Annotated in this window: 46 protein-coding genes and 4 tRNA genes (2 of these 50 cut by a window edge); 18 read left to right on the plus strand and 32 right to left on the minus strand. The window is 38.5% G+C overall.

Translation table 11 applies throughout. From position 1 onward, the window contains the following. The 14 genes from rpoC to IEV57_RS12550 all read right to left on the minus strand — a co-directional run. Positions 1 to 3,697: the 5' portion of a DNA-directed RNA polymerase subunit beta' gene (rpoC, locus tag IEV57_RS12485; RefSeq protein WP_188443318.1), read on the minus strand. It extends 611 nt beyond the left edge of the window; only the first 3,697 of its 4,308 coding nucleotides appear in the window; the start codon lies at positions 3,695 to 3,697; its stop codon lies beyond the left edge, outside the window. A 48-nt stretch (positions 3,698 to 3,745) separates the two neighbouring features. Continuing rightward, a complete protein-coding gene (gene rpoB, locus IEV57_RS12490) occupies positions 3,746 to 7,621 on the minus strand; it encodes a DNA-directed RNA polymerase subunit beta (protein WP_188443320.1) in 3,876 nt (1,291 codons plus the stop codon). A 153-nt stretch (positions 7,622 to 7,774) separates the two neighbouring features. After that, positions 7,775 to 8,155 (minus strand): 50S ribosomal protein L7/L12, encoded by a 381-nt coding sequence (gene rplL / locus IEV57_RS12495; RefSeq protein WP_188443322.1) that lies wholly within the window; start codon positions 8,153 to 8,155, stop codon positions 7,775 to 7,777. Positions 8,156 to 8,205: 50 nt separating this feature from the next. After that, positions 8,206 to 8,742, minus strand: coding sequence for a 50S ribosomal protein L10 (rplJ, locus tag IEV57_RS12500; protein ID WP_188443324.1), 537 nt, complete (start codon positions 8,740 to 8,742; stop codon positions 8,206 to 8,208). A 2-nt stretch (positions 8,743 to 8,744) separates the two neighbouring features. Next, positions 8,745 to 9,443 carry a 50S ribosomal protein L1 gene (rplA, locus tag IEV57_RS12505; protein WP_188443326.1) on the minus strand — a complete coding sequence of 233 codons (699 nt, stop codon included), beginning with the start codon at positions 9,441 to 9,443 and terminating at the stop codon, positions 8,745 to 8,747. A gap of 10 nt (positions 9,444 to 9,453) precedes the next feature. Further along, entirely contained in the window at positions 9,454 to 9,897 is a 444-nt protein-coding gene (gene rplK / locus IEV57_RS12510; RefSeq protein WP_188443328.1) for a 50S ribosomal protein L11, read from the minus strand. 3 nt (positions 9,898 to 9,900) lie between these two features. After that, positions 9,901 to 10,458: a transcription termination/antitermination protein NusG gene (gene nusG / locus IEV57_RS12515; RefSeq protein WP_188443330.1), complete on the minus strand. Its 558-nt coding sequence runs from the start codon at positions 10,456 to 10,458 to the stop codon at positions 9,901 to 9,903. 17 nt (positions 10,459 to 10,475) lie between these two features. Next, positions 10,476 to 10,664 (minus strand): preprotein translocase subunit SecE, encoded by a 189-nt coding sequence (secE, locus tag IEV57_RS12520; protein WP_014772282.1) that lies wholly within the window; start codon positions 10,662 to 10,664, stop codon positions 10,476 to 10,478. An 18-nt stretch (positions 10,665 to 10,682) separates the two neighbouring features. Then, positions 10,683 to 10,753: transfer RNA gene (locus IEV57_RS12525), tRNA-Trp, on the minus strand. 115 nt (positions 10,754 to 10,868) lie between these two features. Continuing rightward, the gene (gene tuf / locus IEV57_RS12530; protein ID WP_188443332.1) at positions 10,869 to 12,056 is read right to left on the minus strand and encodes an elongation factor Tu; all 1,188 of its coding nucleotides are present in this window, start codon (positions 12,054 to 12,056) and stop codon (positions 10,869 to 10,871) included. 68 nt (positions 12,057 to 12,124) lie between these two features. After that, positions 12,125 to 12,196 (minus strand) — tRNA-Thr (locus IEV57_RS12535). Positions 12,197 to 12,227: 31 nt separating this feature from the next. Then, positions 12,228 to 12,300 (minus strand) — tRNA-Gly (locus tag IEV57_RS12540). A 51-nt stretch (positions 12,301 to 12,351) separates the two neighbouring features. Further along, positions 12,352 to 12,434: transfer RNA gene (locus IEV57_RS12545), tRNA-Tyr, on the minus strand. A gap of 153 nt (positions 12,435 to 12,587) precedes the next feature. After that, positions 12,588 to 15,188: a M1 family metallopeptidase gene (locus IEV57_RS12550; protein WP_188443334.1), complete on the minus strand. Its 2,601-nt coding sequence runs from the start codon at positions 15,186 to 15,188 to the stop codon at positions 12,588 to 12,590. Positions 15,189 to 15,237: 49 nt separating this feature from the next. Here IEV57_RS12550 and IEV57_RS12555 point away from each other — a divergent pair, with 49 nt between their 5' ends. From IEV57_RS12555 to IEV57_RS12580, 6 genes are all read left to right on the plus strand, one after another. Continuing rightward, the gene (locus tag IEV57_RS12555; protein ID WP_188443336.1) at positions 15,238 to 15,732 is read left to right on the plus strand and encodes an acyl-CoA carboxylase biotin carboxyl carrier protein subunit; all 495 of its coding nucleotides are present in this window, start codon (positions 15,238 to 15,240) and stop codon (positions 15,730 to 15,732) included. 102 nt (positions 15,733 to 15,834) lie between these two features. Further along, positions 15,835 to 16,545, plus strand: coding sequence for a UMP kinase (gene pyrH / locus IEV57_RS12560; protein ID WP_188443338.1), 711 nt, complete (start codon positions 15,835 to 15,837; stop codon positions 16,543 to 16,545). Positions 16,546 to 16,562: 17 nt separating this feature from the next. Then, entirely contained in the window at positions 16,563 to 17,123 is a 561-nt protein-coding gene (frr, locus tag IEV57_RS12565) for a ribosome recycling factor (RefSeq protein WP_188443340.1), read from the plus strand. 164 nt (positions 17,124 to 17,287) lie between these two features. Continuing rightward, on the plus strand, positions 17,288 to 18,868 hold the full coding sequence (locus IEV57_RS12570) for a peptide chain release factor 3 (protein WP_188443342.1): 1,581 nt from the start codon (positions 17,288 to 17,290) through the stop codon (positions 18,866 to 18,868). 78 nt (positions 18,869 to 18,946) lie between these two features. Continuing rightward, a complete protein-coding gene (locus IEV57_RS12575) occupies positions 18,947 to 19,681 on the plus strand; it encodes an RluA family pseudouridine synthase (RefSeq protein ID WP_188443344.1) in 735 nt (244 codons plus the stop codon). A gap of 97 nt (positions 19,682 to 19,778) precedes the next feature. Continuing rightward, positions 19,779 to 20,282 (plus strand): SixA phosphatase family protein, encoded by a 504-nt coding sequence (locus tag IEV57_RS12580; RefSeq protein ID WP_188443346.1) that lies wholly within the window; start codon positions 19,779 to 19,781, stop codon positions 20,280 to 20,282. 36 nt (positions 20,283 to 20,318) lie between these two features. Here the strand turns inward: IEV57_RS12580 and IEV57_RS12585 are convergent, their stop codons facing one another. After that, complete coding sequence (locus IEV57_RS12585) at positions 20,319 to 21,080, minus strand: DeoR/GlpR family DNA-binding transcription regulator (RefSeq protein ID WP_188443348.1); 762 nt, start codon at positions 21,078 to 21,080, stop codon at positions 20,319 to 20,321. Between the two features lie 127 nt (positions 21,081 to 21,207). Between IEV57_RS12585 and IEV57_RS12590 the strand changes: the two genes are divergently transcribed. The 3 genes from IEV57_RS12590 (at position 21,208) to IEV57_RS12600 (ending at position 25,344) form a co-directional block, all read left to right on the plus strand. Then, positions 21,208 to 22,770, plus strand: coding sequence for a glycerol-3-phosphate dehydrogenase/oxidase (locus tag IEV57_RS12590; RefSeq protein WP_188443350.1), 1,563 nt, complete (start codon positions 21,208 to 21,210; stop codon positions 22,768 to 22,770). 337 nt (positions 22,771 to 23,107) lie between these two features. Continuing rightward, the gene (gene glpK, locus IEV57_RS12595; RefSeq protein ID WP_188443352.1) at positions 23,108 to 24,598 is read left to right on the plus strand and encodes a glycerol kinase GlpK; all 1,491 of its coding nucleotides are present in this window, start codon (positions 23,108 to 23,110) and stop codon (positions 24,596 to 24,598) included. Further along, complete coding sequence (locus tag IEV57_RS12600) at positions 24,598 to 25,344, plus strand: MIP/aquaporin family protein (RefSeq protein ID WP_188443354.1); 747 nt, start codon at positions 24,598 to 24,600, stop codon at positions 25,342 to 25,344. Before glpK ends, IEV57_RS12600 begins: the two co-directional genes overlap by 1 nt. Positions 25,345 to 25,646: 302 nt before the next feature. Here the strand turns inward: IEV57_RS12600 and IEV57_RS12605 are convergent, their stop codons facing one another. The 3 genes from IEV57_RS12605 to ade all read right to left on the minus strand — a co-directional run bounded on the left by IEV57_RS12605 (position 25,647) and on the right by ade (position 30,210). Beyond that, positions 25,647 to 26,822 (minus strand): DUF4221 family protein, encoded by a 1,176-nt coding sequence (locus tag IEV57_RS12605; RefSeq protein WP_188443356.1) that lies wholly within the window; start codon positions 26,820 to 26,822, stop codon positions 25,647 to 25,649. Between the two features lie 379 nt (positions 26,823 to 27,201). Continuing rightward, positions 27,202 to 28,341 (minus strand): acyl-CoA dehydrogenase family protein, encoded by a 1,140-nt coding sequence (locus IEV57_RS12610; RefSeq protein ID WP_188443424.1) that lies wholly within the window; start codon positions 28,339 to 28,341, stop codon positions 27,202 to 27,204. Between the two features lie 234 nt (positions 28,342 to 28,575). Further along, positions 28,576 to 30,210, minus strand: a complete 1,635-nt coding sequence (gene ade, locus IEV57_RS12615) for an adenine deaminase (RefSeq protein WP_188443358.1) — start codon at positions 30,208 to 30,210, stop codon at positions 28,576 to 28,578. A 151-nt stretch (positions 30,211 to 30,361) separates the two neighbouring features. Between ade and cmk the strand changes: the two genes are divergently transcribed. From cmk to IEV57_RS12655, 8 genes are all read left to right on the plus strand, one after another. Further along, the gene (cmk, locus tag IEV57_RS12620; RefSeq protein WP_188443361.1) at positions 30,362 to 31,039 is read left to right on the plus strand and encodes a (d)CMP kinase; all 678 of its coding nucleotides are present in this window, start codon (positions 30,362 to 30,364) and stop codon (positions 31,037 to 31,039) included. Positions 31,040 to 31,052: 13 nt separating this feature from the next. Next, positions 31,053 to 31,955 carry a 4-hydroxy-3-methylbut-2-enyl diphosphate reductase gene (locus IEV57_RS12625; RefSeq protein ID WP_188443363.1) on the plus strand — a complete coding sequence of 301 codons (903 nt, stop codon included), beginning with the start codon at positions 31,053 to 31,055 and terminating at the stop codon, positions 31,953 to 31,955. Positions 31,956 to 32,086: 131 nt separating this feature from the next. After that, a complete protein-coding gene (locus tag IEV57_RS12630) occupies positions 32,087 to 33,472 on the plus strand; it encodes a Na(+)-translocating NADH-quinone reductase subunit A (protein WP_188443365.1) in 1,386 nt (461 codons plus the stop codon). Between the two features lie 5 nt (positions 33,473 to 33,477). Then, the gene (locus IEV57_RS12635; RefSeq protein WP_188443367.1) at positions 33,478 to 34,692 is read left to right on the plus strand and encodes an NADH:ubiquinone reductase (Na(+)-transporting) subunit B; all 1,215 of its coding nucleotides are present in this window, start codon (positions 33,478 to 33,480) and stop codon (positions 34,690 to 34,692) included. Beyond that, positions 34,679 to 35,455 (plus strand): NADH:ubiquinone reductase (Na(+)-transporting) subunit C, encoded by a 777-nt coding sequence (nqrC, locus tag IEV57_RS12640; RefSeq protein ID WP_188443369.1) that lies wholly within the window; start codon positions 34,679 to 34,681, stop codon positions 35,453 to 35,455. Before IEV57_RS12635 ends, nqrC begins: the two co-directional genes overlap by 14 nt. 25 nt (positions 35,456 to 35,480) lie before the next feature. Then, positions 35,481 to 36,164 carry an NADH:ubiquinone reductase (Na(+)-transporting) subunit D gene (locus IEV57_RS12645; RefSeq protein WP_188443371.1) on the plus strand — a complete coding sequence of 228 codons (684 nt, stop codon included), beginning with the start codon at positions 35,481 to 35,483 and terminating at the stop codon, positions 36,162 to 36,164. A 13-nt stretch (positions 36,165 to 36,177) separates the two neighbouring features. Then, complete coding sequence (gene nqrE / locus IEV57_RS12650; protein ID WP_188443373.1) at positions 36,178 to 36,789, plus strand: NADH:ubiquinone reductase (Na(+)-transporting) subunit E; 612 nt, start codon at positions 36,178 to 36,180, stop codon at positions 36,787 to 36,789. A gap of 83 nt (positions 36,790 to 36,872) precedes the next feature. Beyond that, on the plus strand, positions 36,873 to 37,433 hold the full coding sequence (locus tag IEV57_RS12655) for a DUF502 domain-containing protein (RefSeq protein ID WP_188443375.1): 561 nt from the start codon (positions 36,873 to 36,875) through the stop codon (positions 37,431 to 37,433). Positions 37,434 to 37,460: 27 nt separating this feature from the next. Here IEV57_RS12655 and selD read toward each other — a convergent pair whose 3' ends face one another. From selD to IEV57_RS12680, 5 genes are all read right to left on the minus strand, one after another. Next, on the minus strand, positions 37,461 to 38,501 hold the full coding sequence (selD, locus tag IEV57_RS12660; protein WP_188443377.1) for a selenide, water dikinase SelD: 1,041 nt from the start codon (positions 38,499 to 38,501) through the stop codon (positions 37,461 to 37,463). After that, complete coding sequence (gene mnmH / locus IEV57_RS12665) at positions 38,489 to 39,529, minus strand: tRNA 2-selenouridine(34) synthase MnmH (protein WP_188443379.1); 1,041 nt, start codon at positions 39,527 to 39,529, stop codon at positions 38,489 to 38,491. The genes selD and mnmH overlap by 13 nt, the downstream gene beginning before the upstream one ends. 67 nt (positions 39,530 to 39,596) lie before the next feature. Further along, positions 39,597 to 39,917, minus strand: a complete 321-nt coding sequence (gene trxA, locus IEV57_RS12670; protein WP_188443382.1) for a thioredoxin — start codon at positions 39,915 to 39,917, stop codon at positions 39,597 to 39,599. 644 nt (positions 39,918 to 40,561) lie between these two features. Beyond that, positions 40,562 to 44,848, minus strand: coding sequence for a DNA polymerase III subunit alpha (dnaE, locus tag IEV57_RS12675; RefSeq protein WP_188443384.1), 4,287 nt, complete (start codon positions 44,846 to 44,848; stop codon positions 40,562 to 40,564). Between the two features lie 338 nt (positions 44,849 to 45,186). Then, a complete protein-coding gene (locus IEV57_RS12680) occupies positions 45,187 to 46,023 on the minus strand; it encodes a purine-nucleoside phosphorylase (protein WP_188443386.1) in 837 nt (278 codons plus the stop codon). A 152-nt stretch (positions 46,024 to 46,175) separates the two neighbouring features. Between IEV57_RS12680 and IEV57_RS12685 the strand changes: the two genes are divergently transcribed. Beyond that, a complete protein-coding gene (locus tag IEV57_RS12685; protein WP_188443388.1) occupies positions 46,176 to 46,700 on the plus strand; it encodes an NADPH-dependent FMN reductase in 525 nt (174 codons plus the stop codon). Between the two features lie 3 nt (positions 46,701 to 46,703). Here IEV57_RS12685 and ftsZ read toward each other — a convergent pair whose 3' ends face one another. The 9 genes from ftsZ to IEV57_RS12730 all read right to left on the minus strand — a co-directional run. After that, positions 46,704 to 48,356: a cell division protein FtsZ gene (ftsZ, locus tag IEV57_RS12690; protein ID WP_188443390.1), complete on the minus strand. Its 1,653-nt coding sequence runs from the start codon at positions 48,354 to 48,356 to the stop codon at positions 46,704 to 46,706. Between the two features lie 115 nt (positions 48,357 to 48,471). Then, positions 48,472 to 49,800, minus strand: coding sequence for a cell division protein FtsA (gene ftsA, locus IEV57_RS12695; protein ID WP_188443392.1), 1,329 nt, complete (start codon positions 49,798 to 49,800; stop codon positions 48,472 to 48,474). A 10-nt stretch (positions 49,801 to 49,810) separates the two neighbouring features. Next, positions 49,811 to 50,566: a cell division protein FtsQ/DivIB gene (locus tag IEV57_RS12700; RefSeq protein ID WP_188443393.1), complete on the minus strand. Its 756-nt coding sequence runs from the start codon at positions 50,564 to 50,566 to the stop codon at positions 49,811 to 49,813. After that, positions 50,556 to 51,950, minus strand: a complete 1,395-nt coding sequence (murC, locus tag IEV57_RS12705) for a UDP-N-acetylmuramate--L-alanine ligase (RefSeq protein WP_188443395.1) — start codon at positions 51,948 to 51,950, stop codon at positions 50,556 to 50,558. The genes IEV57_RS12700 and murC overlap by 11 nt, the downstream gene beginning before the upstream one ends. Next, positions 51,947 to 53,056 (minus strand): undecaprenyldiphospho-muramoylpentapeptide beta-N-acetylglucosaminyltransferase, encoded by a 1,110-nt coding sequence (gene murG / locus IEV57_RS12710; protein WP_262891045.1) that lies wholly within the window; start codon positions 53,054 to 53,056, stop codon positions 51,947 to 51,949. The genes murC and murG overlap by 4 nt, the downstream gene beginning before the upstream one ends. A gap of 11 nt (positions 53,057 to 53,067) precedes the next feature. Continuing rightward, entirely contained in the window at positions 53,068 to 54,240 is a 1,173-nt protein-coding gene (locus IEV57_RS12715; RefSeq protein ID WP_041779581.1) for an FtsW/RodA/SpoVE family cell cycle protein, read from the minus strand. Further along, positions 54,240 to 55,592, minus strand: a complete 1,353-nt coding sequence (gene murD, locus IEV57_RS12720) for a UDP-N-acetylmuramoyl-L-alanine--D-glutamate ligase (RefSeq protein ID WP_188443399.1) — start codon at positions 55,590 to 55,592, stop codon at positions 54,240 to 54,242. Before murD ends, IEV57_RS12715 begins: the two co-directional genes overlap by 1 nt. A 1-nt stretch (position 55,593) precedes the next feature. Beyond that, complete coding sequence (gene mraY, locus IEV57_RS12725) at positions 55,594 to 56,805, minus strand: phospho-N-acetylmuramoyl-pentapeptide-transferase (RefSeq protein ID WP_188443401.1); 1,212 nt, start codon at positions 56,803 to 56,805, stop codon at positions 55,594 to 55,596. A 4-nt stretch (positions 56,806 to 56,809) separates the two neighbouring features. Next, positions 56,810 to 57,671 carry the 3' portion of a UDP-N-acetylmuramoyl-L-alanyl-D-glutamate--2,6-diaminopimelate ligase gene (locus tag IEV57_RS12730; RefSeq protein ID WP_188443403.1) on the minus strand. 599 nt of this gene lie beyond the right edge of the window, so the window shows 862 of its 1,461 coding nt (coding positions 600-1,461); the start codon falls outside the window, past its right edge; the stop codon is at positions 56,810 to 56,812.

A 57,671-nucleotide genomic window follows, 5' to 3' on the forward strand; every position in this document is an offset into this window, starting at 1 on the left:
TTACTAGATATTCCTGAACCGCAGTTGGACCTTTGATCGCCAAGATGTCATTTGGAGTAATTGCACCATCAGAAAGTGGCTCACCAGCTCTGATAAAGTCATTCTCCTGAACGAGGATATGCTTAGATAGAGACACCATGTATCTTTTTCTTACACCATCTTTAGATTCAATGAAGATCTCACGATTACCTCTTTTGATACCACCATAAGAAACAACACCATCAATTTCAGAAACAACTGCCGGATTGGAAGGGTTTCTTGCTTCGAATAATTCAGTAACTCTTGGTAGACCACCAGTAATATCTCTAGTTTTACCAACTGATCTCGGTATTTTAACTAGTATTTGACCAGCTTTTACTTTTTCACCTGCTTCAACAGCTAAGTGAGCTCCCACTGGAATATTGTAAGATTTATTCTCCTCGCCATAATTTACAATTACAGCAGGGTTCTTCGTCTTATCTTTAGTATCTATAATTACTTTTTCTCTGTAACCAGTCTGATCATCCGCTACCTCTTTGAAAGTAACACCTTCAATGATTGCATCAAACTCAATTTCACCATCAAACTCTGATAAAATCACAGCATTATATGGATCCCAAGTACAAAGTGAATCACCTTTACCTATTTTTTGACCATCTTTTACATTTAAGATAGCACCATAAGGCACGTGGTTAGAAACAAGTAATTTTCCTTTAGAATCATTAATCTTGATTTCACCAGACCTACCCATTACGATGTCGATTGCTTCGCCATCTTTATTTGTAGTATTGATCCATCTCAATTCTTCTTCAAACTCAATCACACCTTCAAACTTAGCGTTAATGCTTGCCTCTACAGAAATGTTAGATGCAGTACCACCAACGTGAAATGTTCTCAATGTCAACTGTGTACCTGGCTCACCGATTGACTGCGCGGCTATAACACCCACAGACTCTCCATTTTGAACCATGTTACCAGTAGTCAAGTTTCTTCCATAACACTTAGAACAAACTCCTCTACGAGTTTCACAAGTCAATACAGACCTGATTTCAACTTCTTCTACCGCTGATTCATCAATTCTCTTTGCAATATCATCAGATATTTCTTCACCGGAGCTTACAAGAATCTCTTCAGTTATAGGATCAACTACATCATGCACAGAAACTCTACCTACGATTCTTTCAGATAATGGCTCGACTATTTCATCATTGTCCTTCAATGGTTGAACAACAAGGCCTCTAAGCGTTCCACAATCTTCTTCAGAGATAATCATATCTTGAGCTACATCGACAAGTCTTCTTGTCAAGTATCCCGCATCAGCAGTTTTCAATGCAGTATCAGCAAGACCTTTACGAGCACCGTGAGTGGAGATAAAGTACTCCAATACATCCAAACCTTCTTTAAAGTTTGATAGAATTGGGTTTTCAATAATCTCACCTACGGATCCTTGAAGGTTTTTCTGTGGCTTTGCCATCAAACCTCTCATACCACCTAACTGACGAATTTGTTCTCTGGAACCTCTAGCTCCTGAGTGCATCATCATATAAATAGCATTAAATCCTTGCTTATCCTCTTCCATTTGACGCATCAAGATGTTAGTCAAATTAGAGTTGGTTCTTGTCCAGATATCAATAACCTGGTTATATCTTTCATTGTCTGTGATCAGACCCATTAAGTAGTTGTTCCAAACTTGGTCAACTTCTTCCTTAGCCTTATTGATCAATGGTTCTTTCTCGTCTGGAATGATAACATCATTCAGTCCCATAGAAAGTCCACCTGTATATGCCATTTGGAAACCTAAATTCTTGATATCATCAAGGAATTGAGCTGTTCTTGCAATACCACAGATTTTCACAACTTCTGCAATAATTTGCTGAAGTTTCTTTTTAGTCAGGAGCTCGTTAACGAAACCAACCTCAGCTGGTACAAATTGATTGAAGATTAATCTACCTGCTACAGTTTCGATTACTTTTTTGACTAAGTCTCCATTATCCTCTCTTACAGTAACCTTACATTTAACAAATGCATGTTGAGAAACTCGACCTTCATTCATTGCAATGATCACCTCTTCTTCACCATAGAAAGTCTGACCTTCTCCAAAAACAATCTCTTCAGGAGTTGACTTTTTACCTTTAGTTACATAATAAAGGCCAAGAACCATATCCTGTGAAGGTACCGTGATAGGCGCTCCATTAGCAGGGTTCAAGATATTGTGTGAAGAAAGCATCAATGTAGAGGCTTCCAAGATCGCTTCATGTCCTAGTGGAACGTGAACGGCCATTTGGTCACCATCAAAATCGGCGTTGAATGCAGTACATACCAATGGGTGTAATTGGATAGCTTTTCCTTCAATCAATTTTGGTTGAAAAGCCTGAATACCCAATCTGTGAAGTGTAGGAGCTCTGTTCAATAGAACTGGGTGCCCTTTCAATACATTTTCAAGGATGTCCCAAACTACTGGATCTTTTCTATCTACAATTTTCTTTGCTGATTTTACAGTCTTAACAATTCCTCTTTCTATCAATTTTCTGATAATAAAAGGCTTGAAAAGCTCTGCTGCCATATTCTTAGGCAAACCACACTCGTGAAGTTTCAATTCAGGACCTACGACGATAACAGAACGACCAGAATAATCGACCCTTTTACCCAATAGGTTTTGACGGAAACGACCTTGTTTCCCTTTCAACATATCAGAAAGAGATTTCAGTGCACGGTTACCATCAGATCTTACTGCATTGACTTTTCTTGAGTTATCGAATAAAGAATCTACAGCTTCCTGCAACATTCTCTTTTCGTTTCTCAAAATCACTTCAGGTGCTTTGATATCTATTAATCTTTTCAGACGGTTATTTCTAATAATAACCCTTCTGTAAAGATCATTTAAATCAGAAGTTGCGAATCTACCACCATCCAAAGGAACCAATGGTCTTAATTCCGGCGGGATAACAGGAACCATTCTTACAACCATCCACTCAGGACGGTTTTCGATTCTAGTTCTTGCATCTCTGAAAGCTTCTACCACTTTCAATCTTTTCAAAGCTTCCGCTTTTCTTTGTTGAGAAGTATCTGTAGCAGCTTGGTGTCTCAAACTATAAGAAAGATCATCGAGATCTAATCTTGCTAATAACATTTCAATAGCTTCCGCACCCATTTTGGCGATGAACTTATTAGGGTCATCATCATCCATCATTTGGTTCTCTTTAGGAAGCTTGTCCATGATATCCAAATACTCGTCCTCTGTCAAAAAGTCAAGATATTGAATTCCGTCTTCAGCCTTTATACCAGCTTGAACAACAGCATATCTTTCATAGTAAACAATTTGATCCAACTTTTTAGTTGGCAATCCAAGTAGGTAACCAATCTTGTTAGGAAGTGATTTGAAATACCAAATATGCGCAACAGGGACAACAAGCTCAATATGGCCCATTCTCTCTCTACGCACTTTCTTTTCAGTAACTTCAACACCACATCTGTCACAAATGATACCTTTATATCTTATGCGCTTATATTTTCCACAATGACATTCCCAGTCTTTTACAGGACCGAAAATCCTCTCACAAAACAAACCTCCCATTTCTGGTTTGTAAGTTCTGTAGTTGATCGTTTCGGGCTGCGTTACTTCACCATGTGAACTATCCAGAATTGATTCTGGAGAGGCCAAACTAATAGTGACTCTAGAGAAGTCGTTGTTTAGTTTTTTGTTTTTTCTGAACGCCATAATATTTGATGAGTATGTTAAGGGCCTTGCGGCCCGTATTTTTTTGAATTAGTCTAATGTAATTTCTAGAGCAAGACCTCTAAGTTCATGAACCAATACATTGAAAGATTCCGGAATATTTGGTTTCGGAAGGTTCTCCCCTTTTACGATTGCTTCATAGGCTTTTGCTCTACCTACTACATCATCTGACTTCACTGTAAGGATTTCTTGAAGTACATGCGAAGCACCGAATGCTTCCAATGCCCACACTTCCATTTCTCCAAATCTCTGTCCACCAAACTGAGCTTTACCACCGAGTGGCTGCTGCGTGATGAGTGAGTATGGACCAATAGACCTTGCGTGCATTTTGTCATCTACCAAGTGACCTAGTTTCAACATGTAAGCTATACCTACAGTAACAGGCTGGTCAAACTTCTTACCAGTCAATCCATCATATAGGTATGTTCTACCGTATGCAGGCAATTCAGCTTTTTCCAATTCTATAGCAACCTCTTCCATAGTGGCACCATCAAATATTGGAGTAGCATATTTTTTACCCATTTTATGTCCAGCCCAAGCAAGAACAGTTTCAAAGATCTGTCCAATGTTCATCCTTGAAGGTACACCTAGCGGATTCAATACGATATCCATTGGCGTTCCATCCTCTAGGAATGGCATATCTTCTTCTCTTACAATTCGAGCTACGATACCTTTGTTACCGTGACGACCTGCCATCTTATCTCCTACTTTCAGTTTACGCTTTTTAGCTACATAAACTTTTGCAAGCTGAACGATACCAGCTGGCAATTCATCACCAACTTCTAAGGTGAATTTATCACGTTTGAAGATACCAGAAATATCATTTCTAGAATTGATATAATTCTTCACCAATTTCTGGATCAAACTATTCGTATGCTGATCATCTGTCCAATCATCCAAAATAATGTCAGAAACAAGGTTAGCTTCTTCTTGAACATTATAGTTGGACTCATCTCTGTATGGATTCTTAGCAGGGAATAAATTCTGTTCGATATTCTTCGCATTGAATTTCACTCCTTTGCTAATAATCTCGTCACCAAACTTATGTCTAACACCTTGAGAAGTTTTACCATCTAAAAGTTGAACAAGTTTGTTGATCATTCTAGCTCTCATACCCAAAAGATCTTTTGAGTATTGACCTTTAAGTTTTTCAACTTCAGCCTTAGATTTTGCTCTTAGATCTTTATCTTTCTTAGGTCTTGAGAATAGTTTGGTCTCAATTACAACACCATTCAACGATGGAGAAGCCTTCAATGAAGCATCTTTAACATCACCCGCCTTATCTCCGAAGATTGCACGAAGTAATTTTTCTTCAGGGGTAGGATCTGTTTCGCCTTTTGGAGTGATTTTACCAATGATAATATCACCTTCTTTCAATTCAGCACCAACTCTGATAATTCCGTTTTCGTCAAGATTCTTAACAGCTTCTTCAGAAACGTTCGGGATTTCAGAAGTTAATTCTTCCTCTCCTCTTTTCGTATCTCTCACTTCCAATTGGAATTCTTCGATGTGAATAGACGTAAAGATATCTTCTCTTGCTACTCTCTCCGAAATTACAATTGCATCCTCAAAGTTATACCCTTGCCAAGGCATGTAAGCCACACGAAGATTTTTACCTAAAGCAAGTTCTCCGTTATTGGTTGCATAACCTTCTACCAATACCTGACCTTTAGCTACTTTCTGACCTTTCAGAACTAGAGGTGTCAAGTTGATAGTAGTGTCTTGGTTGGTTCTTCTGAACTTCACCAAGTTATAAGTTTTATATTCATCACTAAAGTTGACCAAAAGATCATCTTCGGTTAAATCATATTTTACAGTAATTTTTGTTGCATCAACATACTCAATCACACCACTTGTCTCAGCGATAATCAATGCTCTAGAGTCAATAGCTGCTTTTCCTTCAAGACCTGTACCAACAATGGGAGCTTCCGCTTTTAATAAAGGAACTGCTTGACGTTGCATGTTTGATCCCATCAATGCACGGTTTGCATCATCATGTTCCAAGAAAGGAATCAATGATGCCGCCACAGATACAATCTGATTAGGAGCTACGTCCATGTAACTGATCTCTTTTGGATCCAAAACAGGGAAATCACCTTCAAACCTTGCTTTTACTTTATCATTGATAAACATTCCTTTTTCATCCAAAGGAGCATTTGCCTGTGCAATGTTATTATCATCTTCTTCTTCAGCAGTTAAGAATACTATATCTTCTGTATTCATGCTTACTTTTCCTTCCTTAACTTTTCTGTAAGGAGTTTCCAAGAAGCCCATCGAATTCACTTTAGCGTGAACGCATAGAGAAGAGATCAAACCAATATTTGGCCCTTCTGGTGTTTCGATGGTACAAAGACGACCATAGTGCGTATAGTGAACATCTCGAACTTCAAAACCTGCCCTTTCTCTGGAAAGACCACCTGGACCTAAAGCTGATAATCTTCTTTTGTGAGTCAACTCAGCAAGTGGATTTGTTTGATCCATAAACTGAGATAACTGATTCGTACCAAAAAAGGAATTGATCACAGAAGAAAGTGTTCTTGCATTAATCAAATCAACTGGTTTGAAATCTTCGTTGTCACGAACATTCATTCTTTCTCTTATCGTTCTTGCCATTCTTGCAAGACCTACACCAAATTGAGAATAAAGTTGCTCACCTACTGTTCTTACTCTTCTATTACTCAAGTGATCAATATCATCTACCACAGCTTTAGAGTTGATAAGACCAATAAGGTATTTCACAATGTTGATAATATCTTCAGTAGTCAATACAATCTTTTCAGAATCGATATTCAATCCTAACTTTTTGTTGATTCTATATCTACCTACTTCTCCTAGATCATAACGCTTGTCTGAGAAAAATAATCCATGGATTACTTCTCTTGCTGTCGCTTCATCTGGAGCCTCTGTATTTCTTAATTGTCTATAAATTACCTCAACTGCTTCTTTTTCAGAGTTTGAGTTATCCTTCTGAAGTGTATTGTAAATAATAGAGTAATCAGCTACGTTCACATCTTCTCTATGAAGAATAATTGATTTAGCACCTGACTCCAAGATCAATTCAATATCCTCGTCAGACAAGATAGAATCTCTTTCTAAAAGCACTTCATTTCTATCGATAGAAACAACCTCTCCAGTATCTTCATCCACGAAATCTTCCACCCAAGTTCTCAAAACTCTTGCAGCCAGCTTTCTTCCAGAAACTTTCTTTAAAGCAGCTTTTGTAGCAGCAATTTCTTCAGAAAGACCAAAAAGATCTAATATTTGCTTATCTGATCCAAATCCAATGGCTCTTAATAGAGTTGTAACAGGGAATTTTTTCTTTCTATCAATGTAAGCATACATTACATTATTGATATCTGTAGCAAATTCAATCCAGCTTCCTTTGAAAGGAATAATTCTGGCTGAATATAGCTTTGTACCATTGGTATGCTTACTTTGAGCAAAGAATACACCTGGAGATCTATGTAGCTGAGAAACAATAACTCTTTCAGCACCATTGATCACAAAAGAACCTTTCGCTGTCATATAAGGAAGATTTCCTAAGAAAACTTCCTGCTCAATAGTCTCAAAATCCTCATTGTCTTCATCAGAACACAATAAACGAAGCTTTGCTTTGAGTGGAACAGAGTAGGTTAAACCTCTATCAATACACTCTTCAATGTTATATTTTGGAGGATCTACTGTATAGTCAATAAATTCAAGTGTAAAGTTTTCTCTAGAATCACTTATTGGGAAATTCTCTGAAAACACTTTGAAAAGACCATCCTGTCTCCTTCTTTCCGCTGGAGTGTCCAACTGAAAAAAGTCTTTGAAGGATTGTAATTGGATATCGAGGAAATCCGGATAGTCTTTGACTACCTTAATAGATGAGAAACTTTTCCTTTCGGTTTGATTCTGGATAGCCAAGGCAGTATATATTTATAGTGATAATTAATAACCAAATGCGACAATTTTCGCTTGAAATAGTGCAATTTTTTACCTGAGCACAAACAGGAAAAGACCTGACTTTTCAGTCAGGTCTAATACCATAACCTCTACAAGTTGTAAAGGTTATTCAAATTACTTAACTTCTACTTCAGCTCCAGCCTCTTCAAGAGACTTTCTTAAAGCTTCTGCTTCGTCTTTTGCAATTCCTTCTTTAACAGCCTTAGGAGCGCTATCAACTAGTTCTTTAGCTTCTTTCAAACCAAGACCTGTCAATTCTTTCACAAGCTTAACCACCGCTAGTTTCTGACCACCAGCAGCTTTAAGGATTACATCGAAAGCTGTTTTTTCTTCTTCAGCAGCACCAGCATCACCAGCACCACCACCAGCTACCATTACAGCGCCAGCCGCAGCAGGTTCGATACCATACTCGTCTTTCAAAATATCAGCCAATTCTTTTACTTCTTTTACAGTCAAGTTTACCAACTGATCAGCAAGTTGTTTAAGATCTGCCATTGTATTAATATTTAAATTGTTGTTTTAACTAATTGATTTGATGATTATGATTATTCTTTTTCAGAGAGTGTCTTAACAAGCCCAGCCACTGTATTCTGTCCATATTGAAGGGCAGATATAAGATTTTTTGCTGGAGATTGAAGTAGACCGATAACGTCTCCCAATAGTTCGTTTTTAGACTTAAGAGTTGACAACATTTCTAGTTGATTCTCTCCGATGAAAACATCAGAATCTATATACGCACCTTTGAAAACTGGTCTTGTTTCTTTCTTACCTTGTTTCTTTCTAAAATCAAGAATTACTTTTGCAGGAAGATTTCCAACTTCTTTTGAAAATACAATACCTGAAAAGCCTTTTAAAGCAGCTTCTGAAAATTTAGTATAGTCTCCTTCAAGGTTTTCTAACGCTTTCGCTATTAGTGTATTTTTATAAACCTTGTATTCTATACCTTTATCGAAACATGCTCTTCTGAAAGCATTTACCTGAGCAACATTAAAACCTGAAGCATTAGTAATGTAGAAATACGGGTTTTCTCTGAATTTCTCGGTAAGACTTTCGATTATTTCTCTTTTTTCGTCTCTAGTCATGATTAAATTCCTTGAATACTACCTTTATCTACAATAATTCCAGGAGACATTGTGCTTGACAAATGAATACTTCTGAAATAGGTTCCTTTTGATGAAGTTGGTTTCAACTTAGAAATAGTATTAATAAGTTCTTTTACATTGTCCTGAATTTGTTCAGCAGTAAAAGACGCTTTACCAACACCAGCATGAATAATTCCAAATTTATCTACTTTGAAATCAATCTTACCAGCTTTCACTTCCTTGACAGCTTTTCCAACTTCCAAAGTTACTGTTCCTGATTTTGGGTTTGGCATTAAGCCTCTTGGTCCCAAAACCCTACCTAATCTACCAACTTTAGCCATTACGTTAGGCATAGTGATAATGACATCAATGTCAGTCCAACCACCCTCGATCTTAGCAATATAGTCGTCTAATCCAACATAGTCTGCACCAGCCTCTTTAGCTTCAGCTTCTTTGTCAGGGGTACAAAGTACCAAAACCTTAACATCCTTGCCTGTGCCGTGCGGCAATGCAACTACTCCTCTTACCATTTGATCTGCTTTTCTAGGATCAACGCCCAAACGAACGTCAATATCTATAGAAGAGTCAAATTTGGTGTTAGTGATTTGCTTCACAATTGAAGAAGCTTCTTCTAGGGAGTACTGTTGGCTTGCGTCGTACTTAGAAAGAGCTTCTTTTTGCTTTTTTGTTAACTTAGCCATAGTGTTTATTTTATTCCTCCCAAGGAGCTTTTCCAGATACTGTGATACCCATACTTCTAGCTGTACCTGCGATCATTTTCATTGCAGATTCAATTTTAAAAGCATTTAAGTCAGGCATTTTCACCTCAGCAATTTCTTTTACCTGATCCCAGGTAACAGATCCTACTTTTTTCCTATTTGGCTCTGACGAACCAGCTTTGATTTTTGCCGCCTCAATTAGCATATTTGCTGCAGGAGGTGTTTTTACTACAAAGTCAAAAGATTTGTCAGAGTAAACAGTAATCAAAACAGGTACTACTGAACCCATTTTATCTTGGGTTCTAGCATTGAATTGCTTACAGAACTCCATGATGTTCAAACCCTTGGAACCAAGGGCTGGACCTACTGGAGGCGATGGATTTGCCTGGCCACCTTTCACCTGTAATTTCACATAACCAGTGATTTCCTTAGCCATTTCCTAGTCTTGTTTTTCTACTTGTATAAAGTTTAACTCTACAGGGGTGTTTCGTCCAAAGATCTTGACCATAACATTCAATTTCTTCTTATCTTCAAACACCTCTTCTATTGTACCCGTGAATCCACTGAAAGGACCGTCCATTACTTTTACGGTCTCTCCAACTATAAATGGAGTATCTAGTTTCTCTGCAAACTCATCAATCTCTTCAACTCGTCCTAAGATTCTATTGATTTCTGATTGACGTAATGGTTCAGGGGTTTTGGAAGCCCCCCCTTGGTTTGATCCTAAGAAACCGATTACACCCGGTATACTTGTAATTACGTGATTAGCCTCACCATGTGTCAAATCCGCATTAACCAAAACATATCCGGGAAAGAAATTTCTATCTCTAACCCTCTTTTTGCCATTGCGCATTTCGTAAACTTTTTCGGAAGGTATCAAAACCTCAGGAATATAATCCTCAAGTTTTTGACGAACAATTTCATTGTCTAAATAAGATTTAGTCTTTTTCTCTTGTCCTGCTACCACCCTAAGTACATACCACTTATGTTCAGCCATCAGTAATTTTAATTCAATTAAAATAAATCATAAAACCAAGTCATCAAATTTTCGAAACCTAAATCAATCACTCCTATGAGAAGAGAAAAGATTAAAGATGCGACGATGACCAAAACAGCACTGTTTTGCAAAAACGAATGTGAAGGCCAGGTGACCTTGTTCTTCATTTCATCTATAGATTCAACGACAAAGTTTTTGATATTCATGGTTTTACTTTCTTGTTGCACGGGCAGAGAGATTCGAACTCCCATCAACGGTTTTGGAGACCGCTATTCTGCCATTGAACTATGCCCGTAGGATTTTTTGGTTCCTAAAAGGAACGCAAAAGTAGAAATAATTGGAATAAGAAACAAATGCGATCCCGAAAATAATTCAAGATCGCATTTGCTAATATGTAATAATCTTAAAGATTAATCAAGAATTTCAGTTACCTGACCAGCACCTACTGTTCTACCACCCTCACGGATTGCAAAACGAAGACCTTTCTCAAGAGCAACTTTGTTCAATAAGTTAACTTCAATTGTAACGTTGTCACCTGGCATAACCATTTCAACACCTTCTGGAAGAGTGATCTCTCCTGTAACGTCAGTAGTTCTAAGGTAGAACTGTGGACGGTATCTGTTGAAGAATGGAGTATGACGTCCACCTTCTTCTTTTGAAAGAACGTAAACTTCCGCCTTGAAGTGAGCATGTGGCTTCACTGATCCTGGCTTACAAATAATCATACCTCTTTTGATCTGAGATTTTTCAATACCTCTTAACAAAAGACCTACGTTATCACCTGCTTCACCTCTATCAAGAATTTTTCTAAACATCTCAACACCAGTTACTGTAGACTTTAAGCCTTCAGCACCCATACCGATAATGTCAACAGGCTCACCAGAGTTGATAACACCTCTTTCAATTCTACCAGTTGCAACAGTTCCACGACCAGTGATCGAGAAAACATCTTCAACAGGCATTAAGAAATCTTTATCAACAAGACGCTCTGGAATTGGAATGAACTCATCAACTGCGTCCATTAATTCCATGATTTTATCCATCCACATTTCGTTACCTTCTAATCCACCTAAAGCAGAACCAGAAATAACTGGGATATTATCACCGTCAAAATCATAAAAAGATAACAATTCTCTTACTTCCATTTCTACAAGTTCAAGAAGTTCAGGGTCATCTACCAAATCCACTTTGTTTAGGAATACAACAAGTGCTGGTACACCTACCTGACGAGCAAGAAGGATATGCTCTCTAGTCTGAGGCATTGGTCCGTCAGTTGCAGCTACTACTAGAATAGCGCCATCCATCTGAGCAGCACCAGTTACCATGTTCTTCACGTAATCAGCGTGACCAGGACAATCTACGTGAGCGTAGTGTCTCTTTTCAGTTTGATATTCAACGTGTGAAGTGTTGATAGTGATACCTCTTTCTTTTTCTTCTGGAGCGTTGTCGATAGAAGAGAAATCTCTTAGTTCAGAAAGACCTTTTCTGGCCAATACTGTAGTAATGGCAGCAGTCAAAGTTGTCTTTCCATGGTCTACGTGACCAATCGTACCGATATTAACGTGCGGTTTGGAACGGTCAAAGGTTGCTTTTGCCATGCGTGAAAATCCTCTGTTTTAGTTAAAGATATAAATTTATTTTTTTTTACTTAATCTGTAATGTTCTGAGCCAACGACGGGAATTGAACCCGTGACCCCTTCCTTACCAAGGAAGTACTCTACCCCTGAGCTACGTCGGCTGGTAACACTCGATGCTATATAAAAGCATAGAGCGGGAGACGAGGCTCGAACCCGCGACCTGCAGCTTGGAAGGCTGCCGCTCTACCAACTGAGCTACTCCCGCTTTTAAATACGTGATTGCAAAAGTAATGAAATTTTTGACAATAACGTAATGTGGGGGAAACAGGATTCGAACCTGTGAAGACATAAGTCAACGGATTTACAGTCCGTCCCAGTTGGCCGCTTTGGTATTCCCCCAACTGATTCCGTCAAGAATTCAAAGTTTTGTAAACTTTTTCTTGTCTTAACGGATGGCAAAATTATACCCTTTTCTGTAACATTCAAAACAATGCTAATTTTTTTCTTACCTTTTTTTTTAAAGTTCAAATTAAACTTGTCGAAATCAACCAATTAATTTTTTTCGAGATAGGGAGAAAGGTAATATTCCTTATATCTTTTCGCATATAAATCTGTCTCTTTTTCATACAATTCCTTTATTTTCTCCAAAACGCCCTCATCATCGACGAATCCAAACAAGGACTGGAAGGCTGCTGCTCTGATGTAATTTGCTCGGTTAGTCAATCCTATTTCAAATAAGTTTTCAACAGCGATCTTACTTTCTTGATCAATTTGATTTTTAGCAAAGTAGTCTCCGTAATATCCTAAAAAATAATAAAGAGATTGTCCTGACAGGCCTTTGAGCCTTGCGTGGAACCAAAAACTTCGATTATCTACATTTTGGTTAATAAAGTAATCCGAAAGCGCTACAACGATTCTAATGTTATCTTCATCTTCAAACCTAAGTACCACTTCGGGTCGGTTTAAATTATTCTCATTTTCTAAATAAGCGCTCAAAGCAGCCCCCGCTACATAATATGAAGGATGATTCATCCAACGTAAAAATGAACTTGAGTACTTATCTGTATCTATAGTTACTAATAATTCGATCGCACCAGTTCTTACTGTATTTTGCTGATCGTTCTCTGCCAAGTCAAATAATGTTTCCTCAAGATCCTTAATTTGCATAATCAAATCAGGATTACGAGCGATTTGAAGAAGAGCAAGTTCTCTAATTGACCAGAAAGGATCATTTATGGCTGCTGAAACAATATTCGCATATTCTTTATTTTCTGAATAACTTGCCCCTAAACTATCAAGGGCTTCATATCTTGCTATGCCGAATTTGCTACTTTCAAATTGTCTCAAGAAATGTTCTGCCCCTCTAACACTTTTCTTCTCAGCAAGCAATTCTAATTTTTCGTCGAAATAAAGTTCATCAACAGGACTAATATTCTCAATGGCAAACTGCTGCCATCCTTGGTCTAGGACAAACTCTTTTTCAAATCTTTCACCATCGACATACCAACTTACTTTGAATGGGATTTTATAAAGAGGTGTTGTCTCTAAGCTTTGTTTTTGAGAGATTGTTAAAAGGAGATTTGATTTATCACTGTAATCAACTTCATATTCTAAAACAGGATGTCCTGATGCAAAGAACCATTGGTCAAAAAACCAATTCAAATCTGTCCCAGTCACTTTTTCAAATGCCAGACGAAGATCGTGCGCTTCGACACTTGAATAAGCATGTGTTGTTAAATACAAATTCAATGCTTTGAAAAATGCCTCATCACCGATATTTTTCCTCAACATATGAAGAATTCTTCCGCCTTTGGCATAAGAGTGACTATCGAACATTTCTTCTGAATCTTCATGATAAAAGCGAATCAAATCGACTTGCTTTTCGGTCGCTTCATCGAAATATTGCTCCATTTCCGAAATATGATGGAGGTCTGCATCATCCAAGCCTTGCTTATGCTCATACCATAAGTATTCTGAATAATTCGCAAAAGCCTCGTTGAGTGTTAGGTTTGCCCAAGATTCGGTAGTAACATAATTACCAAACCATTGATGAAAAAGCTCGTGGGCAATAATCCCATCCCACTCGCTATCAATTGCTTCTCCTTCAGTGAGGTTAAGCTCTTCCATAAATACCGAAATGGTAGTATTCTCCATGGCCCCTGACACAAAATCCCGTACCACTACTTGATCATATTTCTGCCACGGATAGCGCACTCCCAGTAGTTTAGAGAAAAAGCCTATCATCTCAGGCGTATTCTTAAAGACTGTCTTTGCACCTTCAGCATATTTTTCCTCTACATAATAATTCACTTGAATATCCTCCCAAGAATCTTGAATTTCAACAAATTCGCCCACAATCACTGCTGCTAAATACGGTGCGTGAGGCAAATCCATATTCCAATGATCCGTCCTTGTTCCATCATTATTTTCTTTGGAGCTGATAAATTTACCGTTACTTATAGTTCTGAACTTTTGGTCAACTGTCAATCTAATCTCTTGCGTCGCTCTTTCGTTGGGTGTATCTAAAGTAGGAAACCATTTGGAGTTATGCTCTGTCTCTCCTTGTGTCCAAATTTGTATTGGCTTATCTGCTTCTCCTGAAGAATTAATAAAATAAAGTCCCTTCGTATCAGTGATCGCTGCGCTTCCTAATTTCGGGTTTTCATTAGGCTTTGCGGTGTATTTGATTGCGACTTTTAGGGTATCATTTGAAGTGAAATCTCTAGGAAGGTAAACTCTTATTTTTTGAGTGTCGTATCGATAACTTAATTCCACTTCTTCATCTCCATCAATTAACTTAAAAGAATGTATTTCAAAGTCTTTTGCATCTAAAACCAATTGGTTTTGAGTATAAAAATAAGGCTTCAAGCTTAACAAGGCTTCTCCAAAAACCCATTCTTTTTCATAGTCAAATGACAAGTCTAGATCCGTATGAATCAAATCAAAATCTCTAGTTCTAGAGGGCTTGTATTGAGTTAATCTATTTTCTTTAAATTTCAACAGTTCTGTCGAAAGAGCTCTGTCAGCATTCTTATTGGTGGAAATTGTGTCTTCTGATTGGTTATTTTCTTTGGACAAGTTTTTATTACCTTTACAAGCAGAGAAAATTAGAAAAAGTAGAATAGGAAATAGCTTTATATATTGAGTTTTCATAAAAAGAGCATTTTAAACATTAATCGTATATTGACGCAAAATAAAAGAAATGTATTCAGTAAGTATCGATAAGTCAGCAATAAAAGTAGAAAAATCAGGAGATTCCATTCTGATCAATGAAGAAATATTGATTTGGGACTTCAAAAAAACAAGCGATAAATTCTACCATATTATCCACGAAGGCAAGTCTTTCAACCTAGAAGTGGTGAATATTAATTCAGAGGAAAAAACTGTACTTCTGAAATTAAACAACAAATCAGCTACTGTCAAAATGCAGGATAAATTTGATTTACTTTTAGAGAAATTAGGAATGAATACCCAAAAAGGGAGTCATGCCAAAGAAATCAAAGCACCTATGCCGGGTCTCATATTTGACATAAAAGTTCGTGAAGGTGAAGAGGTGAAAAAAGGTGATCCTGTACTTATCCTTGAAGCAATGAAAATGGAAAATATCATCAAATCTCCAGGAGACGGAGTTGTAAAAACTATCAAGATCAAAAAAGGTGATAGTGTGGAGAAAAACCAAGTTCTTATTCAATTTTAAAGATTCATCTTTAGAATTCTAGAATGAAGGGTTTATATTTGTCAAATTTATCATTTGCATAAAATCATAAATCAATCTGCACTTTTCAAATAAAAATCAAAAATGAAGTACAAAAGGATATTACTAAAACTGAGCGGTGAGTCCCTAATGGGGGAAGACAATTATGGAATTGACCCTAATAGACTGCAAAAGTACGCCGAAGAAATAAAAAAAGTGAAAGACCTTGGCGTGGAGATCGCTATTGTAATCGGAGGAGGTAATATCTACAGAGGTGTGCAAGCTGAAAAAACAGGAATCGATAGAGTACAAGGTGATTACATGGGAATGCTCGCCACGCTCATTAATGCGATGGCTCTCCAAAGTGCACTTGAACAAAACGGCATGTTTACCCGATTGATGTCTGGAATCAAAGTAGAAAGCGTCTGTGAACCATTCATCAGAAGACGAGCAATTCGACATCTAGAAAAAGGAAGAATCGTGATTTTTGGTGCAGGAATAGGCAATCCATATTTCACCACTGATTCTACTGCGAGTTTGAGAGCAATAGAAATCGAAGCAGAAGTTGTCTTAAAAGGCACACGTGTCGACGGTGTTTATACCGCAGATCCTGAAAAAGATAAAACTGCCACCAAATACAGCTCACTTTCATTTCAAGAGGCCTACGAAAAGAACCTCAACATTATGGATATGACTGCGTTTACGCTATGCCAAGAAAACAATTTACCTATCATTGTTTTTGACATGAATAAAGACGGTAACCTGATGAAACTCGCATTAGGTGAAGAAATAGGAACATTAATTACAACATTATAATCCATACTAAACTGATCATGGAAGAAATTCAATTGCACCTAGACGAAGCAAAAGAACTTATGCAAAAAGCAGTGGATCACACTGCCCAGGAATTAGTCAAAATACGCGCTGGAAAAGCAATGCCAAACTTACTCGATGGCATAATGGTGAATTATTATGGAGCCCCAACCCCACTACAACAGGTTGCTTCGGTAACTACACCGGACGCAAGGACATTGTCTATCAAACCTTGGGAAAGAAATTTAATCTCGGAAATAGAAAGATCCATTGTCAATTCAGACTTGGGACTGGCACCACAAAATAATGGTGAAATCATCATCTTAACTATTCCTCCTCTAACTGAAGAAAGAAGAAAAGGACTGGTGAAAATGGCCAAAGCTGAATGTGAATCTGGCAAAGTAAGCATCAGAACGGTAAGAAAGGATATCAATGATTCTCTGAAAAAACTACAGAAAGATGGTGCTTCAGAAGACGAAGTCAAAAGAGCTGAAGATACCGTTCAAAAATTCACTGATCTATATTCAACAAAAGTTGACGAATTGCTAGTGAAAAAAGAAGTTGAAATTATGACGGTCTAATCAGATCAGAATACATGTAAATTGAGAAAAAGTCTGCTCTTGGGATTCAAGGCAGACTTTTTTGTTTGCCTTTTAATTCAGAAAAATGACTTTAATTCACTTTTATAAATTTCCAGCATAAAAGCGTACCTTTGCGCCTTGGAATAAAATTGAATCTTTTCCAGATGAGTTTAGATAAAGAAATAGCGAAGCGAAGAACATTCGCCATTATTGCCCATCCAGATGCAGGAAAAACAACCCTCACAGAGAAATTGCTCCTTTTTGGAGGTGCGATTCAGACTGCTGGTGCTGTAAAATCCAATAAAATAGACACTGCAACGAAGTCCGATTGGATGGAAATAGAGAAGCAGAGAGGTATTTCTGTGGCTACTTCCGTGATGGGATTTGAATATAAAGACATCAAAATCAATCTTCTTGATACTCCTGGTCACCAGGACTTCGCCGAAGATACCTACAGGACTTTGACGGCCGTCGATTCTGTCATTATGGTGATCGATTGCGTGAAAGGTGTGGAGATTCAGACGGAAAAATTGATGGAAGTTTGTCGCATGCGAAATACTCCTGTCATCTGTTTTATTAATAAACTTGACCGAGAAGGTCGAGATCCTTATGAATTGTTGGATGAAGTTGAAGAGAAACTCAACATTCAAGTGAGGCCTCTTTCATGGCCAATCGGTATGGGAAAAGGCTTCAAGGGAGTTTATAACCTTTATGACAAAAAGCTTAACTTATTCAGCCCTAGTCAAAGAAAACTAAGTGATGATCGAGCAGTTTTTGATGACCTATCAGAAAATAGGTTAGACGAATTGATTGGAAAAAACAATGCGAATCAACTCAGAGAAGATGTCGAGTTGATAGAAGGCGTCTATCCAGATTTTGATACAAAGGAATATCTTGAAGGAAAAGTAGCTCCTGTTTTTTTCGGGTCAGCCGTAAATAACTTTGGGGTGAATGAAATGCTCGATACTTTTATCCGCATCGCTCCTGCTCCAAAAAGCAGGAATACAGAAGATAGAGAAGTACTTCCTGCAGAATCTAAGTTTTCTGGATTTATATTCAAAATCCACGCAAACATGGACCCCAATCATAGAAACAGGATTGCTTTCTTAAGAATTTGCTCTGGTAAATTTGAAAGAAACAAACCTTATAACCATGTTCGTGGTCCAAAACCACTTCGCTTTTCGAATGTGACTCAGTTTATGGCACAGGATAGAGAAATGGTAGATGAGGCATTTCCAGGTGATATCATCGGTCTTTATGATACTGGAAATCTAAAAATTGGTGACACCCTCACCGATGGAGAAAACATGACCTTCAAAGGAATCCCAAGTTTTTCTCCTGAGATTTTCAAAGAAGTCATTAACAAAGACGCGATGAAAACCAAACAGTTGGAAAAAGGCTTGAAGCAATTGATGGAAGAAGGAGTTGCACAGCTTTTTACTTTCGACATGGGTTCTAGAAAAGTAATCGGAACAGTTGGTCAACTTCAGTTTGAGGTAATCCAATTTAGATTAAAACAAGAGTATAACGCATCGGTGGAATTTGCACCAATGCAACTTTATAAAGCGTGTTGGATTAGCAGTACCGAGAAAAAGAAATTGGATGAATTTATCCAATCCAAAAACAGACATATCGCACGTGATAAGGATGGTAAATTGGTCTTCATGGCTGAATCCAGATCTTGGCTACAAATGGTCCAAGACAATTACCCAGAAATAGAGTTCCATTTCACATCGGAATTTTAAGAATTACCGAAAGTGAAAATTAAACATTTCACATTCAAAGCATTGCAGATACTTTTTTAACTCACTAAATTTAGAAATATGAAAAAGAAACCGTTCTCAGTCGTCTATGAAGACAACCATCTTTTGGTGGTGAATAAGGCTGCAGGAATATTGGTACAAGGCGACAAAACCAAAGATAAAACGCTCACAGATTATTGTCGTGAGTACATCAAAGAAAAATATAATAAGCCAGGAGATGTATTTCTTCATCCGGTTCACAGATTAGATCGCCCAGTAAGTGGGTTAGTCGTTTTTGCACGGACTTCAAAAGGACTAGAAAGAATGATGGAACTCTTTAGAAAAAGAGATATCCATAAAGTCTATTGGGCTATCGTCAAGAAAAATCCAAGAGAAGATATGGATAAACTGACCCACTATCTAGTCAAAGACGAGCAAAGGAACTATGTAAGTGCTTTTGAAAAAGAAGCGCCAGGGTCTCAAAAAGCAGAACTGACTTATAAGAGAATGGGGAAACTCAATGATCATTGGTTGTTGGAGGTAAGGCCTGTTTCAGGTAGACCTCATCAAATCAGAGTTCAGTTGGCATCCATAGGCTGTCCGATCAGAGGTGATGTGAAATATGGATTCTCTAAACCAAATCTTGATTTAAGCATCAACCTTCATGCTTTTCACTTGGTGTTCGTCCACCCAATCAAAAAGGAGAAATTGATCCTTAGAGCAGCTTTACCTGAAGAACCATTCTGGGAGCAATTCCTTGAATTTGAAGAAATCAAAGCAAAAGATCAGTATTTAGACAATACATTTAGCGGGTAATCTACCATTTATGACAATTTGAATATCTGATTTTTGATATTCATAGTTCTGATAAATGTTTGGACGAAGCTTGAATTGAACCGTTAAAAAAGAGCAAATGAAAAATAATATTATTGCCATTCTAACATTTCTGGTACTTGGTTTTGCTTGTACTTCAAAGCAGGAAGCAAAAACGATCTACATCGTGAGGCATGCTGAAAAAATGCTCGACTCGGATAACCCACAGTTGAATGTTGCTGGAACTGTACGCTCAAAAAAGTTGGGGCAAATTCTCAGTGATAAACAAATCATTCATGCTTTTAGTACGAATACGATTAGAACAATCGCTACCCTGCAACCAATTTCAAATATAGCGGGGATTGCAATTGAAACTTATGACTCCCAAAACCATGATGATTTGGTAAAAGAACTAAGAAAGAGAAAAGGCAATGCAGTGGTAGTTGGCCATAGCAATACTGTTCATCATCTAGTGAATTATTTTGTCGGCGATGGAGAAAAGTACTCCGAGCTAAGTGATATAGAATACGACTTTATTTTCGAAGTAAGACTAGAAGAAGATGGAAGCTCGAGTGTAAAAAGAAGCTTGTACAAAGAGTATTAAAAAAATAGACTTGGAAGAATCCAAGTCTATTTTCTTTTAAACCACTTTCACCTCTATCCCCATTTCTTCAATTTTTTCTTTGTAATGATCTGGAATTCCAGCGTCTGTTATAATCATATCGATATCTTCAAGGTTACAGATTTTCCCAAATCCTTTCTTTCCGAATTTACTCGAATCTACCAAAACGATGGTTTTTTGAACTGATTGAATCATCTGCGCATTCAGATGGGCTTCCATCATGTGTGATGTTGTCAACCCAAAATCTAAACTAATACCATCCACGCTCAAAAAGAGCTTGCTACAAGCAAAATTTCTCATCATTTCTTCAGCATAGTTCCCAACTACGGAGCTACTGCTTTTTCTAACTACCCCACCCAACTGAACAATTTCCACATCTGCCGCATCTATCAGTGCTAGGGTTACATTCATCGCTGCTGTCAATACGGTAAGCTTCTGATTTTTTGGAAGCATTTGTGCAAAAGAGACAACAGTAGTACCCGAACCAATAATGATCGCTTCATTCTTCTCAACTAATCCCACTGCAGCTTGAGCGATTCTTATCTTCTCCTCCACTCTAACCAGTTTTTTCTCATTGACAGGTTTGTCATTGACGTAAGGAGAACTTAAAGTAGCAGAGCCATGCGACCGATACAAAAGCCCTTTGTCTTCCAAAAGTTTAAGGTCCTTTCGAATCGTGACGACAGTAACATCAAGTTCCTTACTCAAATCAGCTACATGGACTATTCCCGCTTCATTGAGCCTGTCCAAAATAAATTTATGTCTTTCCGAAATAGTCATCTTTTACTTTCTTTTAATTCCTAAATATAACATTTCAGAAGCTAAAATAGAAAATATCCTACTTTTTTATTTCTATATATTTCTTTTTGTTTCTTTTTATGTTATTTTTGAGACAAATACTTCTGAAATGAATAGAATAGAAAACTTAAAAAAACTCGAAGAAAAAGAGAAGACCTGGGATATAGCAGTAATTGGAGGAGGTGCTTCGGGTTTGGGCGTGGCATTAGATGCGCTTTCAAGAGGCCTTTCTGTTGTTTTGGTCGATAAATCTGACTTTGCAAAAGGCACATCCAGCAGAAGCACAAAGCTTGTTCATGGTGGTGTGAGGTATCTTGCTCAAGGAGATGTCATGCTGGTATTCGAAGCACTCAAAGAAAGAGGCCGACTACTTCAAAACGCTCCCCACCTCACCCATAATCAGCCTTTTATTATTCCTATCTACACACTTTTTGACAGACTTCAATATAGTATAGGACTGAAGATTTACGATTGGATGGCGGGAAAACTTCGTCTCGGAAAATCTCGCTTTATCTCAAAAACAGAAACAATCAAAAGACTTCCTCAAATCAAACAAAAAGGACTTCAAGGAGGCGTAGTCTATCACGACGGACAATTTGATGACGCCCGACTCGCCTTAAGCGTTGCAATGACCTGCAATGAAATGGGGGGAGTGATGCTAAACTATACCAAAGTGAATGCATTGATCAAAAATGAAAAAGATGAAATCACAGGTATTCAAGTAAGAGATTTGATAGGGAATAAAAATCATAAAATTAAAGCCAAAATGGTTGTCAATGCTACCGGAGTTTTTGCGGATAAAATCCTACAACTCGATCAGCCAGGCGCTCCAAAAAGCATTCAGCCAAGTCAAGGAATCCATTTGGTTTTGGATCGTTCATTTCTTGGTGGTAATGATGCCTTGATGATTCCCAAAACTTCCGATGGACGTGTGCTATTTGCCGTACCGTGGCAAGATAAATTGGTGGTAGGAACAACGGATACTTTGAGAGAAAAAGCCAAACTAGAACCTGAAGCTTTGGCTAAGGAAATTGATTTTGTTTTAGAAACTGCCACAGCCTATTTGACAAAAGCCCCCACAAAAGCTGATGTGCTTTCTGTTTATGCAGGTCTTAGACCTTTGGCAGCACCGAAAGAAGGCAGCACCAAAACAAAAGAAATCTCACGATCGCATAAAGTCATCGTGTCAGACAGTAAATTAATTACAATCACAGGCGGAAAGTGGACAACGTTCAGGAAAATGGGCGAAGACACTGTGAATTATTACAAACAAGTCACGGGTGAGCATCTTGCTGAAAGTGCTTCTGCAAACATTAGATATCAAGGTTACACCACTAATCCACAAGAAGGACATTGGAAGGGTTACGGTGATGATGCTATAAAAATACAGTCTCTGATAAATGAAAGTCCAAAATCAGGAGAATTGCTTCATCCAAAATACCCTTATACATCAGCTGAAGTTATCTGGTCAGTTAGACACGAAATGGCTATGAAAGTAGAAGATATTCTTGCGAGAAGATTGCGCGTGTTATTCCTTGACGCCAAAGCTGCTAAAGCCATGGCTCCAAAAGTTGCTCAAATCATAGCAGAAGAAAAAGGCTATGATGCTGCTTGGATCGAAGAAGAACTTGCAGATTTCGAGAAAACAGTAAATAAGTATATATTGAAATGAAATAAATAGAAATATTGCTTCGCTGAAATATACTAATGTGCAATAAATAGAAATATCGCTTCGCTGAAATATACTGATGTGAAATAGATAGAAATATAGCTCCGCTGAAATATGCCTGCGGCGAGATATGATTGAAATGAAATAAATAGAAATATAGCTTGGTTGAAATTTGCCTATGGCTAAATATACTAAAGTGAAATAAATAGAAATATGGCTTCACAGATCATATGTACGATGCTCCCAATTATATCAATTTTATTTCATTCATATTTCTACAATATTTCAAATATGGTTCTACAATATTCAACCATCTAACAATACCTAAAACAATTAACCCATGCCTCAATACATTTTATCCTTAGATCAAGGGACGACGAGTTCTAGAGCAATCGTTTTTGATAAGAAAGGACAAATCATCTCTGTTGCTCAGAAAGATTTTAAACAGCATTTTCCAAAATCAGGATGGGTGGAACATGATCCTCAAGAAATTTGGGCTACTCAATCTGCAGTGATGATCGAATCACTTGCCAATGAAGGTATCAAAGTCTCAGAAATCGCAGCCATTGGGATTACCAATCAAAGAGAAACAACGGTAGTTTGGGATAGGAAAACCGGTAAGCCATTATACAATGCTATAGTTTGGCAAGACCGACGAACTTCTGCTTATTGCGATGAATTGAAAGCGGAGGGAAAAGCGGAAGTGATTGCAAAAAAAACAGGTTTAATTCTCGACGCATATTTTTCAGCTACTAAAATCAAATGGATTTTGGACAATGTTGAAGGTGCGAGGGATCGTGCTGAGAAAGGTGAGTTGGCTTTTGGGACAATCGACACATGGCTGATTTGGAAACTTACTAGCGGAAAAACCCATGCGACCGATATCAGCAACGCAAGCCGAACAATGATTTATAATATTCACGAAGAAAAATGGGATCAAGAACTCCTTCAGCTTTTTGACATTCCTGAAAATATGCTCCCTGAGGTCAAAGAAAGCTCTGAACTTATCGGAGAGACTTCAGGAGATATTCTTTCGCACAAAATCCCGATTTCTGGAGTAGCTGGTGATCAGCAAGCAGCACTTTTCGGACAACTTTGCACACAAGCTGGTATGGCGAAGACCACTTATGGTACAGGTTGTTTCCTTGTCATGAATACAGGTGAAAAACCTGTGACATCCCAAAACAAACTACTTACGACTGTAGCTTGGAAAATCAATGGAAAAATCAACTATGCCTTAGAGGGTTCTGTTTTCATAGGAGGTGCGGCGATACAATGGCTACGAGATGGAATGGAAATGTTTGGACATGCCAAAGAAAGTGAAAAGTTAGCCATAAGTCTGGAAGATAATGATGGAGTTTATTTTGTTCCAGCTTTGTCTGGCCTTGGAGCACCACATTGGGATCAAGATGCAAGAGGAGCGTTTTTTGGAATTACTCGCGGGACAACTATAGCCCACATGACTCGAGCTGCTTTGGAAGCCATTGCTTACCAAGTCAATGATGTCCTCAGTGCCATGGAAAAAGACAGTGGAGAAGTCACCAAAGAACTGCGCGTAGATGGAGGCGCAACTGCAAATAATTTTCTCATGCAATTTCAATCCGACATTTTAGAATGTAAAATTACCCGACCAAAAATAATTGAAACAACAGCCATTGGAGCGGCATTTTTAGCAGGACTAGCCGTTGGATTTTGGAAAGATGAAGAGGAACTTAAGTCACTTTGGGAAGTAGACAAAAGCTTTGAGCCAAATATGGAAAAGGAAAAAGTCGAAAAATATCTACATTTTTGGCATAAGGCAGTTGAAAGATCTAAAAACTGGGTAGAATAATGGATGCATTCGTAGCAGAATTTGTAGGCACCTCCCTCCTCCTCGCAATGGGTTCTGGGGTGGTGGCTAATGTGGTTTTGAATAAAACCAAAGGACAAAATAGTGGATGGATAGTCATCACCACAGCTTGGGCACTTGGTGTTTTTATCGGAGTGGTCGTAGCGGGACCTTATAGCGGTGCGCATCTGAATCCTGCTGTAAGTATTGCCTTAGCAATTGCAGGCGATTTTCCTTGGGGAGATGTCCCTAAGTATGTTTTCGCACAGATACTCGGAGCTATGTTTGGTTCAGGAATCGCTTGGCTGGTTTACAAAGATCATTTCGATGCGACAGATGATCCAGGATTGAAATTCGCCCCATTTGCGACTGTTCCAGCCATTAGAAATTTACCGTCAAATCTGATTTCAGAAATCGTAGGAACATCTGTTCTGATTATCGTGATTCTTTATTCGACAGAACCCATTTTACAGGATGGAAACAATACACCGATTGGTTTGGGATCACTTGGTGCATTGCCTGTAGCCTTTTTGGTTTGGGTGATTGGCTTATCTCTTGGCGGCACAACTGGCTATGCAATCAATCCTGCCCGTGATCTTGGACCAAGGATTATGCATCAAATCTTACCCATCAAAGGAAAAGGAGGAAGTGACTGGGCTTACAGCTGGGTACCGATTGTAGGCCCAATCTTGGGAGCAGCACTAGCTACTGGGATTTATCTTTTGTTAGGCGCTGGTGGAATGGTCTAAATTGATTTCACGCTTTTGATTGAAAGTGTTTCATGAATCGGGATTGATATTATGATTACTTATTTCTCATCCGTGTCATTCCGTTAATTCTGCATCATCAGTGTTCTATTAATTCTTTCGTAAAATTTGCAATAATCTGCATATATATAGTGAGCAAAACCTTCAAGGTTTCATTAGACTAATTCTAACAACTGATTGATTATCAATAAAACCTGAAAGGTTTGAGGGTTTAGCTCTCTTCTAAATGTTTAGAGATTTTAAGAACCTGATTATCCACATTTTCAAACTTAATTCAACCTTTCTCATAACTTATCAACTGGTTTTAATCCAACAAAAATCAATTCATCTTCAGACGGATTATTATCTGGATGATTGATTGAAACATATAACTTTCCTTGGTGGGTGAAGTACATCCTTGTGTAGAACTGATCTATAGGAAGATGATATTCACCTACCTTATTCATTTCCTTATCCAAAATAATTATTGATGGTTTTTTGTTATCCCATGTCCTTCTTCTGCCATCCAAATCCTTATAATCCACTCCTTCATAGGCAAACCTATACAAGTAACCAGTTTCATTATCATAAGCAATTTCCCTGTAAGTATTGATATAATCTCTCTCACTAAATTCTGAGATTGGATTTTCTAAAGGAAGAAGATCACCAAAACTGCTATGACCAGCTTCTGCATAAGAAATGTCCTCAGAATCCAAATCATAAACCAACAAATCATTTAAATAAGGCATACTAATTATCATTTGATTATCACCCTTCATCAAATGTGAACTATGGGAAAAAAATGCACCATAAACTAAATCCGATAAATACTCTGGTAATTTCAAAGTATGCTTCATTTCATTCCCCTCAAGGGTTGAGATTTCCACAAAATATGTCCCTGACCAAATTCCAGGTAAATAATTATTTTGATCAACTATAGCGAAAGTAAAAATAGATTGAGTTTTTTCGCTATAAATTAATGGGTTGTTTGTGTAATAAATCTGAACATAAGGCTTCCTGTCAGCCCTCTCCTTCTCTACTGAATTTATCTTATTCAGAAGATTACCACTAAAATCTGAAATATACAGTTCACGACGCCAAGAACTCCCAATCAATAGCGTACTGTCAGACAAAACTTCAAATGCCTTGATTGTTCTGACTCCATTGGGTCCTTCTTGTTGATATTTGATGCTGAAATTCTCTGTATCATCGGACAATCCATAAAACTCTAATTGATTGGTATTTTCATTTACAAGTCCCAAATAATCCTTTCCTTTTATACTAGTCTTTGAAATGTATTTTGAGAACACATTGGTTCTCTGCCCAATTGGAATGGATATCGTATCAGCTGAAATCAATGTGATTATATCATCAAATTTTCGTGGGTTAGGATCAAGCGATTGACTAGTTGAAGCCTGTTTTTCACAACTTGTTAAGCTAAGAATGCTAAATAAAAAAAGAAGTAAATATATTTTCTTCATGGATTCTGATTAGTTGAAAAACTCATTTCAACACAACTTCACCTAAAAGCTTCTTCAAGATCATGATTACTTTTGGTATGTCCAAGTGAATGTTTCTTTTTTTAAAAAAATTTTGAATACTCTGATATTTTGTACAAATCCGAAATTAAATTCCCTATTTATACAATATGGAAATCTAAATTAAACCTCTCTTAATATGGCTATTAGCTTGGAATGAAAAAACCCTTCCAAAGTTTGAAACTTTGGAAGGGTTTGGCTCCTGATTCAAGGCTATGACTATCATCAAATTAACTACATGAAACCATGAATAATACAGGTAATCATCCTAAGTTAGGAGAGTGCAATTGAACTCTGATGACTGTTGACCGTCGTCTGTTGACTACTTCAAAATCTCTCTCGAAATCACCAACTTCTGTATCTCGGAAGTTCCTTCACCGATTGTACAAAGCTTAGAATCTCTGTAGTATTTCTCTACTGGATAATCCTTTGTAAATCCGTAACCACCGAAAATTTGAACTGCTTCATTGGAAACAGAAACACAAACTTCTGAAGCGAATAGTTTTGCTTTTGCACCTGCTAAAGTCACTTTTTGTCCTCTATTTTTCAAATCAGCTGCTTTGAAGGTTAGCAATTTAGCTGCCTCTACTTGCGTAGCCATATCTGCCAACTTAAATGAAATGCCTTGGAATCTACTGATAGGCTGATTGAATTGCTGTCTTTCTTTTGAGTATTGAATTGACTCTTCCAAAGCACCTTCTGCAATTCCCAAAGACAATGCGGCGATAGAAATTCTACCCCCATCGAGGATTTTCATTGACTGAATAAATCCATCTCCTATTTCGCCAAGAATCTGACTCTTATGAACTCTACAGTCTTCAAAGATCATCTCAGCAGTCTCAGATGCACGCATCCCAAGCTTATCTTCCTTGCGACCACCTTTGAATCCCGGAGTACCTCTTTCTATTACAAATGCTGTCATTCCATGTGAGTCACCCACTTCTCCTGTTCTTGCAATCACCACTGCAACATCACCCGAAACTCCATGAGTGATAAAATTTTTCGCTCCATTGATGACATAATAATCGCCATCTTCTACTGCTACTGTACGCATGTTGCCAGCATCAGAACCTGTATTTGGCTCAGTTAAACCCCAAGCACCTAAAAATTCACAAGTAGCAAGTTTTGGCAAGTATTTTCTTTTTTGCTCTTCATTTCCAAACATCATGATATGTCCGGTACAAAGGGAATTATGTGCCGCCATTGATAGTCCTACAGAAGGATCAAGTTTTGACAATTCCAAAATTGCTGTCACGTATTCAAAATATCCGAAACCAGAACCTCCATACTCAGTAGGCACTAATACGCCCATCAAACCAAGTTCTCCAAGTTTCTTAAATACTTCGATTGGAAAATGCTGCTTATCGTCCCAGTCTTTTCTAAAAGGGGTAATCTCTTTTGCTCCAAAATCCTTAATCATCTGTGCGATCATCGCCTGATTTTCATTGAGCTCAAAATTCATCATATTATTTCGTTAATTATTTGGGTTATATTTTTTACTAATATACTAACTTCCTATCAAACTAGAAGTTTGAAAAATATGGATCAAATCCATCTATCGATTGCTTTCTTCCGAATTTTCAATATAAAAAACTGAGCTCTTAATCTTTGATATAAAATCTATTTCTCTATGCCCTGTATAACCCAAATTTTGATCTTCATGAAATCATTATATAATTTATGTAATCGGTTGATTTTAACCTGTGAAGACGTCAACAAACTCGAATTTCTGCCCGTCAAAAAGTCCTTTATCACTTAATTTCAGATCTGGAATAACCAATAAAGCCATAAAACTTAAAGTCATAAAGGGTGATTGAAGCTTAGAACCCATATTTTTTGCCATTTGGTCAATTTTCGTATAGACTTTAGCTACTTCGTATCCATCCTCAGCAGACATAATCCCACCAACAGGAAGCGGAAGCACAATTTGTTCCTCTTGATCAACTGCGGCAACTCCCCCTTTTACTTCAATCAATAAGTTGACGGCTTTAGCTATGGATTCATCATCTACACCTACCGCAATGATATTGTGAGAATCGTGACCTACAGAAGACGCAATCGCACCTGATTTCAATCCAAAGTTTTTGATAAAAGCAACCGCGGGTTTAGCATCCTCATAGCGATTGACCACTGTGATTTTTAAAATATCCGACTCTACATTTGAATTTGCCAAACCATCTTGGGTAATGATACGCCCAAGTATTCCAGGCGTAATCAATTGACCATCCAAAGCTTCAATCACTCGAACTTTTTCACTATTGGCTTTTAATTCGAAATCAGCACTTAACTTGAGCGAAGTATTGAAATTATTGATGATCTTATTTTCTACCTTCTTGATAAGAGTTGTACCATTTTTAGCAACCAATTCCCCATTGATATAGGTGGCACATACTTTAAAATCTTCAATGTTTTCGATTAAAATAAAATCAGCTGGGTCCCCTATTTTCAACCTACCTACATCTAATCGATAATGAAGAATAGGCGTGATACAAGCAGCTTTTAACACGTCGAAAAGATTTTTACCTTTCTTCACCGCACGAGACACCAATTCGTTGATATGTGATTCCGCCAGGTTATCAGGATGCTTATCGTCCGAGCAAAACATAATCATTGAAGGATAATCATCTATCAAATCAATTAGTGCATCAAAATTTTTCGCTGCACTTCCCTCCCTAATTGCGATTTTCATCCCCAATTGAAGTTTGCCAAGGGCCTCTTCTTTGGTAAAGCATTCATGATCTGTCGTAATTCCTGCGGAAGCATATTTGACCGCAAGGTCTCCTTTCAATCCTGGTGCATGACCATCTACAGGTTTGCCGTATTTCTTTGCCAAAGCAATCTTTTCCATCACGAGAGGATCTCTATTGACAGTTCCAGGCCAATTCATCATCTCTGCCAAATAAACGATTTCTTTTCTCTCCAAAAGTTTGTTGATATCACTGGCAGTAATTTCACCTCCTGCAGTTTCAAAAGGCGTTGCTGGTACACAAGAAGGTGCTCCAAAGTAAAATTTAAAGGGAACCTTATACCCATTATCTATCATGTAATTCACTCCCTCCATCCCACAGACATTGGCAATCTCGTGTGGATCTGAAATCGTGGCCACTGTCCCATGAACTACTGCCAATCTTGCAAACTCAGAGGGCACCAACATGGATGATTCCACATGCACATGGGCATCAATAAAACCCGGAGAAATATAAGGAAGGCTACTGTTTTGCTGGATTTTCCTAATAGAAATAATCCTCCCTTCTCCTACTTTAATTTCCGCAGAAAAAATCTCACTATTATCTATATCAATAAATTGACCTTCGACACAAAAACAATTCATTTACTTCAAGTTTTGAGATGAATAATAGCAAATTTAATAAATTATTTCCCCCCAAGCGCGAGATGGAAGAATACATTTACTTCCTAGAAGAAATAGATTTAAAACCACTATATTTGCGCCTGAAAAGAAAAAAGCGAGACAACTTTTAGGAATGGGTAAAATAGTAATTGCAATAGATGGATTTTCAGGTTGCGGAAAAAGTTCTACAGCGAAAGAAGTGGCTAAAAAGCTTGGCTATACATATATAGACTCCGGAGCCATGTATCGTGCAGCAACTTTACATTTTTTAAATAATCACACCGTACTTTCTAATCCCAAAGAGGTAAGCAAAGCTTTAGATAGTCTGAAGATTAGTTTCCATTTCAATCCAGAGCAACAAACCCAAGAAACCTACCTGAACGAACTAAATGTAGAAGATGAAATCCGAACTATGAGGGTGTCAGAATACGTTAGTGAAGTTAGTAAATTAAAAGAAGTTCGACTTGCTCTTGTTGCTCAACAGCAGAAACTTGGAAAATCAAAAGGAGTTGTCATGGATGGGCGAGATATCGGCACAGTAGTTTTTCCAGAGGCTGAACTCAAAGTATTTATGACTGCAGATTTATCCATCAGAGCAGCAAGAAGACAAAAAGAAATCTTGGAAAAAGGTGATTTGATAGATCTGGAAAAAATCAAACATAACCTCGTTGAAAGGGACAGAATAGATTCTACTAGAACTGAAAGCCCTTTACTCAAAGCAGAAGATGCCATCGAAATAGATACAAGTTTATTGGAATTTGATGACCAAGTCGAACAAATCGTATCACTAGCTCAAGAAAAACTTAGCTAAAAACAGCTGTATTATGAATGTTACCATCGATAAAAATTCAGGTTATTGCTTTGGAGTAGAGTTCGCTATCAAAATGGCTGAGGATGAAATGCAAGAATCCCATCAGTTATTTTGCTTGGGTGACATTGTACACAATGACATGGAAGTCAAAAGGCTAAGCGAAAAAGGCTTGGTGGTGATCGACCGTGAAAAACTTCAAGAACTTTCCAACTGCAAAGTTCTGATCCGGGCTCACGGCGAACCTCCAGAGACTTACAAAACTGCCATAGAAAATAACATTGAATTGATTGATGCCTCTTGTCCTGTTGTATTGAAGTTACAACATAGAGTTAAAACAGCCTTTGACAAAATGGAGAGGGAAAATGGTCAGATCGTCATCTATGGTAAAAAAGGCCATGCAGAAGTAATCGGACTCACGGGACAGACATTAGAAAAAGCGATCGTAGTGATGGAAGAGAAAGATTTGGACAAAATCGATTTCAACAAACCAGTAACCTTATTCAGTCAGACTACCAAAAGCACTAAAGGCTTTTACGAATTAAAAGAAAGGATTGAAAATCGAATAAGGGAAACAAAAGGAACCTTAAACGAAGTCGATTTTAATGCCAATGACTCCATTTGCCGACAAGTATCAAATCGAGAGCCTCAGTTATTGAACTTCTCGAAAGAAAATGATGTGATCATCTTCGTTTCTGGCAAAAAAAGCTCCAACGGAAAGGCACTTTATCAAGTATGTAAAAGCCAAAATGAGAAAAGTTATTTTGTGGAAAATGAATCTGAGATAGATCCAAGTTGGTTTAGACCAGAAGACAAAATAGGTATATGTGGTGCAACTTCGACGCCAATGTGGCTCATGGAGCAAATCAAATCACATATCACATCGCTTGAACATAATCTAGCATTAGAAAACAATTAATCGAAAGGTCGCCAAATAAGTATGTTAAGTTAGCAACACGCTGACAAATAATAACAGAATTATCTTCTAATAACTGATGTATTTTATTAGATTTGAGGCGTTTTTCAAAAGACCATACAGTTCAAAATAATATGTCAAAACTAGTTAAGCTTAAGAAGGGATTCGACATTAAGCTCGTTGGAAAAGCTGAAAAGAAGCTTGTAGAATTCCAGCCAGCAAAAACCTTTGCAATCAAACCTACGGACTTTATTGGTTTACAAAGACCAAAAGTTACTGTAAACGAAGGTGATACAGTAAAGGCTGGAACTCCGATTTTAATCGACAAAGCGCTGGATCAAGTTCAGTATGTCGCGCCAGTCTCTGGCGAAATCGTTGAGATCAAAAGAGGTGAAAAGAGAAAGTTATTGGAAATCAAAATCTTGGCAGATTCAGAAATCAGCTATGAAAGTTTCGAAAAATTCTCAGAATCCTCCATCAAAAATCTGTCTAGAGAAGACGCCATCGCCAACCTTACCAAAGGTGGAGTGTGGCCACAAATCATCCAAAGACCTTTTGGCATCGTAGCAAATCCAGCTGACAATCCAAAAGCAATATTTATTTCGGGCTTTGATTCTCATCCATTAGCACCTGATTTTGCAGTGACGCTCAAGGGAGAAGAAAAATATTTCCAAGCTGGCATAGATGTTTTGAAAAAACTAACAGACGGAATTGTTCATTTAAATTTGAATGCTGACGCTGAAGTTCCTGCTGTTTTTGCAAATGTACAGAACGCACAAATCAATAAATTTTCAGGTCCACACCCAGCTGGAAACGTAGGAATTCAGATACATCACATCGATGCAATCAACAAAGGCGAAATTGCTTGGACAATTACTCCATTTGGCGTAGCACAAATGGGGAAATTACTCCTAGAAGGCAGGTATGATGCATCAAAAGTGATCGCTATCACTGGCTCTAGAGCTAAAAATGCTGCTTACACCAAGACCTTTATCGGTGCGTGCGTTGACACTATGGTGAATGGCAACATTCAAGAAGATGAAAAATCAGATATTGCACCTGAGACAAGAGTAGTTTCAGGAAATGTACTTACAGGTGAAAAAATCAACAAAGATGGGTACCTAGGTTACTACAGCAATCAAATCACCCTACTTCCTGAAGGAGAATACCATGAATTCTTAGGCTGGATGAAGCCAACCGCAGATAAATTGAGTTTCCACAGAGCATTAGGATTACTTTCATTCTTAAAGCCAAGCAAAGAATTTGTTTTGGACACCAACGTAAGAGGTGAAGAAAGAGCATTCGTACAGACGGGTGTTTTTGAAAGTGTAACACCAATGGATATTCTTCCAGTTTATTTATTGAAGGCCATAATGGCTGAAGATTTTGACGAGATGGAGGAACTAGGAATCTATGAAATCGTAGAAGAAGACCTTGCACTATGTGAATTTGTAGACGTTTCCAAACACCCAGTTCAGGAAATAGTTAGAAAAGGTATAGACTTAATTCAATACAGTTAATAAATATGAAGTTTCTAAGAGATCTGTTAGACAAGCAGAAACCCCTTTTCCAAAAGGGAGGTAAATTGGAGCCTCTTTACTATGCATTCGAAGCAGGTGAGACATTTTTGTTTTCACCAAAGCATACGAATGGTATTAAAGGTGCTCAAGTAAAAGATGCAATAGACTTGAAGAGAATGATGATCACGGTGGTGATTGCCATGATTCCAGCTTTATTGTTTGGTATTTATAATACAGGTCATCAACATTTCTTGGCTACAGGCCAGGGTGCTGGTTTGTGGGATAATTTTGCTGATAAAGCAATTTTAGGTTTAACCCTAGTTTTACCAATAGTTATCGTAGCATATGCTGCCGGTGGATTGGTTGAAGCAGCTTTTGCTGTAATTAGGAAACACCCTATTAACGAAGGCTTTTTGGTAACAGGTATGTTGATTCCTTTGGTTGTACCAGCTACTTTACCATTATGGCAAGTTGCGTTAGCAACAATCTTTGCTGTTGTGATTGCAAAAGAAGTTTTTGGTGGCACAGGAATGAATATCTTGAACGTAGCCATGACTGCTAGAGCATTTTTATACTTCGCTTATCCTGCTCAAATTTCAGGTGATCAAGTTTGGACTTATCTAGGAGATAAAACTGCGGTTGATGGATTCTCTGGCGCAACAGCGCTTGCAGTAGCCTACAATGCTGGTGTAGAAGGAGAAGCTGTCAATACAGCTCTATCTTCCCACAACAGTGTGTTGGGTTCAGGCATTTATGAATTCGCTAATTTATTTATGGGTTGGATTCCAGGTTCAATTGGTGAAACATCGACACTGATGGCACTTGTAGGAGCGGCTATACTAATAGGTACAGGAGTAGCAAGTTGGAAAATTATTGTAAGTGGTTTTGCAGGAGCTTATATAATGGGCTTTATCATGAACCTATTTGCAGTGAATGAATACATGGCCATGGGACCTGAATACCACTGGGTAATGGGTGGATTAGCATTCGGTATCGTATTTATGGCAACTGATCCAGTATCAGCAGCACAGACAGAAACAGGAAAGTGGATTTATGGTCTTCTCATTGGTGCCTTGACAGTCATCATCAGAGTAACTAATCCAGCTTATCCAGAAGGAATCATGCTTGCCGTTCTTTTCTTGAACGTCTTTGCACCTTTGATCGATTATTATGTAGTAAAAGCAAACAAGAAAAGGAGGTTACAACGTGCAACAGTCTAACGGTTATATCATCACTTTCTCAATTATCCTTACAGTAGTATTGGGATTGTTATTATCAGGTACTTCTCAAGTTTTAGGACCTATTCAGAAGAAAGCTGAAGATTTGGACAACAAAAAGCAAATCTTAGGTGCTGTGATGGCTCCTGAAGAATTGAAGGCTTTGAAACCAGAAGAAGTTCTCGCTTATTATGAGTCAAGAATCGCTTCTAAGGTTGTTGATATTGAAGGTAAAGAAGTTGAACAAGATACAGAGGGTAATCCTATCGTTGCTGAGACAGTTAATGTAGGGAAAAACTACAAAAAAGCACCTGCAGACAGATTATATCCAGTTTTCATTTATCACGAAGAGGGTAATGAAGATGCGGCAATATCTTATATCTTACCAGTTTATGGTGCAGGTCTTTGGGATGAAATCTGGGGCTACGTTGCTTTACAAACTGATTTGAACACCATAGAAGGGGTTACATTTTCACACAAAGGAGAAACTCCTGGACTTGGAGCAAGAATCACTGAAAATGGAGTACAAGCGAGATATCAAGGCAAAAAGATTTTTGATGACAATGGCGAATTACAAGCTGTAATCATGCAAAAAGGTGAGGGCAAGGATTATGATGGTGAAGAACATAAAGTTGACGGTCTATCAGGAGCAACCATTACAGCAAATGGTGTAAATGATATGTTGAAAAACTACATTGGTCACTACAAACCCTATCTAGAAAAGAGAAAATCTGGATCTTCCACCGGAGTAGCGGTATTAAATTGATTTTGAACGTTTCAATCTTTCTATAATGAGTACAGAAACAGCACAAGTAGAAGAAGTAAAAAAGCCAACAGAGGCACTTCTTTCTAAAAGAAGAAAAAAATTAGTATCTGACCCTCTCGTTGACGATAACCCAATTACCATTCAGGTATTAGGAATTTGTTCAGCACTTGCAGTCACTACGCAGATGCAACCAACATTGGTCATGGCCATCTCCGTAATTTTCGTTATTGTAATGGCCAACTTGACCATTTCATTATTGAGAAACACAATCCCTTCTAGGGTCAGGATTATTGTTCAGCTAGCAGTGGTTGCTACTTTGGTTACTTTGGTAAATGAAGTCCTGAAAGCATTTGCTTATGACATGTATAAAGAACTTTCCGTATTCGTTGGTTTGATTATTACCAACTGTATCGTAATGGGTCGTTTAGAAGCTTTTGCTTTGGGAAATAAGCCTTATGATGCAATCCTTGATGGATTTGGTAGTGCTTTAGGATATTCTTGGATTATCTTGGCAGTAGCTTTCTTCAGAGAGTTATTGGGTTCAGGTTCAGTATTTGGAGTTCAAGTATATGATGGTATCAGCGGTCTATTCGGTGGTGAATTCAGCTTAGCAACCAATGGCTTGATGGTATCTCCTGTAGGTGCATTTATCATCCTAGGATTGATCATTTGGGTACAGCGTACCAAAACAGGATATGTTGAACATTAATAAATAAAGAGACATGGAATTATTTAATTTAGCTATACGATCAATATTTATTGACAACATGGTATTTGCCTACTTCTTGGGAATGTGTTCATTCTTGGCAGTTTCCAAAAAGGTAAGTACAGCTTTGGGTCTTGGTGCAGCTGTTATCTTCGTATTGACAGTAACAGTTCCAGTTAACTGGCTTTTGAATGAATATGTATTGAAAGAAGGGGCTTTGACATGGGCAGGAGCAACTTTTGCCACAATTGATCTGTCTTTCTTGAGATTTATCATGTTCATTGCCATCATTGCTGCCATGGTACAATTGGTAGAGATGGTAGTAGAGAAGTTTGCACCTGCTCTTTATGGCGCTTTGGGTATCTTCCTTCCTTTGATCGCAGTAAACTGCGCGATTCTGGGTGGTTCACTATTCATGGCACAGAGAGATTACACTTTGGCCGAATCAGCAGTATATGGTTTCGGTTCAGGTACTGGGTTCTTCTTGGCTATCATTGCTTTGGCAGCTATCAGAGAAAAATTAAAATACTCAAATGTCCCAAATGGTCTAAAAGGTCTAGGCATCACAATGCTAATTACCGGATTGATGGGAATTGCATTTATGTCATTTATGGGTATTGATTTATAATCAACCTAACAAAGTTCTTTAAAAAAAGCCTCGGAGAAATCTGAGGCTTTTTTTTTGTAGTTTTGAATTATAATAATTTCAACATGTCATTTACATACAAAAGATTCATTACTTACTTCTTCAGAGGCATTCTATTTGTCATCCCACTAGCCCTTACAATCTATATTATCATATTGACGATCAATTTCCTTGATGGCATTATTCCAATTCCTGTACCTGGTTTGGGGATTTTGATCATGTTGGGCTTCATTACTTTTGTAGGATATCTGGCAGGCTTGTTTATAACAAAGCCCCTCTTTGAGATCTTTGAAAAATGGATTTTTAAAATCCCCCTGATTAATATCGTCTATACAAGTATCAAAGATTTGATGTCAGCTTTTGTAGGTGATAAGAAAAAATTCAACATCCCTGTAATCGTCAAACTCTCAGAAGGCATGTCAAGATTGGGATTTATTACACAAGATGATTTGAGTATTTTGGAAGAAGAAAACCTTGTAGCTATCTACTTTCCCCATAGCTATAACTTCTCTGGTAACCTGTACCTTGTACCAAGACATAATGTGAGAATTCTCAATAATGTCAAAAGTTCGGACATCATGAAGTTTATTGTATCTGGTGGGGTGTCTAATTTGGAGCAGGTTTGATAATAGTTTTATAAAGCGATCAAAGATTTAAATAACACTTAACCGAACAGCTGACTTTGATTTGAATTCACCAATAATCCAAGCTTGAGTATTATTTCTTTCCAATCCGCTTTCAAAGTCATTTTGAAATTTAGGATCCACAGCCACTAGTAGGCCTCCATTGGTTTGTGGATCACAAAATTTCACCAGTTCCATTCCTACAATACCTTCTGAATTTTTACTATTAGCATTCCAATTTCTGTAAGTATTGTCTGGGAAGATAAATTGGTCTATATAGCCTTGAACACCATCTATCAGGGGAATATCTGCACTTTGAACAGCAGCAGATAGGTTTGCTCCTTCAGCCATTTCAATCAAATGCCCCATCAATCCAAAACCTGTTACATCGGTCATCGCGTGTACATACTGCAACTTGCCAAATTCCTGTCCTATCAAATTTATTTCAGTCGCATATTTAATCATTATCTCATAATCGCCAAGTAATAATTTATCTCTTTTTAGCGCAGTGGCTAAAACCCCAATACCAATGGGTTTTGTAATATAAATCAGATCACCTTCCTCTGCTCCCTTATTTGTTTTGATCAATTTTGGAGATATCAATCCCGATACAGACAATCCAAAAATCGGGTCTTTGGCAGCGATACTATGACCTCCAGCTAAAGGGATCCCCACTTGATGACACATCGCTCTACCACCCTCCAATACTTCTCCGGCTAATAAAGGATCTATTTTTTCAACAGGCCAGCTTAAAATTGCATTGGCAAAAAGTGGCTTTCCTCCCATGGCATAAACATCAGATAGTGCGTTAGCAGCAGCTATTCTCCCAAAATCATAAGCATCATCCACAATTGGAGTAAAAAAATCTACTGTGTTGATCATGGCTAAATCTTCACTGACTTGGTATACAGCTGCATCATCTTTCGAAGTATTACCCACTAAGAGATTAGAATCGAGCAGATCAATGGATTTTCTATTAGCCAGGATACTGTCCAATACTGCGGGAGCTATTTTACATCCACAACCAGACCCTTCGCTAAATTGAGTTAATTTTATTTTTAAATTTTCCATTGAAAGTTAGTTTTAAACTCTAAAAGCTGATCTATTTCGGTTTCCAATAAGCTAGTACTCATATCGAATCTAATTCTTTGAGAAGTATGATTCTTTTCTAGATCAAACTCGTATGCTTTATCATAATAATAAAGTAAAAGAGTAATCCATATGGTCGGCTGATTGTTTTCAATTGCTTGAATACATTGAGACGTATTTAATCCTCCCAACTTTTTTCTCAATCGATTTACCGCTGAAAGCAATTCTTCTTTAGGTAAAGCCCCATATTCATCTATGATGAGTTCAATTCTTTGGTCCTTGGACCTTTCAATTTCTATCATGGGTGCATTTGATAACGTATCATAAAGCTCTTTGGGAAGAATAACCTTACCGATTCTTCTGCTTTCATTTTCTATCCAAATAATATCCTCAGATGGGATTTGAAAAAGTTCTTCTGCGATAAGATTTTCAAATTGCTCGACAGATGGTTGAGATTCCATTCCTATTCCACCAAAAGATGATCCTTTATGATTTGCCAATCCTTCTAGGTCTATGATATGTTCCTCTCTTTCCCTTAGTCTTTTTAAAAGTCTTGTTTTTCCTACACCAGTTTTCCCACCCAATACTAGGTATTTATGATTTTGCCTTACCGTAACAAACGTCTTAGTTCTATAAGCTTTATAACCTCCTTTTAGCCGATAAACTTTAAATCCTGATAGACTCAATAACCATGACATTATCTCACTTCGCATACCACCTCTCCAGCAGTAAACAAGTATTTTTTTATCCGGAAAGAGCTCAAGAGCTTTTTTTATGATGGAATGAAATCTTGGGCCAACAAGCTCAAATCCCTTTAAAACGGCATTGTCACTTCCCTCCTGTTTGTAGATCGTTCCGACGGATTGTCTCTCTGCATCATTTAAAATTGGGACATTGATTGCACCTGGGATATGACTCTGTAAAAATTCACCTTCACTTCTAGCATCCAACAGGGGAATTTTTTTTCTCAAAGTCAAAAACTCATCTAACTCTAGAATCTCTTCTTTCATTTATCCTACATGGCTAAAAATAAAAAAAGCCACAGTAAATATCCTGTGGCTACATTTTGATATGATATCAAATCTGTGCGTCTAGTTTCTGAGCCAAAACTGACTTTGGAACTGCACCTACTTGCTTATCTACAATCTGACCTCCTTTGAAAAACAAAAGGGTTGGGATGCTTCTGATACCAAACTGTGCTGCTACCGCAGGGTTGGAATCCACATCTACTTTGCCAATTACAGCTTTACCTTCATAATCTCCTGCTAGTTCTTCAACTACAGGACCGATCATTTTACAAGGTCCACACCACTCAGCCCAAAAATCCACTAGGATCGGCTGCTCAGATTTCATGATCTCTTCAAAGTTAGAGTCAGTAATTTCAATTGCTTTTGCCATTTCTATACAAATTTTAATGTTTCTTAATTTTCAAATATAATACTTAAGTTAATTCATTTGTAATAAGTTCATTTTTGTGGATAGAAATGAAATAAGAGAAAATTAGAATCAAGAAACAAGACTCAAGATTCGAAAGAGTTTAAGATATTTGGCTAAAGACTCTGAACTTGACTCTACATTTTCATAGATGGGCTAAAGCACTATCCCAATTGAAAATCTTACAATAGCTTGACCTCTCATAAATTTTAAAATCTTTTAATCTCACAATCTCAAGTGCTTTCCCATTTGAAATTAATGTTTCTTTTGAAATTTGATCAGAAATTACCTCCTGCTTTAGCTGGAGGATTAATAATTGTCCATTTCGAATGGGGCTTTAGCCAAAATTTGTTTGCAGAACCCAGATTCTATTAAGAAAGTGTTTAATCTAAATTCTCTTGAAATGGTTGAGAATCCATGCGTCAATCATATTTCCAATTTTAAAAGAAAAAGATTTGGCTAAAGCCTCTATACATTAATCAATATTTTCATTGATGGGCTAAAGCACCCACCAAATTGGAAATCCACTAATATTTCTACCTTTTCCAAATCTTACAATTTTTCAATCTTACAATCCGCCACAGCGACCAAGTTCTTCCAACCCATTATTAAATAATCTGATACACCACCTCCGGCAGCTGTCCCAATTCTTGAATCATTTCGTTTGACGGATCAACTTTGAATTTTGTGGACATCAAATCAAGGGTGATATTTTCTTTACTGTCAATTACATTGATATACAACTTCGCTTCACCTTTATACTTAGCAGTGATCTTCTCTAATTTTTCCATCAGATCCAAACTCAAGTCATCTAGATCAATATTTACCCGAAGACCTTTGATCATTTTACCTCGAATCTCATCCAACAAGGTGATGTTATTGATTTTGAACTCAAATTCATTTTCCTTCCACTTATTTGGATTCACTGAGCCTGTGATATACAAGAACCAACCCGTCATGAAATATTCCTTGAACCTCACATAATCATCACCAAAAATAAAGAAAGTGTGTGCCCCATGATAATCTTCTAAAGTCAAGGTCCCAAAAGGCTTACCCGTTTTGGTTGTCCGATGTGCAAAGCTTGATACAGAACCTGCTGTTTTGATATCACTCTTCGTTTTGAGAACATCCATATTTGAAAATTCTGGCAGGGGCGTATTGGTAAACGATTCAATTTCCACCCTAAATTGATCCAAAGGATGCCCTGAGATATAAAGTCCTACTACTTCCTTTTCAATATTCAGTTGCTGCAATTGACTGAACGGCTCTATTGGAGTAAAACTTGGCAAAGGTACTTCCATACCTGTCCCTCCGCCAAACAAACTTACCTGTGAGCTGTCTGCTTCTTGCTGTACTTTCTGCGCGTACTTCACCGCCTTTTCAAGTACTGTACCATCATTATCCACTGACTCCAAATACTGCCTTCTGTGATGCTCAGGAAAGCAGTCAAATCCTCCCGCCATAGCAAGAGATTCTAGCGTCTTCTTATTAACAGCCTTGGAATTCACCCTTTTTGTGAAATCAAAAATATTTTGATAAGGTCCCGCCTTTTCTCTTTCTTCAATGATAGACTGCACAGCGGCAGCACCTGATCCTTTGACAGCAGCCAATCCAAAGCGAATTTTTCCTTCTTGATTTACAGTAAAGCCACTTTTGGATTCATTGACATCAGGACCCAAAACAGCTATTCCCATTCGCTTGCATTCCTCCATAAAGAAAGTCACCTGCGAAATATCATTCATGTTGTTACTCAACACAGAAGCCATGTATTCTGCAGGATAATGCGCCTTGAGATACGCCGTCTGATAAGCAATCCAGGCATAGCAAGTCGAGTGGGATTTGTTGAATGCATAGGAGGCGAAAGCTTCCCAGTCAGTCCAGATTTTAGCAAGTTTTTTTGCATCGTGACCTTTTGCGGCTGCTTGCTCGACAAATTTTGGTTTCATTTTATCCAAAACGTCCTTCTGCTTTTTACCCATGGCCTTTCTCAAAACATCAGCCTCACCTTTGGTGAAATCTGCTAATTTTTGAGAAAGGAGCATCACTTGCTCCTGATACACGGTAATCCCATAAGTCTCCTCGAGGAATTCCTTCATATCATCCAAGTCATAGGAAATCTGCTCTGTCCCATGCTTTCTCTTGATAAATGACGGGATATAGGCCAAAGGTCCTGGTCTATAAAGCGCATTCATGGCAATCAAATCAGCAAAAACAGTTGGTTTCAATTCCCGCATGTATTTCTGCATTCCAGCAGATTCATATTGAAATATCCCGACTGTTTCACCTCTTTGGAAAAGCTCGTAAGTCTTCACATCATCGATCGGGAAATTATCTGGATCAAGAAGAATCCCATGTCTTTCTTTGACAATCTTCACAGCATCTTTGATCAAAGTCAGGGTCTTTAAACCCAAGAAATCCATCTTGAGTAGACCTGCACTTTCTACCACGGAATTGTCAAATTGGGTACAAACCAAATCCGAATCTTTGGCCAAAGCCACTGGTACAAAATTGGTAATATCATCTGGTGTGATAATCACCCCACAAGCATGAATACCAAGGTTTCTCACAGAACCTTCAAGCATAGTCGCTTGATTGATTGTCTTTGAGGTTTCGTCTTGACCTTTGGAGATTCGGATTAGCTCGTCTGCCTTTCCAATATCTTCATTATTATTTTTCAGCTTATCAGAGAGCTTTGCCCTGTCTTTTGCGAGCGCAAAAAGTGCTTTCAATTTGATATCTGGAACGAGCTTCGCAAGTCTATCCGCTTCTGAAAGCGGCAGGTTCAAGACTCTCGCTGTATCTCGGATGGCAGATTTGGCAGCCATCGTACCATAAGTAATGATTTGCGCTACTTGCTTTGAACCGTATTTCTTGATTACATAATCTATCACACTTTGACGACCTTCGTCATCAAAGTCAATATCAATATCGGGAAGTGAAACGCGATCAGGATTTAGGAATCTCTCAAAAAGGAGGTTGTAAGCGATCGGATCTACATTGGTAATACCGGTGCAATAAGCCACTGCTGAACCCGCTGCCGAACCCCTACCTGGACCAACAGAAACGCCCATGTCTCTTGCAGCTCTGATGAAATCTTGAACAATCAAAAAGTAACCAGGATAACCCGTATTTTCAATTGTCGCCAATTCAAAATCTAGTCGTTCTCTGATTTCATCCGTAAGTTCGGGATATCTTTTTTTGGCTCCCTCGTAGGTCAAATGTCTCAGGTAAGCATTCTCTCCCCTCTTTTTACCATCTTCTTCGTCTCGAGGGTCTTTGAACTCTTCTGGAATATCGAATTTTGGAAGCAGTACTTCTCTTGCGAGTTTATAGGTTTCGATTTTCTCTACAATCTCGTTAGTACAAGCAATGGCTTCTGGAAGGTCAGCAAAAAGCTTCTTCATCTCCTCAGGGCTCTTGATGTAGAATTCATCATTTGGAAATCCATAGCGAAATTCTCTTCCGCGCTTGCCTATATATTTCTTTGGTTTCTCTACCAACTCCCCATCTTTCACACAAAGCAAAATATCATGTGCTTTGGCATCAGATTTTTGATTGTAATAGGTATTGTTCGCCGCAAAATATTTAACACCATATTTCTTGGCCAATTTCAAGAGGACTTCATTGACTTTCTCTTCCTCAGGAATACCATGACGGCTCAGCTCTACATAAAAATCCTCTCCAAACTGTTCTTTCCACCAGATAAAGGCTTCTTCGGCTTGTGTCTCTCCCACATTCAGGATCAAAAAAGGAATCTCTCCCCAAAGACCTCCTGTCGTGGCAATTAGATCACTTTTATATTCTACCAAAATATCTCTATCTATTCTCGGTAAATAATAGAAACCTTCAATGTTGGCATAGGAAGCTAATTTTGCAAGATTATGATAGCCTGCCTTATTTTTTGCTAAAAGTACAGTTTGGTAACCATCATCTTTTTGACTCTTATTCTTTCTGTCCTTGGTCAAATTGAATTCACACCCGATGATCGGCTTGATTTCTTTGGCTAACGCTTCCTTTACAAAGTTGAATGCGGCCATCATATTACCATGATCGGTCATCGCTATAGCCGGCATCCCCATTTCTTTAGCAAGGGCAATCATCGCTGGAATTTCTGACGTGGCCTGAAGGACGGAATATTGGGTGTGTACATGAAGATGAGAAAAAGGAACTCCCACCATATCAGAAATATCTGCACTCCCAGCAGCTCTCAGCACATCTTTCGCAGCTGCCTTCTGATCGTCTTTTGCAACAACAAAATTAGCCTCTTCTAATTGAGGCTCTTCATAAATCACTTCAGAAACATCCACACCTGATACAGGAGGTTGAACCTTCTGTGTAATCAACCCAAAGAAACATTTGGCTGTTGCCGCCACATCATAAGCTGCATCATGGGCATCTTCAAATCCAACTCCAAAAAGTTTCTTATGCAATTCGGTAAGTGTAGGCCATTTAAATTTCCCTCCTCGTCCCCCTGGTAGTGCACAGAATTCAGTTGAAATGTCCTTGGTATCCAACTCCTTCATTTGCTGAAGCTGCATTGGAACATCTTTTCTCAAAAACTCCGAGCCTACTACATTGATATCAAAACCAATATTATGACCAACCAGATACTTCGCTTTGACTACGTCTTGGTGAAAAATCTCCAAAACCTTCACTAAGTCATGCCCTTCCTTCAATGCCCTATCAGTGGAAATCCCATGGACTTTCTCCGCATTGTAAGGAATGGTAAAACCTTCTGGCTTGACGATAAAATTGTTATTGGAAATCAGCTTACCCTTGGCATCATGAAGCTGCCAAGCAAGTTGGACCAGTCGGGGCCAGTTGTCATCAGCAGACATTGGAGCATCATAACTCCTTGGTAATCCTGTGGTCTCTGTATCAAAAATAATGTACATAAATACTCCTTGAATTTGGGGAGTCTAAATTAACAAACATCTGAGGATGCAGACAAATTAGTGGGGCAAATTGTCAGGAAAAAGTTCTCTTGGCCGTGGTGGCGGATTAGACAAAAAAAGAAGCAAGAGATAAGAAATAAGATTCAAGACACCTTGAATATAAAATCATCAATGAGTAAAATCGGATAAAGAGTTCTTTTTTTCCAAATCAAAGCATGCTCTGATATATATTTTTTTTGGATTTATGCCCTCCAACCTAACAAGATCAGAAAGGCTAAATTCTTGCTTCTTGGTTCTTTCATCTCGTATCTTACGTCTCATTTCTAACGTCTAGCCCCTCACATCTTCCCAATCAATTCCTTAATGATTAGCGACATTTTTGGTTCGGCGATGGCGGCGGCGGCAAGTACTTCAGCAATACTGATTTTTTTAATATTTCCTGGGGAGCAAAGATCCGTAATGGCAGAAATTGCAAAGACTTTCATATCCATGTGTCGGGCTACAATCACTTCAGGAATGGTACTCATCCCAACCGCATCTGCACCAATCGTTCTAAGATAGCCATATTCGGCTTTGGTCTCTAAATTTGGACCTTGTACACCTGCGTAAATCCCTTGATTGATTTCAATATTATTATTTTCCGCTATTTCACAAGCTTCGGCGACCAAATCTAGGGCATACGGTTCGCTCATATCTGGGAATCTTACACCCATAGAATCCAAATTTTTACCTCTCAAAGGATTCTCTGGAAACAAATCAATATGATCATTAAGGATCATCAAACCACCGATTTTATAATCAGGATGAAGGCCTCCACCTGCATTTGAAACAAAAAGATTTTGGACTCCTAAAGATTTCAAAACACGAACAGGAAAAGTCACTTCCTTCATAGAGTATCCTTCATAGTAATGAAATCTCCCTTGCATGGCAATCACGGTTTTACCAGAAAGTGTACCAATGATCAGTTTCCCACTATGACTCTCTACTGTAGAAACAGGGAAAAATGGAATACCTTCATAAGAGATTTCATGTTTAATTTCAATCTGATTGATCAATTGCCCTAGTCCGGTTCCAAGTATTATTCCTATTTGAATTTCTCCATTGAATATATTTTGAATGTGTTCTTTTGCATGTTTGATTTGCTCTAGATAGTCAATTTCTGGTTCTTGGCGCATGATTTTAAATTTTGGTCCAAATTACGGAAATCATTTAAATTTAGATGTATTGCAAGTACTTTTGAAAATCGAGGAAAAAGGAATTATTCAATTTCTCGAAACTTAATAGGTCTCTTCCTTGTAGTATTGCAGTTAAAAGTAAAATTCTTGATATGATAAAAATTATAGTAGGTACTAATCGTCAAAATTCAATTTCCAAAAAGATTGCAATTATCTATCAAGGAGTTCTTCAGGAGCTTGGAGAAACATCTGAAATCTTGGAGCTTGAAGACCTGCCAAATGATTTTTTATTTTCTGCCCTATACAATAACAATGGCAAAAATCCGGAATACAACGAATTTCATGAAAGGGTAAAATCAGGCGAAAAGTTTGTCTTTGTAGTCCCTGAGTACAATGGATCATTCCCAGGTATTCTAAAATCATTTATTGACGGAATGTCCTACCCTAATGGCTTTAGGGATAAAAAATGTGCGCTTGTCGGTATTTCATCAGGAATAGGCGGTGGTGGCATCGCATTGAGCCACCTTACCGACATCTTCCACTACCTAGGAATGCATGTACTCGCCCTCAAACTTAAGTATGCAAAGATCGAGGAGAATATGTCAGATAACCTGCTCACCAACAGGCTGTACATGGAATTGCTTCGTTCCCAGGCTGAAATGTTGATTAAGTTTTAAAACTTAATCAACATTGTCATGCAGAAATCTATTGTTTTTCAAGAATTCATTGTCATCAGTCAAATTGAATCTTGAAATGCTTCTTTCAGAACTATGCTGCACATCATTTAACTTGATTTGCTTTCTGACATAAGCAGGAGTCTCCAATTTATCCTTGAATTCCTCTGGATTCTGATTGTAGCTCTTGATGCTTTTTAGCTTTTCAAATCGCTCGTGCGCTCTTTGTATTGCCTTTTGCTTCAATTGCTCGTAATAATCATTGCTATATGTTGGATTTTCAACTTGCTTTTCCTCAACAGGTGCTTTAGCAGTAGGTATCTCTTCTTCATCTTCTAAGGTGAACACCTTTTTATTTGATTCAGAACCATTTGCAATTTCAAACTCGAATTCAACTTCTTCCTTCTGATCAACTTCCACTTGCTTTGGAGCCTCTTCTCTTTTTGGCTCTTGTGCTTTAGAAGCTTCTACAGAAGTTTTGCTTTCTGTCGCCGTAGGAAAAAGTGGCTTTTGGAAAGTGAATGTATAAGTCTGACCAGATTCAGCTGCTGCCTCTTCCTCTACTTGTGAAGTTTTTCCTGACTCTAAGTGAATCACTTTTTTCACAGGCTCAGCTTCTTCTGTTACTTCAATCGCCTTTTTCTCAGATTTCACTTCTGATGCTTCTCCTGAAACAAGGGTAGTCAACCTGTCCATTTCAAAACCTGTGGCGATAACCGTCACACGAATACCTTTGCCCAAGTCAGGATCGATGCCTTGACCGAAGATTACTTCTGCCTCATCGCCTGCTCTCTCTTGGATGTATTCAGTGATTTCACTCAATTCGTCCATAGACAATTCATCGTCTTCACCAGACATGATTGAAAGCAAAATTTTCTGTGCTCCCTTGATATCCACATTATTCAACAATGGTGAAGCAATTGCTTTTTCAGCTGCTTTGATAGCTCTACCTTCACCCTCTTCCGTCGCTGAACCCATTACTGCTGCTCCAGCATTTTTCATCACTGTTTTCACATCTTCAAAGTCCACGTTGACATCCTGGTGAACAGTGATGATTTCAGCGATAGATTTTGCAGCTGTAGAAAGGATATTATCTGCTTTTGCAAAAGCGGATCTGATGGCTAAGTTGCCATAGATTTCTCTTAGCTTGTCATTTAGAATGACCAATACAGTATCACAATTGTCTCTCAAAGCTTCTATACCAAGCTGAGCGGAATTCATTTTCTTTTTCCCTTCGAAAATAAAAGGTGCTGTAACAATACCAACTGTAAGAATGTCAAGATCTTTGGCGATTTTGGCAATCACGGGAGCTGCTCCTGTTCCCGTACCTCCACCCATACCGGCTGTGATGAATACCATTTTGGTATTGTCCGATAAAAGTTCTCTAATCTCTTCTTTACTTTCCAAGGCAGCATTTCTGCCTTTTTCAGGATTTGCTCCTGCTCCAAGTCCTTCGGTAAGGTTAGCACCCAACTGAAGTCTCAAAGGAACCGGGCTACTTTTTAAAGCTTGTGCGTCGGTATTGACTACAACAAACTCCACATCCTTGATTCCTTGACTGTACATGTGGTTCACCGCATTAGAACCACCTCCTCCAACACCTATCACCTTGATGATAGATTTGTGATTTTTTGGAAGATCAAATTTGTAATCTTTCATGTTATCTGACATTTTAAATTTATTTTGGTGAACTAGTTTTTCATATATTTTTAAGCGCTTAAAGGAAGGGGAAATGAAAGACAGCATCTCTCAACTCCCCTATTATCGATAAGCCCTAGTAATTACCTCCTTCGTCTCCTACATCTCCACCGATGATATCTTTGATCCGGCTTCCGATTTTTGAGAACAAATTATCTCCTGATATTGGGAATCTTTCTGCTTTCCCTACTGGCGCAGCAACCTTCGCTCCTACTGCTAGTGATCTTTCATTATAGACCGTTTCTCTGTCATCAAGTGACTTAAAGCCAGCCAAAACAAGTCCTACAGTCGTTGCAAACATTGGACTTTTCACTTCTTCAATTTTGCATTTTCCTAAATGTTCATTTGGATATCCAATTCTGGTATCTAGACCAGTCATGTATTCGAAAAGCTGAGCAACACCTTGTAATTGTGCACCTCCACCGGTGAGAACAATCCCACCAGCAAGCTTTTTATAGTGACCACTAGCAACCAATTCATTTTGGACATACTCAATGATTTCCTCCATTCTTGCCTGAATAATGGCAGCAAGATTTCTAATCGAAATCTCTTTTGGAGGTCTGTTTCTTAGTCCTGGAATTGACACGATTTCATTTGGATTGGCTTCTTCGGCTATGGCTTTTCCAAATTTTGTTTTCAATAATTCCGCTTGATGATGCAGGACCATGCATCCTTCTTTGATATCTGTTGTGATGATATTTCCGCCCAAAGGAATGACAGCAGTATGGCGAATAATATTATCATAGAAAATGGCAATGTCTGTAGTACCTCCACCGATATCTACCAAGCAAACTCCCGCTTCCTTGTCTACATCTCCCAATACAGAAAGTGAACTTGCTAATGGCTCAAGAATCAAATCTTGAGAAATCAGATTAGCTCTTTTCACACACCTGTTGATGTTGTTGATGGCTGTGGTCTGTGCAGTGATGATGTGGAAATCGGCTTCTAATCTGGAGCCTGACATACCAACAGGATCTTTGATCCCATCTTCATAATCTACCGTGTAATCCTGTGGCATCACATGAATGATAGAATTCCCCGGAGGAACCACAATATTCTCCATGTCATTGGAAAGCCCTCTGACATCTTCGATCGTGATTTCGTCCTGATTCTGACGCCTAATCGTCACTCCATGGTGAACTGTACTTTTGATATGCTGACCAGCAATACCGACTATCACTTCTGCGATATCCACATCTGCCATGTCAGAAGCATCTGAAACTGCTTTCTGAATTGCATTTACGGTCTTGTCAATATTGGTCACGATACCTCGGATGACACCATCCGAAACAGCTTTGCCCATACCAAGTACTTCCAGTTTCCCAAATTCATTTTTGCGCCCGATGATTGCGCAGATTTTGGTCGTCCCGATGTCGAGTCCTACGATTAATTTGTCATTTTCCATAGCCATTCAATTATTCACAAATAATTTGATCCTTATATTTTACACTTACTCTACTGTATGTATTCCATCCCTTTGCCGGAAGGATTTCATCATAGAAAAGCATGATTTTTTTAAATTTCTCTTCGATATCCTGAGCATCTCCAAATTCGATGACCTGCTTACCCACTTGTTGGAATAATTTGATATCTCCTTTTTTAGTAATTTCTAAACCGGTAATCTGGGCTTTCCAGAATTCATCGCTTTCGATAAATCTGATCAAATCCAAAATATCAGAATGTTTCTCAGTCAAATCCTCTTCCTGTAGCAATCGCTCAGCATAGGCTCCTTCCAAAGTAAGCACCCTTGTGGTGTATTTTGGAGAAGTTGGAAGGATGATTCCCTCCGAAGAAATATAGCCATCAGCCGCCATTGGACGCACGATTCTCGCCATTGGCTTGTACTGATCTATTTCAATCCAAACATTCCCTTTCAAATCGGCAAACACTTCAGAATTCTTCACAAATGGATGATTTTCAACTTTCTTCTCAATTTTGTTGAAATTCAATTCAGTCATTGATATCCCTGTTTTTAGAAGTGGAAATTCTGTTTTTAGCTTCGCTAAAATTTCCTTTTCGTCCACGAAGTACACATCCGCTATTGGGTTGACTTTCACTTGGATGTTTGCCAATCTCTTCTCTGCATGCTTTTTTTCCACAAATCCGATGAAGACTACCAAAACCATCATGATGATGGTGAAGACGATATATTTTTTCGTACTAGTTTTCATCTCGCATCCATTTAGCAATCGGTTCTACCAATCTGTCTATATCTCCTGCTCCTAGTGTCACCAAAACCTCAGGCTTGTTTACATTCAAATAGGTCAGGATATTTTCTTTACCTTGAATCGACTTCATCCCTGATGTGATATTTGGTATCAACATCCCCGAAGTCACACCCTCAATCGGCTGCTCTCTTGCAGGGTAGATATCCAATAAGACCACCTCATCTGCTATCGACAAACTTTCAGAAAATCCTTCAGCAAAATCTCTAGTTCGGCTGAATAAATGTGGCTGAAAGATCGCCGTTAATCTCTTGCTAGGATACATCGCCTTCACTGAATTCAAGAAAGCTTTGATCTCCTCAGGATGATGGGCATAATCATCGATATATACTTTATCATCCTCTTGGACGTGAATTTCAAATCTTCTTTTGACACCTTTGAAACTCTTCAGTCCTTCTCTTATTTTATCTTCTTCAATCCCAAAATCCATCGCAATAGCAATAGCTGGAATCGCATTTTCTACATTATGAAAGCCCGGCATTCTCAATTCTAGATTTTCTATCCTTACATTCTCACGGATAAAATCAAATGTAAAATGACCTGGCAAAGCTTTTACATTCGTAGCTTGAATTGCTCCTGAGTTGATTCCGTATGCAGTTACTGAACTTACCTTGTATTCTTGCTTGGCTAGCTTCGCAAAAGCTTTGGAATGAATAAACACCTTCCCACTTGGCGCAACCAAATCAATAAATGCACTGAATCCTTCCAACATCACTTTGTCATCGCCATAAATATCCAAGTGATCTGGATCTACGCTAGTCAAAACAGCTACATTAGGATGCAAATGCAAGAAAGAGCGATCAAATTCATCCGCCTCCACAACAACAGTTGCATCTTCCTCGGACTCGTCATGAAGGATTAAATTGCTCTGATAGTTTTGAGTAATTCCACCCAGAAATGCCGCTATATTTTTACCCCCAAACTTGAGCAAATGCGCAACCATAGAAGATGTTGTAGTCTTTCCATGGGTACCCGCCACAGCGATGGTCGGCATATCGGAAGTAATCAATCCTAATACAGCCGCTCGCTTTTTCAAATTGTATCCTTCAGACATGAAGAAATTCAACTCCGCAGAATCCTTTGGCATCGCAGGAGTCCATACAATCAGCGAATCAGATTTGAAATCCTTGACCTGAGATGGGATTTCTTCTATTGCATCCACATAAGAAATAGCCATTCCTTCCTCTTCCAACTTTTGAGTCAGTGGAGAAGGTGTCTTGTCGTATCCAGAAACTTTGATCCCAAGATGGTTGAACCATCGAGCCAAAGCACTCATGCCAATACCACCGATACCAAGAAAATGGACGCTATGTAGCTTTCTTACATTCATACTATAATTTGCTCCAATGCTTGAATGATTTCATTTGCCGCATTAGGTTTTGCTAGTTTTTTAATATTTGAAGCCAATTGCTCGGCTTTATTTTCATCTTCCATAATGGCATCCACCGTCATTTTCAATTTTCCGATTGCCTCTGAATCCTTCAGCAAAATCGCTGCATTTTGACTGACATAAGCTATCGCATTTTTAGTCTGATGATCTTCTGCCACATTCGGCGAAGGAATGAAAACCACCGGCTTTCCTACCAAACTCAATTCAGATACTGACAATGCTCCAGCTCTAGAAACGACTACATCTGCAGCTGCATAAGCCAAATCCATTTCCCGAATAAATTCCAAAACATGGATATGCTTCAATTCAGAAGTTTTTACCTGCATTTCCATTTCAGAAAAATAGAAACGGCCACACTGCCAAAGCACTTGGTAACCTCCCTCTTCAAGAGCTTTCATATCTGCAAGCATGGCTTGGTTGATTGTTCTAGCCCCTAAACTTCCGCCCAATACCAAAAGCGTCTTTTTGCTTGACTCTAGCCCGAAATGCTGCGTAGCAGTTTCTTTCTTTCCAGCCAATTCTATGATGTCTTTCCTTACAGGATTCCCCGTGTATATCAATCGATCCACAGGGAAAAATTCCCCCATATTTGGATAGGCTACGCAAATCCTTTTTGCTCGCTTTGAGAGCAACTTGTTTGTCAAACCTGCATAAGAATTCTGCTCTTGAAGGAGCGTCGGAATCCCTTTGTTTTGGGCTGCATATAACAAGGGACCACTTGCGTATCCGCCAACACCCACTACCGCATCCGGCTTAAAGTTTTTGACTAAGTCTTTTGCTTTTTGTAAGCTTCTCAACAACTTAAATGGAAAACTCAAATTTGCAAAAGTCAAACTTCTCTGCAGTCCAGCTACTTTCAATCCTTCGATTTTATAGCCAGCTTCAGGGACTTTTTGCATTTCCATTTTCCCTTCCGCACCAACAAATAGAAATTCTGTGTCAGGATATTTTTCCTTCCAGGCATTAGCAATTGCGATCGCAGGATAAATATGTCCTCCGGTTCCGCCGCCGCTAATCATGATTCTATATGTTGCTTTCTGTGCGATAATCTCTTTATTTAAGCTGGTTGAAATGCTTTTCTTGGTCTGTTATTTCCTTCTACAATTGGTTCCACTGCATCTTCATGATCTCCACGACTGACACTCAGAATAATTCCAAGTGAAAATCCAGTGAAAATCAAAGATGTCCCCCCCATGCTCAGCAATGGAAGCGGCAAACCTGTGATCGGTCCTAGTCCTACTGCTACAGCCATATTGACCATGGCTTGTAAGACTAGTGCAAAACTCAAACCTGCGGAAAGTAATCCTCCAAAAGGCTTGGTCGAAGAAGCGACGATACGCATTCCTCTATATAATAAGGCGAGGTAGAGGAACAATACTGTAGCTCCACCTACCAATCCATATTCTTCAATGATGATGGCATAGATGAAATCCGAATACGGGTGAGGAAGTGAATTTCTTTGCTCAGAATTTCCTGGCCCTTTACCAGTAATTCCACCTGTAGAAATGGCGATGTAGGATTGTTCTGCTTGGTAAGGGATTTCGTCTCCAGAGACAAAATTTTCTATTCTGGAGAAAAATGTTCCTCCACGCTGACCCAACAAAAGCGATGTCGTCAATGCCAGACCACCTATCAAAAGCACCATGACAATAAATCTCATCGGAACTCGACCGATAAACATCAGCAATAAGCAAGTTGCCAAAAGCAATACTGCTGTAGACATATTCGCCATTCCGATTAGTCCACAGACTATGCCGATCGCAATCATCATTGGTAAAAATGTTCTTTGGAAATCTCTGATATTTTGTTGCTTTCTTGCCAACAAACTTGCTAGCGTAGCGATCAAAGCCAGTTTTGCTAAATCTGAAGGCTGAAATGCCTGATCGATCACAGGAATTGTCAACCATCTATTCGCTTCATTGATGTTGGAGCCGAAGAAGTAGGTGAAAATCAACAAGGGAATGGAGGCCAACAGAAGCATCCTTCCAATAAGACCGAAAGTCTTGTAAGGAATCTTATGCACTGCCCACATCACTGCGAAACTGATAAAAATCAAAAAGCCATGTTTGATGATGTAGCTTTCGGTATTTCCACCACGGTATTTGTACGCAAGAGAACCTGTAGCTGAATACACGACCAGCATACTGATAATAGACAAAATGATGACGATACCCCAAATAATTGGGTCGCCTTTCAAATTTTCATCTACAAATTTCTTCGCTGCGTTCATCATGATTGCTTACTTTTTAATGCTTTCACAGCAGATTTGAACTGATCTCCTCTGTCTTCGTAATTTTTAAAAAGGTCAAAACTCGCACATGCCGGTGACAGCAATACGACATCTCCCCTTTCACCATATTCCAATCCCCAAGCCACTGCTTGAGCGATATCTTCTGTTTCTTTTATCTTTTGTACTTTTCCAGCAAAAGCTGATTTCAATTTTTCATTGTCAACTCCCAAGCAAATCAAGGCTTTCACCTGATCTTCTACTACAGGAAAAAGGACTGAATAATCATTGCCTTTGTCCACACCTCCTGCTATCCAAACCAAAGACTCCTCAAAACTCTCCAAGGCATAAGCTGTCGCATCTACATTGGTGCCTTTGCTGTCATTGATAAAGGTGATTCCTTTGATTTCTTCCACAAACTCCATTCTGTGAGGTGCATTTTTGAAATCTTTCAATCCAGCAAGAATTTGCTTTTCCTCAGCGCTTACTGCCAATGCTGCCAATGTTGCACACATCACATTTTGCATGTTGTGCGCTCCTTTGAGCACTACTTCTGCACTTTCAATTTTCATCGAACTCCCTGCATGCTTAAGGAAAATCGTATTTCCATTGAAATAACCTCCTTTTTCACTAGGCTTTGAAGTTGAGATGGTGGCTATACTTGCTGAAATTGGCGCTTTTACCAATCCATTATGAATATTCAAATCATCAGCATAATAGATCGCTAAATCATCCGCTTCCATGTTTTTGAATAAGGACACTTTCGATGCGATGTAATTTTCTAATTTGTAATCATATCGATCCAAATGATCAGGAGTGATATTGGTCAAAATCGCGATAGCTGGCTTGAAATCTACAAAGCCATCAATCTGAAAACTGCTCACCTCAATCACCCACCATGCTCTGTCTTGCTCCACCAACTGACCCGCCCAACTTTTTCCAACATTTCCTGCCAAACCCACATCCAAACCAGCTTTTTGAAGCAAATGGTAGGTCAATAAGGTTGTGGTCGTTTTTCCATTAGTTCCGGTGATTGCGATTACTTTCCCTTTTGAAAATCTGAAGGCAAACTCCAATTCATCAATCACAGGAATTCCTTTTTCCACGATTGCTTTCACAATAGGTGCTTTGGAAGGAATACCCGGACTTTTGATCACTTCGTCTGCGGAGAGAATCTCTTCCTCTGTGTGTTTTCCTTCTTCAAAAGAAATCTCAGCTTCGACCAAAATGGCTTTTCTGGCATCACTTATCAATGCCATATCCGATACCCATACGGCATAGCCCTGCTGCTTTGCGAGCAATGCTGCTCCCAAACCACTTTCTCCGGCTCCTAGTATGGCTATCTTCTTATTCATATTATCTTAATTTCAATGTTGCAAGGGTGATGATGGCAAGGAGGATTCCTAGAATCCAAAACCTCGTCACAATCTTCGCTTCGTGAATATTTTTCTTTTGATAATGGTGGTGCAATGGAGACATCAAGAAGACTCTCCTTCCTTCACCGTATTTTTTCTTGGTGTATTTGAAATAAGACACCTGAATGATTACAGATGCATTTTCAATCACGAAAATCCCGCAAAGCACAGGGATCAATAATTCTTTTCTTAAAGCAAAAGACAAAACAGCAATCACTCCACCCAACATCAAACTTCCAGTATCTCCCATAAAAACCTGTGCTGGGTAGGAATTGTACCACAAGAAACCAACACAAGCGCCGACAAACGCAGCACAGAAAATCACCAACTCACCAGAATTAGGAATGAAGAAAACATTCAGGTATTGGGAAAATATCGCGTTGCCGGAAATGTAGGCGAAAATAGCAATCGTCAATCCAATAATGGCTGAGGTCCCTGCTGCGAGTCCGTCTATTCCATCCGTGATGTTTGCTCCATTTGATACTGCTGTCACGATGAAAATCACGATAAGAATGTAGAAAATCGGCGTGGCAGCTTCTCCCAAGAACCCGAAAATCCTTTCGTAATTCAACTCATTATCCTTCAAAAAAGGAATGGTTGTCTTCATGGTCTTTACATCTTTGAAAGCTGGAGTTTCTACAACCCCTTCTTCAATAGAAACAGGATTGGTAAATTCACGAACGACCACTCCTTCGTGGAAATAAAGCGTAGCACCTACTACAACCCCAATGACAATCTGACCGATGATCTTGAATCTTCCAGCTAAACCTTCCTTATTTTTTCTGAAAACCTTGATATAATCATCCAAAAAGCCAATTCCTCCTAACCAGACGGTAGTGATCAGCAATAGAATGATGTATATATTATTAATATTAGCGAAGAGTAAAGTCGGGATAATAATCCCTGCCATGATCATCAAGCCACCCATGGTTGGTGTGCCTTTTTTCTCATTTTGACCTTCAAGACCCAAGTCTCTTACCGTCTCACCAATCTGCTTATTTCGGATCCAATTGATAATATTCTTCCCAAAAGTGATCGTGATGATCAAAGAAACAAGCGCTGCCATACCCGCTCTGAAAGAGATATAGCGAAACACACCCGTTCCTGGGATATCCAATACTTGGTCGAAATATTCGAAAATTGGGTATAACATCTTTTTATTGATTCAATAGGTTTAATAATTCCTTCACTACAGCTCTGTCATCAAATGGGTGCTTGACACCTTTGATCTCTTGATAAGTTTCATGCCCTTTCCCGGCAATTAGAATAATATCTCCTTTATTTGCCATGATTCCTGCCGTCTTGATAGCCTCTCGTCTATCCTCGATAATCATGGTTTTCTTGAAATTCACAGGATTGATTCCTGCTTCCATTTCCTTTAGGATTGTCATCGGGTCCTCGTCACGTGGATTGTCAGAAGTCAAGATGACCTTATCGCTCAATTGTGTTGCGATTTTCGCCATGATCGGGCGTTTGGTTTTATCTCGATTTCCACCACATCCAACAATGGTGATCACTTGCTCACCTCCAGAACGAACACCCTGAATGGTCTTGAGTACATTTTCCAATGCATCTGGCGTATGTGCGTAGTCCACGATGGCAGTTATCCCAGCGATAGAGATTTTGTCAAACCTTCCTTGCGCACCTTCCACTTTAGAGAGTTGCATCAGGATTTCTTCTTCATCCTCTCCAAGTAAAACGGCGGTTGCCAAGACACCAAGAAGGTTGTAAGCATTGAATTCGCCAATCATGCGAAACCAAACTTGCTTTCCATTGATGTCCAATTCCAAGCCTTCAAGGGCATTAGTGAGGATCTTTGCCTTGAAATCTGCAGGATATTTTAATCCAAAAGACTGACGTGTTGCTTTGGTATTTTGAAGCATCACCATAGCTCTTTTGTCATCCGCATTGATGAGAGCAAAGGCATCTTTCGGCAATTCATCAAATAACTTTTTCTTCGCTTTGATATACTCGTCAAAAGTCCCATGGTAGTCCAAATGATCATGCGTGATGTTGGTA

Source organism: Belliella aquatica (assembly GCF_014637795.1).
Lineage (GTDB): Bacteria > Bacteroidota > Bacteroidia > Cytophagales > Cyclobacteriaceae > Belliella > Belliella aquatica.

Coding starts and splice junctions, on each gene's coding strand:
- rplL (WP_188443322.1), bottom strand. CDS start 8,155: ATGGCAGATCTTAAACAACTTGCTGATCAGTTGGTAAACTTGACTGTA.
- rplJ (WP_188443324.1), bottom strand. CDS start 8,742: ATGACTAGAGACGAAAAAAGAGAAATAATCGAAAGTCTTACCGAGAAA.
- rplA (WP_188443326.1), bottom strand. CDS start 9,443: ATGGCTAAGTTAACAAAAAAGCAAAAAGAAGCTCTTTCTAAGTACGAC.
- rplK (WP_188443328.1), bottom strand. CDS start 9,897: ATGGCTAAGGAAATCACTGGTTATGTGAAATTACAGGTGAAAGGTGGC.
- nusG (WP_188443330.1), bottom strand. CDS start 10,458: ATGGCTGAACATAAGTGGTATGTACTTAGGGTGGTAGCAGGACAAGAG.
- secE (WP_014772282.1), bottom strand. CDS start 10,664: ATGAATATCAAAAACTTTGTCGTTGAATCTATAGATGAAATGAAGAAC.
- tuf (WP_188443332.1), bottom strand. CDS start 12,056: ATGGCAAAAGCAACCTTTGACCGTTCCAAACCGCACGTTAATATCGGT.
- IEV57_RS12550 (WP_188443334.1), bottom strand. CDS start 15,188: ATGAAAACTCAATATATAAAGCTATTTCCTATTCTACTTTTTCTAATT.
- IEV57_RS12555 (WP_188443336.1), top strand. CDS start 15,238: ATGTATTCAGTAAGTATCGATAAGTCAGCAATAAAAGTAGAAAAATCA.
- pyrH (WP_188443338.1), top strand. CDS start 15,835: ATGAAGTACAAAAGGATATTACTAAAACTGAGCGGTGAGTCCCTAATG.
- frr (WP_188443340.1), top strand. CDS start 16,563: ATGGAAGAAATTCAATTGCACCTAGACGAAGCAAAAGAACTTATGCAA.
- IEV57_RS12570 (WP_188443342.1), top strand. CDS start 17,288: ATGAGTTTAGATAAAGAAATAGCGAAGCGAAGAACATTCGCCATTATT.
- IEV57_RS12575 (WP_188443344.1), top strand. CDS start 18,947: ATGAAAAAGAAACCGTTCTCAGTCGTCTATGAAGACAACCATCTTTTG.
- IEV57_RS12580 (WP_188443346.1), top strand. CDS start 19,779: ATGAAAAATAATATTATTGCCATTCTAACATTTCTGGTACTTGGTTTT.
- IEV57_RS12585 (WP_188443348.1), bottom strand. CDS start 21,080: ATGACTATTTCGGAAAGACATAAATTTATTTTGGACAGGCTCAATGAA.
- IEV57_RS12590 (WP_188443350.1), top strand. CDS start 21,208: ATGAATAGAATAGAAAACTTAAAAAAACTCGAAGAAAAAGAGAAGACC.
- glpK (WP_188443352.1), top strand. CDS start 23,108: ATGCCTCAATACATTTTATCCTTAGATCAAGGGACGACGAGTTCTAGA.
- IEV57_RS12600 (WP_188443354.1), top strand. CDS start 24,598: ATGGATGCATTCGTAGCAGAATTTGTAGGCACCTCCCTCCTCCTCGCA.
- IEV57_RS12605 (WP_188443356.1), bottom strand. CDS start 26,822: ATGAAGAAAATATATTTACTTCTTTTTTTATTTAGCATTCTTAGCTTA.
- IEV57_RS12610 (WP_188443424.1), bottom strand. CDS start 28,341: ATGAATTTTGAGCTCAATGAAAATCAGGCGATGATCGCACAGATGATT.
- ade (WP_188443358.1), bottom strand. CDS start 30,210: ATGAATTGTTTTTGTGTCGAAGGTCAATTTATTGATATAGATAATAGT.
- cmk (WP_188443361.1), top strand. CDS start 30,362: ATGGGTAAAATAGTAATTGCAATAGATGGATTTTCAGGTTGCGGAAAA.
- IEV57_RS12625 (WP_188443363.1), top strand. CDS start 31,053: ATGAATGTTACCATCGATAAAAATTCAGGTTATTGCTTTGGAGTAGAG.
- IEV57_RS12630 (WP_188443365.1), top strand. CDS start 32,087: ATGTCAAAACTAGTTAAGCTTAAGAAGGGATTCGACATTAAGCTCGTT.
- IEV57_RS12635 (WP_188443367.1), top strand. CDS start 33,478: ATGAAGTTTCTAAGAGATCTGTTAGACAAGCAGAAACCCCTTTTCCAA.
- IEV57_RS12645 (WP_188443371.1), top strand. CDS start 35,481: ATGAGTACAGAAACAGCACAAGTAGAAGAAGTAAAAAAGCCAACAGAG.
- nqrE (WP_188443373.1), top strand. CDS start 36,178: ATGGAATTATTTAATTTAGCTATACGATCAATATTTATTGACAACATG.
- IEV57_RS12655 (WP_188443375.1), top strand. CDS start 36,873: ATGTCATTTACATACAAAAGATTCATTACTTACTTCTTCAGAGGCATT.
- selD (WP_188443377.1), bottom strand. CDS start 38,501: ATGGAAAATTTAAAAATAAAATTAACTCAATTTAGCGAAGGGTCTGGT.
- mnmH (WP_188443379.1), bottom strand. CDS start 39,529: ATGAAAGAAGAGATTCTAGAGTTAGATGAGTTTTTGACTTTGAGAAAA.
- trxA (WP_188443382.1), bottom strand. CDS start 39,917: ATGGCAAAAGCAATTGAAATTACTGACTCTAACTTTGAAGAGATCATG.
- dnaE (WP_188443384.1), bottom strand. CDS start 44,848: ATGTACATTATTTTTGATACAGAGACCACAGGATTACCAAGGAGTTAT.
- IEV57_RS12680 (WP_188443386.1), bottom strand. CDS start 46,023: ATGCGCCAAGAACCAGAAATTGACTATCTAGAGCAAATCAAACATGCA.
- IEV57_RS12685 (WP_188443388.1), top strand. CDS start 46,176: ATGATAAAAATTATAGTAGGTACTAATCGTCAAAATTCAATTTCCAAA.
- ftsZ (WP_188443390.1), bottom strand. CDS start 48,356: ATGAAAGATTACAAATTTGATCTTCCAAAAAATCACAAATCTATCATC.
- ftsA (WP_188443392.1), bottom strand. CDS start 49,800: ATGGAAAATGACAAATTAATCGTAGGACTCGACATCGGGACGACCAAA.
- IEV57_RS12700 (WP_188443393.1), bottom strand. CDS start 50,566: ATGAAAACTAGTACGAAAAAATATATCGTCTTCACCATCATCATGATG.
- murC (WP_188443395.1), bottom strand. CDS start 51,950: ATGAATGTAAGAAAGCTACATAGCGTCCATTTTCTTGGTATCGGTGGT.
- IEV57_RS12715 (WP_041779581.1), bottom strand. CDS start 54,240: ATGAACGCAGCGAAGAAATTTGTAGATGAAAATTTGAAAGGCGACCCA.
- murD (WP_188443399.1), bottom strand. CDS start 55,592: ATGAATAAGAAGATAGCCATACTAGGAGCCGGAGAAAGTGGTTTGGGA.
- mraY (WP_188443401.1), bottom strand. CDS start 56,805: ATGTTATACCCAATTTTCGAATATTTCGACCAAGTATTGGATATCCCA.